This window comes from Pseudomonas sp. CC11G (assembly GCF_056174845.1).
Genome location: NZ_JBWBZC010000001.1, coordinates 886,168 through 942,688 on the forward strand (window position 1 = coordinate 886,168; position 56,521 = coordinate 942,688).

Consider the following 56,521-nt stretch of genomic DNA (forward strand, 5'->3'; position numbering starts at 1 on the left):
CCTTTCTCGCCACCATCGCCCGTGGCTTGTTGGTGGACCACTACCGCCGTGCCAGCCTGGAACGCGCTTACCTCGACGCCCTGGCCAACCTGCCGGAGCCGGAAGTGCCGTCGCCGGAATCCCGCGCGCTGGTGCTGGAAACCCTGATTGAAATCGACCGCCTGCTCGACGGCCTCAAGCCGCGCGTGCGCGAAGCATTTTTGCTGTCGCAGCTCGATGGCCTGACTTATCCACAGATTGCCGAACGCATGGGTCTGTCCATCAGCTCCATCCAGCAATATATGACCCTGGCCTACAGCCACTGCTACAAGGCGCTCTACCTATGACGGCACTGAATATGGCCGTGGTGGAGCAAGCCATCGCCTGGCGCGTGCGCCTGGCCTCCGGCACCTGTGCGCTGGACGAACTCAACGCCTGTCAGAGCTGGCGCGCGCAACATCCGGATAACGAACTGGCTTGGCAGCGTCTGGATGCCCTGGGCGGGCGCTTCGCGGCGATTACGCCGGGTATCGGCCATGCCACGCTGGACAGTGCCCGCCACGACCCGCAACGCCGCCGCGCGCTTAAGGCCCTGGCCGTGTTGATCGCGGCCGGCGGCTCCGGGGTAATCGCTACCCACACCACTAGCCTGCAGCCCTGGCTGGCCGACCTCCGCACCGGCGTGGGCGAGCGGCGCAAAATCACCTTGCCCGACGGCGGCAGTCTGCACCTCAACGCCAGCACCGCCGTGGATATTCAGTACAACAGTGAGCAACGCCTGATCCGCCTGCTGCAAGGCGAGATCTTTATCGAAACCGCCGCCGACCCGCAGCGCCGGTTGTTCTGGGTAAACACCGCCCAAGGCCGTTTGCGCGCCTTGGGTACGCGTTTTCTGGTGCGCGAGCAGGGCGAGTTGTGTGACCTGGCGGTGTATGCCGGCGCGGTGGAAGTGCACCCCGGTAATGGCAGCGCGGCCAGTGTGGTGAGCCAGGGCTGGCAAACCCGGTTCGGGCTGGACGGGGTAATGCCGGCGCAACCGGCCGAGAACGAACGCAGCAGTTGGATCGACGGAGTCTTGGTCGCGCGGGAAATGCGCTTGGGCGATTTCACTGCCGAGCTGAATCGTCAGCGCCACGGCATGTTGCGCTGCGACCCTGCGGTGGCGGAGCTGCGTATCTCCGGGGTTTTCCCGTTGGATGAAAGCGAGCGGGCCTTGCAAGCGGTTGCCAGAACCTTGCCCGTGCAGGTCGTCTATCGCACCCGCTGGTGGGTCACGCTGATGCCGGCTTAAACGCTGTTACATCTGCGAAAGCACCTTTTGGTCGCGCCTTGATTGCAATTTCGTCGCAACTGTAAATAATTCGTAAAAAGTTTTGCAGGTTTTTCGGATTCGCACGGCCTCCCTTCCGCTAACCACTTTTTCTAGCCGAAGGATTCGTTCATGGCCGTTCGTTGCACTCCGCATTTCCTGGCCCGCGCCGTGCGCGTGGCGTTGCTTGGCGCCAGCTTGCCGCTGGCTTTGTTGCCGGTCGCCGTCACTGCTGCGCCCGCCGCCCAGAACTACCAGATTCCTGCGGGCTCGCTGGACAACGCCTTGAACGCCTTCGCCCGGCGCGCCGGGGTGCTGCTCAGCTTCGACCCGCAGCTAACCGCCGGGCGCAACAGTGCCGGGCTCAATGGCCAGTACCCGGTGCAACAGGGCTTTGCCCAGTTGCTCGGCGGTTCCGGTTTGCGCGCGGTGCAGGCCACCGACGGCAGTTTCCGCATTGAAAAGGCACCAGCAGGCATGAACGAGGGCAAGGCGGAATTGGAGGGAGTAACCATTGCAGGCGATGCCCAGACCGATTCCCCAGTCGGCCCGGTTGGCAGCTATGTGGCCAAGCGCACCCGCGTGGGCACTAAAACCGACGCCTCGATTTTGGAAACCCCGCAATCCATTTCTGTCGTCAGCCGCGAACAGATGGACGCCCGCGGCGTTACCACCGTCGAACAAGCCCTGCGTTACACCCCGAGCGTCAGCGTGCCCTATGGCTACGACCCGCGTTACGACTGGAGGAGCCTGCGCGGCTTCGACGCCAAGAGCTCCACCTTCGTCAACGGCCTGCCGCTGGCCCGTAGCACCTACGGCATCATGCGTCCCGACACTTACCTGCTCGAGCGCGTCGAAGTGCTACGCGGTCCGGCCTCGGTGCTGTACGGCCAGAGCGAGCCGGGCGGGGTGGTGAACCTGGTGAGCAAGCGCGCGCCAGATACCCCGCTGCATGAAGTGAGCGTACGGGCCGGTACCGACGACCTGGGCGAACTCGCCGCCGACTTCGGTGGCCCGCTGGACGACCAGGGCACCCTGGCTTACCGCGTGACAATGCTCGGCAACGATATGAACGGCCAGGTCGACAAAACCGACAACCGCCGCCAAGCCTTCGCGCCGACCCTCACCTGGCGCCCGACCGAGGACACCGAGCTGACCCTGCTGGCGACCTACCAGAAGGACGACGGCAACTTCGCCTTCAGCCGCGCGTTTGCGCCCGAGCTGATGCAAGCGTTCCGCCTGCAAGGCAACCGCGACCGCGAGTTCTACGAAGGCGACCCGAACTTCAACAAGTTCGATCGCACCCAGGCCACCGTTGGCTATGAACTGTCCCATCGTTTGAATGACGTGTGGTCGCTGCGCCAGAACCTGCGCTACGAAAACATGGATTACTACTACCGCTACCTGAACAACGACGGCGTGCGCTTCGACGGCCGCACCCTGACCCGTACTTCCAACGTCAAAGACGAGCAGTTCAACGCCTGGTCGCTGGATAACCAGGCCGAGGCCAACTTCGCCACCGGCCCCCTGGCCCACGACCTACTGCTGGGCATGGACTGGCGTCGCCTCGACGACCATGAAATCAGCCGCCTTGGCCGTGGCCCGACGCTGGACCTGTACAACCCGCAATACGGGCTGAGCGTGGCGCTGCCAGCCAAAGATGCCGACAACGACATCATGCGTCGCCAGACCGGCTTCTACGCCCAGGACCAGATCAAGTTCGACGAGCACTGGAACCTGTTGCTCGGTGGCCGTTACGACATCGCCAAGGGCGACACCGACAGCAACCTCAACGGCAGCAGCGTCAGCCGCGACGACGAAGCCTTCACCGGCCGCGTGGGTCTGGTGTACGTCTCCGATATCGGCTTGGCGCCATACGTGAGCTACAGCGAGTCGTTCAACCCGACCACCGCCGTCGACCCGGTCTCCAACAAACCGTTCGAACCGGAAACCGGCAAGCAGTACGAAGTGGGCATCAAGTTCCAGCCTGAAGGCGCGCGCAGCTTCGTGAGCGTGGCGCTGTTCGATATCACCAAGCAGAACGTGGTGAGCACCAACCCCAACAACCCGACCGATATCCGTCAGGTGGGCGAAGTGCGCAGCAAAGGCTTTGAAATCGAAGCGCTGGCCAGCCTTGCCGAAGGCCTGGACCTGACCGCCAACTACAGCCGCACCGATGCGCGCGTGCAGAAAAGCGTCAACGCCTGGGAAGAAGACACCCGCATGCCGTACGTGCCGCGTGAATCGGCTGGTGCCTGGCTCGACTACACCCAGCCGAGCGGCCTGCTGGCCGGCCTGGGCGTGGGCTTTGGTGCGCGCTACACCGGCGAAACTTCGTACACCGGCCGCAACGCCCTGTACGGCTTGTACGGCCCGCGCATCATCAACGTGGAAACTGGCGGCTACACCTTGTTCGACGCCAGCGTGCACTACAAAATCGACGGCCTGAAACTGGCGGTGAACGCCAGCAACCTGGACGACAAGGAATACTACAGCTCGTGCACCGAGCAAGCCTGCTACTTCGGCTATGGGCGCACAGTAACGGCAAGCGCTACCTATGACTGGTAACGCTGCATTGAAGGAGTCCCGTGAGTAACGCTATCTCTACCAAAACCGCCGCCAAGGCCTGGAGTTCGTCTCCAGGTTGGGCGACGGCGTCGCGCATCGTCGCGGCCATCTTTGCCGGCTACGGCCTGGCGTACACCTGCACGATGTTTCTCACCGTTTACCTGCCGCTGGTGCGCAGTGACCGTGTGGTGTTCGCGAGCCTGGCGAGTTTTATCGTGTACGCCACCGCCATCATCTATGCCTTCGCCGCCCGCTCGGCCGTACGGGCCTGGCTGGTGCTGGTGGGGCTGAGCCTGGTGCTGTTCCTGGCCGCCTATGTAACGGGTGATTTTGGAGCACGAAAATGAGCGCGGCAGACACCCCGGTAAAAACCAAAAGCCTGCGCCAAGCCATGGCCGGGCTGCACACCTGGGGCGGCTTGCTGCCGTCCTGGTTGCTGTTTGTGATTCTGTTCGGCGGCAGCATTGCCTGCTTCGACAAAGAACTGGAAGTGTGGATGCGCCCCAGCTTGCACGCGGTGGGCGAACACACGTTGAGCGCGGATCAGGTGAAAACCTTCCTGCTCAACAAAGCGCCAAAAACCCCGCACGCCATCTGGATGCGGCCGCCCGACGACCGTCAGCCGTTCTGGCTGGCGGGCTATGAACCGGCCAACGAAATCGACCCCTTCGTGAGTTTTGCCCTCGACCCGCAAACCGGCGAAGCGCTGCCCGAAACCCTCGGCGGCACGTTCTGGTTCACCCTGCACTACAACCTGTTTGGCGGCATGCTCGGCATGTACATCGTCGCCATCGCCGGCATGTTCATGCTGGTGGCGCTGGTCAGCGGCATCATCATTCACCGGCGGATCTTCAAAGACTTCTTCACCCTGCGCCCCGACGCCAACGGCCAGCGCGCCTGGCTGGATGCGCACAACCTGTTCGGCGTGGTCGGCTTGCCGTTTCACTTGCTGATTGCCTACACGGGCCTGGCGATATTCGTCAGCTTCTATATGCCGGCGGGCCTGAAGGTGGGCTACAAGGGCGACATCGAGAAGATGTTCTACGAAGTACAGGGCCAGTTCGGCCGCGAAGAACTCAAGCGCAAAACCGACCATGCCGTGTCGATCGATCGCCTGGTGGCCGATGCGCAGAAACGCTGGGGCGGCGGGCAGACCGGCTGGATCAGCGTGCACCATCCGGGCGACAAGGCGGCGGTAGTGGACGTGCGCCGCTACGACCGCACCCGTGTTGTCGACTTCCAATGGACCATTTCCTACGACGCCACCACCGGTGCTTTCCTGCACGAGCAAAAACCCTATAAACCGGGGTACACCGCCTATGCCTGGCTGACCAATGTGCACATGGCCCAGTTCGGCGGCACCATCGTGCGTTGGTTGTACCTGGGCCTGGGCCTGATGGGCTGCGCCATGGTGGCAGGCGGCCTGCAAGTCTGGCTGCGTAAACGCGAAGCCAAAGGCGGTTGGGGCATTGGTTTTGTACGGGCCATGAACGGCGCGGTGATCGGCGGCCTGCCGATTGCCAGCCTGGCGCTGCTGTACGGCAACCGGCTGATTCCGGCGACGGTCAACCTGCGTTCGCACTGGGAAGCCTATGTGTTTATCGGCGCCTGGGTAGCGGTGGCACTGTTCGCCATTGCCCGACGCAACAGCGGCAAGGTCGGTCGTAACCTGTTCGCCGTCGGCGCCGTGCTGGCCCTGGGGTTGCCGGCGCTGGACGTGCTTACCGGCATGCCGGGCGCCATGAGCGCGGCGCTGGCCCGGGGTGATTGGCACCTGGCGGGCGTAGACCTCACCATCTTCGCCGTCGGCCTGGTCTACGCCCGGCTGGCCTGGCGCGCCCCCAAAGCCGCTGAGGCCCAGGCGCCGAAACGGGTAAAACGTGAACGTCGTGAACTGGCAGAGGAAAGCGTCTGATGTTGCTGCTCGCATTCGCCCTGAATTACGTGGGCATGACCAGCTTGAGCCTGGCAATGAACCGTCACCATAAAACCCTGCTGAACGAGGCGCCGTCACTGGTGCGCACGCGAGCTTTGCGCGTGCTGGCCGTGGCGCTGCTGGCGCTGGGCCTCACCTGCAATATTGCGGCAGTGGGCGTAGAGCTGGGGCTGATTACCGGTCTGCTGCAACTGATGCTCGCCGGTTTGACGGTTGGCCTGCTGCTGGCCTGGCGCAGCCGTTGGGTGCTGCCGCTGGGTGGGTTGTTGCCGTTGGGTGGGTTGTTGGCCCTTTTGGCCTGATCGATAAACTCACCCCTCGCACCGTCATCCCAGCGCAGGCTGGGATCCAGAATCGTCCTGCTACCGAAGACTCCTGCACCAATCTGGATTCCCGCCTTCGCGGGAATGACGGTTTTTGAGGGCGTTACGGGCGTAACGCCATCCGATAATCCCCCGGCGTCGCACCCAGCGCCGCGCGAAACCGGTTGCTGAAATGGCTGGCACTGGCAAACCCGCAGGCCAACGCCACATCGCCCAGCGGCAGGGCGGTTTCCTTCAGTAGCTGCTGTGCCCGCATCAACCGTCGCGCCAGCAGATAACGGTGCGGCGGCACGCCAAAGCTTTCGCGGAACATCCGCGCAAAGTGGTATTCCGACAACGCCGCCAGCCCCGCCAATTGCCCCAGGCTGATGGCCTCGCTCAGATTCGCTTCAATGTAATCGCGCAACTGCCGGCGCAGCGCCGGGGCCAGGCCGCCTTTCAAGCGCAGGTTCTGCCGTTGGCCCACCTGGTTGAGCAAAGCATGGCTGATCATTTCGTGGGCCAGGCTGCTGGTGAGCAAACGCTCCCCAGGCTCGTTCCAGTTCAGCGCCGTGAGTTGGCGAAACAGGCCCGCTTGCTTCGGGTCATCGACAAAGGTGCTTTCGCGCAATTCCACTTCCCGTGGCTCGCGGTCCAGCAATGTCACGGCGCTCAGGGCAAACCGCTCTGGGCTGATATACAGGTGCGCCAGGCGGATATCGCCGTTGATTACCCAAGAGGAGTCGTGGCCGGCTGGCATGATGCACAGCTTGTCCGGCGCGCCTTTTACGCCTGGGTTGTCGCGGCGGAAGGTGCCGGTGCCGCCTTCCAGGTAGCACGAGAGCGTGTGATGGCTCGGTCCCTGGTACTCGCGCGCATCGTGATAATTGCTCCACATCGCCGCGGTCAGGCCATCGCCCAACTCGGCACAATGCTCCAACTGCGAGTGCGGCGAGTCGTTGAGCGATTGAAACACCTGAATGTGCGGAAGTTGCGACATGGCGTTGAGCTTGGGCGAGTGGCGATGACGGCTATGGTAACGCCCGCGTAGGGCGCTGCCAGCCACCGTCGGTAAATAAGCGCAAGTTTGTGCAAGCGCCGTTTAGGCCGCCCCAGCAGACTGCCGGCATTGCTCAGGAGCCTTGCCATGAACCTCTCGTTGTACCTGCTTACCGTGCTGATCTGGGGCACCACCTGGATCGCCATCAAACTGCAAGTCGGCAACGTCGCCATTCCGTTGTCCATTGCCTACCGCTTCGGCCTGGCCGCGCTGGTGCTGTTTGCCATTCTGCTGCTGAGCCGTCGTCTGCAACCGTTAAACCGCCGCGCCCAACTGCTGTGCCTGGCCCAGGGGCTGTGCCTGTTCTGCATCAACTTCATGTGCTTTTACACGGCTAGCCAGTGGATCCCTAGCGGCCTTATCGCCGTGGTGTTTTCCACCGCCACGCTGTGGAACGCGCTGAATGCGCGGGTGTTCTTTGGCCAGCGCATCGCCGTGAACGTGCTCGCCGGCGGCGGGCTGGGCCTGGCCGGGTTGGCCTTGTTGTTCTGGCCGGAACTGGCCGGCCATGCCGCCAGCCGCGAAACCCTGATCGGCCTGGCCTTGGCCCTGTTCGGCACCCTATGTTTTTCCGCCGGCAATATGCTCTCCAGCCTGCAACAGAAAGCCGGCTACCGGCCGCTGACCACCAACGCCTGGGGCATGCTCTACGGCGCGCTGATTCTGACCGGCTACTGCCTGGTGAGCGGCACCCCACTGAGCTTCGACTGGAGTACGCAGTACGTCAGCTCGCTGGTGTACCTGGCGATTCCGGGTTCGGTGATTGGGTTTACCGCTTACCTGACGCTGGTAGGGCGCATGGGCGCGGACCGGGCGGCGTACTGCACCGTGCTGTTTCCGGTGGTGGCGTTGAATATCTCGGCGTTTGTCGAAGGCTATCAATGGACGGCGCCGGCGTTGATGGGGCTGGGGTTGGTGATGGTGGGGAATGTGTTGGTGTTCAGGAAGCCCAAGGTGGTGGTAGGGGCGGTGTTGGCGCGGTAACGCAGCCCTCTCCCCAGCCCTCTCCCGCGAGCGGGAGAGGGGGCTGAAGTGGCCTAATGATTCTGGACACCTCGATAGGGCGTTAAGATTCGCCCACAGCAGAGGTGGATATGAACAGAAGAGTGTTTAGTTCGGAATTCAAACTGGAAGCAGCGGGTCTGGTTGTGGACCAGGGCTACTCAGTACCGGCAGCCTGCAAGGCGATGGGTGTGGGAGAAACGGCCATGCGCCGTTGGGTCGAACAATTAACGCTTGAGCGCAACGGCCGAACACCTGAGCGCAGCAAGGCTCTGACGCCTGAGCAGCGGCGCATTCAGGATCTGGAAAAGCAGGTTCGCCGCTTGGAGCAGGAGAAAGAGATTCTAAAAAAGGCTACCGCTCTCTTGATGTCGGGCGCGCTCGACTAGTTCACCTGGTCGAGGCATTGGGCGAGCAATACCCTTGTGCACTGCTTTGTCGCTTGTTCGAAGTGAACCGCAGCAGCCTCTATGCTGAGCGTCAGAGCCGCAAAAAGGAGTCGTTGCAGCGTGATCTTTTGCGCCAGCGTGCAATGACATTGCATGCTCAAAGCCGGCGATCTGCGGGCGCGAGGAGTCTTTCGGCGGCCTTGCGCAAAGAGGGATTTAAGGTTGGGCGTTTTCTCGCTGGGCGTTTGATGCAGGAAGCCGGTTTGTTCAGTACTCAACATCGCCGCCATAAGTACCGTCAAGCAGACGGTGAAAGCGTTATTGCCACCAATGAACTGAATCGCCAGTTCACCACCAGCAAGCCAAACCAAGTGTGGTGCGGCGACGTGACTTACCTCTGGGCTGGCGCGCGCTGGATCTATCTGGCGGTTGTAATGGATCTACATGCACGACGAATTGTCGGCTGGGCCATCTCTGATCGGGCGGACTCGCAGCTTACGAAACGCGCTTTGCGCGTCGCCTTTGAGGCTCGCGGATGCCCTCAAGGACTGCTTTTTCACTCTGACCAGGGCAGCCATTACAGCAGCCTGGCGTTTCGCCAATTGCTTTGGAGTTATCAGATTCGCCAGAGCATGAGTCGGCGGGGTAACTGCTGGGATAACGCACCTATGGAGCGTTTCTTCAGGAGCCTCAAGTCAGAATGGATCCCTTCGTTGGGGTATACAACGCAGGAGTTGGCCGAGCGCGATGTTCTGCGTTACATCACCGAGTACTACAACCATCAACGCCCACACAGCTACAACGAATACCAAACACCAGCAGCGCGCGAAGCGCTGGCTGGTTAAACCTAAACCGGTGTCTAGTTTTAGTTGACCACTTCAGGCCTGACCGAGTAGGTCGCGTCGAACGCGGTTAGATTCCCCTCGCCCGCTTGCGGGAGAGGGGCTAGGGGAGAGGGGCCTTTGAGCTTGAAACGCCCATTGACCAAAATCTGACCCACGGGTTTACAATCCCCGCTCTTCCAACGGAGCACCCCCGTGTTAACCCATCTCGACTCCCAAGGCCGCGCCAATATGGTCGATGTCACCGACAAAGCGGTGACCTCCCGTGAAGCCGTAGCCCAAGCGCTCATTCGCATGCAGCCGCAAACCCTGCAAATGATCCAGGCCGGCGGCCACCCCAAGGGCGACGTCTTCGCCGTGGCGCGCATCGCCGGCATTCAGGCCGCGAAGAAAACCTCCGACCTCATTCCCCTGTGCCACCCGCTGATGCTCACCAGCGTCAAAGTCGAGCTGAGTGCCGAGGGTGATGACTGCGTGCGTATTCAGGCGCGCTGCAAACTGGCCGGCCAGACCGGGGTGGAAATGGAAGCCCTCACCGCCGCCAGCGTCGCGGCCTTGACCATCTACGACATGTGCAAAGCCGTGGACCGCGGCATGGTCATCGAGTCGGTGCGCCTGCTGGAAAAACTTGGCGGCAAGAGCGGCCACTTCAAGGCCGACGAGGACAACTGATGATTCGCGTGCAGTATTTCGCCCGTTACCGCGAAGCCCTCGGTATCGACGCCGAGCAACTCAACAACGCCAGTGCCTTCACCACCCTCGACGCCCTGCGCCTGCACCTGCTGGCCCGTGGCGGCGTGTGGCAGGTGCTGGCCGAGCAGAACCTGATGTGCGCGCGCAATCAGGAACTGTGCAGCCTCGACGAGCCGCTGGTCGATGGCGATGAAGTGGCCTTTTTTCCCACCGTCACCGGAGGCTGAGATGGCCATTCGCGTACAGACCGCCGCCTTCGACCCAGGCCTGGAACTCAACGCCATGCACGCCGCCAATGCCGGCGTGGGCGCGGTGGTGAGTTTTGTGGGCTATGTACGCGACTTCAATGACGGGCGGGATGTGTCCGGCATGTTCCTCGAACACTTCCCCGGCATGACCGAAAAAGCCCTCGGCAAGATCGCCGATGAAGCCGGGCAGCGCTGGCCGCTGCTGAAGGTGGAGGTGATTCACCGCATCGGCCGTCTGGAGCCGGGCGAACCCATCGTGTTCGTCGCCACCACCAGCGCCCACCGCCAGGCCGCCTTCGACGCCTGCGCCTTTATCATGGACTACCTGAAAACCCGCGCGCCGTTCTGGAAGCAGGAAGACACGCCCGATGGGCCGCGATGGGTGGAAGGCAAGTGCAGTGATAAAGACGCCGCCAATCGCTGGTATAAACAGCCGTAGGTTGGGTTGAGCGCAGCGAAGCCCAACGGTGTTATCCGTTACGCCGCGAATGTTGGGCTTCGCCTTCGGCTCAACCCAACCTACGAATCACGTTCAGAACTTATACGTTCCCGACACACTCAAGCTGCGCGGCTCGCCGTAGTACGTCGTGCCGAAGTTACCCAGCCCCGACAGGTACTCCTTATCGAACAGGTTCTTGGCATTCAGGCTGGCGCTCAGGTGCTCGTTGAAGTCGTAGCGCGCCATGGCGTCCACCAGGGTGTAGCCGCCTTGCTTGAGGTCGTACGGGCCCCACGCCTGGCCATAGAATTGGCTCTGCCAGCTCATCCCGCCGCCGATGGTCAACCGATTGAGGTCGCCGGTTAAGCGGTAGCTGGTGAACAGCCGCGCCACGTGCTCGGGCTTGGTGGTGGCCAACGGATAGCCGTAAATGCGCTGGTCATCTTTGTCGCGCGTGCGCGCGTAGGTGTAACCGGCCGACAGGTTCCAACCCTCGCTCAGCTCGCCGGCTACTTCCAGTTCAATGCCCTTGGTGGTCGCGCCCTTGATGGGTTTGTAGTAGTCGATGCCGGTCAGCGTGGTGCCGACATACTCCGCCACGTTGTCCTGCTCGATACGGAACAGCGCCAGGCTGGCATTCAACCGACCACCAAAATATTCGCCCTTCAACCCGCCCTCGTAACTGGCGCCTTCCACCGGGTCGAGGGTGTTGAGGTTTTGCTGTTTCACCGTTTGCGGCTGGTAGATCGAGGTGTAGCTGGCGTACACCGAGTAGGTGTCGTCGAGGTCGTACACCACGCCGGCATACGGCGTGACGACGCCATGCTGTTCGTAGCTGGTGCGGGTGTCGGGGTCGACATCGAAGTCGCTCTTGTCGTCGTACTTGAAGGTGCTGACACGGGTGCCGAGGATGATCGCCAAATCATCGGTCGGCTTGAACCGGCTGGCCAGGTACGCGCCGCTCTGGCGCTGGTTGGTTTCGTAATCGCCGACGGTGGCGAAGTCCGGTTCCGGGTACTTGCCATTCCAGTCGAACAGATTGCCCGGCACCGCATCGCCGCCCAGGCCTTCAAACAAATCGCCGGTGGTTTTCGCGGCAGCGGCGGTGTAGCCCACCACCAATTCATGTTCGCGCCCAAACAGGGTGAAGGGGCCGCTGGCGTTGACGTCCACGGTGTCCTGCACGCGGTGGCCTTCCCAGTGGCCCCAGTAGAAGGCGGCGCCTTCGCCGGTGACGGGGTCCAGGCCGGCGAGGGTGGTGCCGCTCGCCGAGCCGAGCAGGGTGTCGTGATCGTTGATCATGTGGGTGAGGCTGGCCTTGAGCTTCCAGTCATTGGCCAGGGTTTGCTCCACCGAGCCAAAAAAATTGGTGCTCTCGAAATCGCGGCGGCTCCAGTCGGTGCCGGGGTTGAACGAGCGGGAAAAGTCGGTTTCGCTGCCGTCGTTGAAGAAGGCGATATCACCGGTCCACGAGGTGCCGCGCGGCTTGTTGTTCTGGTGGTCGATGCCGAAGGTGAGCAGGGTGTCGGGCGTCAGGTCGGCTTCGAAAATGCCGTAGAGAATGTCTTTCCTCTGCGAGTAGTGGTCCAGGTACGAGTCGCGGTCCTGGTACACGCCCACCATCCGGCCGCGCAGCGTGCCGGCGTCATTCAACGGGCCGGACACGTCGCCTTCGCTGCGGTAGTTATCCCATGAGCCGGCGGTGCCGGATACCGAGGCCTGAAACTCGCGGGTCGGGCGCTTGCGCACCAGGTTGACGGTGGCAGAAGGGTCGCCCAGGCCGGTCATCAAACCGGTGGCGCCCTTGATCACTTCCACGCGGTCATACACGGCCATGTCAGTGTGCGTGGTGCCCTGGTCGTACACGCCGTCGTACAGCGTATTCACGCCGTCGTATTGGTAGTTGGTGATGGTGAAGCCTCGGGTGGAAAACTCCATGCGGTCACTGTCGTACTGCTGGGCCGAAACGCCGGCGTGCGCGCCAGTACATCACTGATATCGCGGGCGCCCTGGTCGTCCATTTGCTGGCGGGTAATCACGGTGACCGACTGCGGGGTTTCGCGAATCGTCAGCGGCAGCTTGAGTGCCGAGCGGGTGCTGCGGTGGTGTACGAGCCGGTGCCTTCGGTGGTGTCGCCCAACGCATTGCCATTGATCGTGGCGGCGCCCAGTGCCAGGCCATCGCCCTTGGGTGCCGGCACCAGCGAATAGCTGTTGCCGGTTTCTCGCACGCTGTGCAAACCGCTGCCGGCCAGCAACTGGGCAAAGCCCTGCTCGACGCTGTAGCGACCCTGCAGGCCGGCACTCTGCTTGCCGTTGGTGAGGCTGGCGTCGAACGACAGCACCACGCCGGCCTCACCGGCAAAGCGGCTGAGCACGGCACCCAGCGGACCCGCCGCGATGGTGTAGCTGCGTTGGGCGCTGGTGGCGCTGTCGGCGGCGCGGGCCACGGCCGGCATCAGCAACGCCCCGTGCACAGCCAGGGTGGCGCCAAGAATGGCGGCGGCCAAAGGCGTTCTGAGGGGACGACGTGCGGTGGTGTTTTGCCCTGCGTACATGCTGACTCCTGAAAATCGTGTAAGCGTTATGGTTCTTTGCAGAGGGAGTCGAGCGAGGCGCGGCAAATCGACAATGGCGGCAGAAACTTTTTTTGCGGGGGATGCAATCAGACGTTGGGAAGCACCCGCACCCAATAGCGGGTGCGCTGTTCGATGCGCACCGGCAAGGCGCGGGCAATGGCGGCGAGGGCGCTGTCGGTGTCATCCAGCGGGTAGGCGCCCGACAAACGCAGCTCGGCAATCTCGGCGCTGCACTGCACAAATCCAGGCCGGTAGCGTTGCAATTCGGCGAGCAGACGATCTAGGCGCCAGTTGTCGATCACCAGGTGGCCGGTGGCCCATTGCGCCTGATTGGGGTCGACCGGGGTGGGGCTGTACAGCTGGCTGGCGGAGAAGGAAAGGCGCTGGTTGGCCGCAATAATCTGCTCTACGCCCGTGCCCTCTTTGTTGCGTACGGCCACGGCATGTTCCAGCACGCAAAGGTCGGTAATACCCTCACGCTGGCGCACGGTAAAGCGCGTGCCGAGGGCGCGCATTTCCCCCTCGGCACTGCGCACCACGAAGGGCCGCGGGTCTTTGCCGGTTTCAATCAACACCTCGCCGGCCTGCACCACCACCAGACGCAGGTCGGCCTGCAAGCGCACGTCCACGGCGCTGGCGGTGTTGAGGATCAGCGTGGTGCCGTCGGCCAGGGCAATGCGCTGACGCTGGCCGACGCGGGTGCGGTAGTCCGCCAACCACACCGGTGCTTCGCGGTAGCCATATAGCCCCAAGCCGCTAACACCTACACCCAGCAATAGCCCTTTAAGCAGCGTGCGCCGGCCCACTACCGAGCTGCTGCCAGCGTGCTGCATAGCTTGATAGGCGAGCGGGCCGGGCAGGCCCTGCAACTGCGCCTGGAGGTTTTGCACCTGCTGCCAGGCCCATTGGTGCAACGCATCCTGGCCATGCCAGGCGCTCCACTGCTGGTGCGCATCAACGCCAACCTGCTCAGCGCCGAGGCGCGCATACCAATGCGCCGCCTCACGCAGCGCCAGGCGTTTGTCCTGGCTCTTCACAGCTGCGCATCCAGGGCAAACAGCAGGCAATGCTCGGTGGCTTTGGCCATGTACTTGGTAACCGAACTGACCGACACGCCGAGGCGCTGGGCAATTTCGCTGTACCCCAGGCCTTCCAGTTGCGAGAGCAGAAACGCCTGCTTGGTTTTATGGCCCAGGCCGTCGAGCATCGCATCCAGAGCCAACAAGGTTTCCACCATCAGCAAGCGGGTTTCCGGCGAGATTTCTTCCGCCTGCGGCTGTAACGCCAATGCCTGCAAATACGCCTGTTCAATCGCGCGGCGGCGGAAGTGATCGACCATTACCCGCTTGGCCACCGTCACCAGAAAATGCCGCGGCTCCTGCAAATCGCTGGGCAACCGCGCGGCGCGGTCGGCCACCAGTAGGCGCATAAAGGTGTCTTGGGCAAGATCCGCCGCGTTGTGCGAGCAGCCGAGACGGCGCCGCAGCCACGCCGTGAGCCAGCCGTGGTGAGCGCTATACAGCTGAGAAAGAGGTTGCCCGGCGGACGACATCACACACTCGCGCTTCGCAGCGGTTACGAAAAGGTGGCAAATGATAATTCCTATCAAGTAACAATTGCCACTTTTTGCGTGATTCAAAGCCAAACGTCGCCCACAAAAAAGCCCGTCACATGGACGGGCTTTTTACTGTTCGACGATCAGTGCTTGCGCGGTACCGGCGTCAGCAACTCGGTCGGCGGGGTTTCGCAATTGATCTTGCGGCCCAGCAACGTCTCAATCGCTGGCAACTGGTAGGAGTCATCTTCACCGGCAAAGCTGATAGACACGCCGCTTGCGCCTGCACGGCCAGTACGGCCAATGCGGTGCACATAGTCATCCGGCATTTCCGGCAGGGTGAAGTTGATCACGTGGCTGATACCGTCGATATGAATGCCGCGGCCGGCCACATCGGTGGCTACCATCACGCGAATCTTGCCTTCGCGAAAGCCTTCCAGGGTCTTGATGCGCTTGTGCTGCGGCACGTCGCCGGACATCTGCGCCGCGCTTACGCCATCACGAATCAGGCGCTCTTCAATACGGCGCACTTCGTCTTTACGGTTGGCAAACACCATCACCCGTTCCCAGTTGTTCTGGGTGATCAGGTTGTACAGCAGCTTGTATTTATCGCTGCCGGCTACGGCGTAGATGTGCTGTTCCACGGTGTCGCTGGCCACGTTTTCAGGCTCGATTTCAACGATGGCCGGGGTGGTGGTCCACTGCTTGGCGAGGTTCATCACGTCTTCGGTGAAGGTCGCGGAGAACAGCAGGGTCTGGCGCTCGTTCTTCGGCGGGGTTTGGCGAATGATCTGCCGAACCTGCGGAATAAAGCCCATGTCCAGCATGCGGTCGGCTTCGTCGAGCACCATCACTTCGACCATATCCAGGTGCACTTCGCCGCGCTGGTTGAAGTCCAGCAAACGGCCCGGAGTCGCTACAAGAATGTCGCAGAAACGCGATTCCAGTTGCTTGAGCTGCTTGTCGAAGTCCATGCCGCCGACAAACGACATCACGTTCAACCCGGTGTACTTGGTGAGCGCGGCGGCGTCTTGGCAATCTGCACCACCAGCTCGCGGGTTGGCGCGATGATCAGCGCGCGGGGCTCACCCATAAAGCGCTCTTTCGGCGCCGGGGTTTGCTCAAGTTGGGTAATGATGGAAATCAGAAACGCGGCGGTTTTGCCGGTGCCGGTTTGCGCGCGGCCAATGGCGTCCTGGCCCTTGAGCGTGTAGCCCAGCACTTCGGCCTGAATCGGCGTGCAGTACGGGAAACCCAGGTCGTGGATGGCGTGCATCAGGTCATCGGACAGCTTGAAGTCATGGAAGCGGGTTTTGCCGGCTTGCGGCTCAACATGGAAGTCTTCCAATTTCCAGGTGCTTACCACTGGCGCTGGGCGCGAACGGCGGGCTTTTCGGTTGGCGTGTCAGGTTGGCTGACGGTGGTTTCGGTAGCGGCAACAGGGCGTCGGAACGCTCGGTTTGCGCTGCACGTGGCTGCCGCGGCTGGCTTGGTTTGGCCTGGCGGGGCTGTCTACGGCAGGAGTGGGCGCGGAAGAGGGGGCGGCAGCAACAGACGCCGGCAGCTCGCCTTCGCCCTTGCCAAACATTTTCTTGAGTGCTTTGAGCACGGGAATCTCTTCAATTGGTTAAGGAATGAACGCCCGCCAGTGTAAAGCAATAAGCCAGTGCGGCGAAATGTTGCAGGCACTTGGCTAAATTTCTGCTAGTGGCGTGCGTTCTAGTCCGCGAAATCAGGCTTCCGGCAGGGTTTGCAGCAGCAGTCGCTGCACATTGCCGCCCATGATCGCGGCAATGTCTTCCTGGCTAAAGCCCGCCTTGAGCAGGCCCTCGGTCAATTGCGCCAAGCCCGTGCTGTCGAACGGCGCGTGAATGGTGCCGTTAAAGTCCGAACCCAACGCCACGTGTTCCACGCCCACCTTGTCGGCGGTGTAGCGGATGGCCTTCACAATCGCCGGAACCGTCGTCGCGCACACCGCGGTATCCCAGAAGCCAATGCCGATCACGCCACCAGTGGCGGCAATCTTCTCGATATGCGCATCGCTGAGGTTGCGCGTACCCGGGCAGGTGCCCTCGACGCCGGTGTGCGACACCAGTACCGGCCGCTTGGCCATCGCCAGCACATCGTCGATCAGCGGCCGTGAGGCGTGGGCCAGGTCCACCAACATGCCTTTCTCTTCCAACCGGGTAATCACCTGACGGCCCAGCGGCGTGAGCCCGCCCTTGACCAGGCCATGGGCCGAGCCGCCCACCTCGTTGTCGAAAAAGTGCGTGAGGCCGGCAATGCGGAAATCAGCGTCGTACAGGCGGTCGACGTTATCCAGCTTGCCCTCGATCACCTGCAACCCTTCGGTGGCCATGATGCCGGCGACGCGGTTCGGGTCTTTTTTCCACGCCTCTATAAAGGAAGCGAGATCGCCACGGGTTTTGATTACCACCAACTTGCCGTCGCTATTGGCCGCCGCCTCATGCAGCCGTTTGCTTTGGTACAGCGCGCGTTGCAGCAGGCTTTTCCAGGTAGCCGTCGGCCAGCGCTGGGCCATCACCAGCAGGGTGATGTTGTCGGTGTCGCTGCCATTGGTTTCGTAGTTGAGGTTTTTCGGGGTTTTGGTGACCGTGGAAAACACCTGCAACGCCACATGGCCTTCGATAAGCCGCGGCAAGTCGGAGTGGCCGTAATCGGCGCGTTTGAGAATGTCGCGCTGCCACAGCAACTCGTCGTTGTGCAGATCGGCGACAAACAAGGTTTTGTGCAGCGAGGTGGCCTGGTCATTGGCCGGGTAGGGCGCCGGGTTTTCCACACTGTTCATCGTGCGGTCCAGGTAAGTGGGCACATAGAAAAAAACGCCCAGGCCGACGGCCAGTAGCACCAATACCACTATCGAGAGTTTGCGCATGGGGAGCATCCGAGCTTTTTGTTGTTGTGGGCGGGACTGTAGCAAATCGCCAGGCACATGCGCCTACCCGTAGGAGCCAGCTTGCTGGCGAACCCTGCAAACACAGGTCGTGAATACCTTTTCCAGGATTCGCGACCAAGGTCGCTCCTACACAGGCGGGTGCTAGCCCTACATTCGTCGGAAACCCAACCAACGCCAAATCCGTCCGGTAGAATCCGCCGCCGTAGCGCCCCGAACCAGGCCGGCGCGGTAGTCACCCAGGGCCATTTCATCGGTCCTGAAGCAGAGGTTGTAGATGTCGTTGCAGGCGCTGTTTTCCCTCGCGTTGTCCCACCCCGCTCAATCCATCAATGCCCTGGCACTGTTCTTCGCCGTCGCCGGCAGCTGGCTGCTGATCGCCACCCGCATCCGCCAACGCCGCGCCATCGCCGGCCTGGTTGCCGAGAGCGAAGGCGCCGAAGCCGAGCTGTCCGGCGTGGATGCCTCCACCCAGCAGCTCAACCGCTTCTTCACCAGTTTCGGTTATGCGTGTTTGGCCATTGGCCTGATGGTGTCGTGGTTCAGTACACAATTTTAAGATCGCCGTTGGGCTTCGTTTCACTCAACCCAACCTACGCTGCGTAGGTTGGGTTGAGTGAAACGAAGCCCAACAAATCGAAAAGACAAAAAAGGCGGCACCCGAAACCGGGGCCGCCTTTTTTCATGCCTGGAACCGTTACAACGGCAACCCAGCCTTGATCCGATACTGGTTCCTTACCGGCGTCGCATACTGCACCACCAAAAACGGCCGCTGCTCAGCCGGGCAGCTGTCCAAACGCTTCTGCCACTCCTGCTGCGCCTGCGCCAACTCCTCGGCCGGGAACAGTTCGGTGGCATCCGGCACCTGCAACCTCGGGTCGCGATCGGCCCACTGCGCATACGCCAGGTAATGCGCCGGAAACAGTCGATAGCCGCTCAAAATCTGCCGGTCCATCTCCACCGCCAGCTGCTTGCTGTCCTCAAACCCATCCACCACCGGCGGAGCGAAGTTCAGGTGCACGCGGCCCTTGTAGCCAGTAATGCCCAGGCCAATGCTCTTGTCATCCTCACCAGCCGCCTTCTCATAGGTGCCGGTGGTGGCGCGAATAAACAGCTCACGCGCCTTGGCCTGGTCGCACGGGTCGTACTCATAACTGATCGACACCGGCACCAGATTCAGCCCGCCAACCACCGCGGCGAACGCCTCATCTTTGCGGCTCATGTGGAACATCTTCAAGATCGCCGAATCGGTACGGTCATCGCCGTCCTTGGCACGGCCCTCGGCCTGGGCAATCCAGATCGACTCGCCGTCGTTGCGAATCGAATGGTTGATATAGGCCGACAACAACTGAAACGCCGCCAACTTCTCGCGCCGCCCGGTGAGCGAGCGGTGCACGATAAAGCTCTTGTTCAAGCGCATCAGGTCGCTCACGAACGGCTTTTGCAGCAAGTTATCGCCAATGGCAATGCGCGGCGTCGGCAAGCCCGCGTGATACACCGCGTAATTCACAAAGGCCGGGTCCATCACGATATCGCGGTGGTTGGCCAAAAACAGATACGCCTTGCCCGCCTTCAAATGCTCCAGGCCGCTATACGTCACGCCATCGGTGGCGTGCTCGATGCTGCGGTCGACATACACCTCCACCTTGTCCTGCAACGCCGCCACCGAATTGATGGACGCGAATTGCGCACGCAGGCGATGGGCGATCAGCGGCTTCAACAGCCAGGAAAAATGCCGGGAAAGGCGAGGAAAACGGAAATGCGTAAGGATCTGCAAAAAGGCTGGATCCGCCAGCAGCCGCGCCAAAACGGCAGGGACCTCGGCATCAGCGTACGGTCGGATGGCATCGAATTCGCCCATCATGCTCTCTTGTTTTTTCCAGCGGTTACGGAGGGAAGTGCGCCGAGGAGGCCGTGTGCAAATTACTGCGTGGGCAGGCGGTCAGCAATAGACCGGAGATTATACGCGCAAGTCACAGGGTGGCTGTGAAGGGGGAGTGCGCGGACGCGGCGCTATCACCTGTATCCTCTCGCGCTTTCAAACGCCCACTCGACCGAGCGCTGTCCTCATGCCCGCCCCACATATTCGCCCGCTTGCCCTCTGTATCTTCCATCACAACGGCAAAATCCTGGTTAACCAGTTTCACGATGCGACCTCCGGCCAATCCTTCTTCCGCCCCATCGGCGGCGGCATCGAGTTCGGCGAGCCCAGCCGCGACGCGGTGGTGCGTGAGGTGCAGGAAGAGTTGGGGCTGGCGATCCACAACGTAGAGCTGATCGGCACGCTGGAAAGCATCTTCACCTATGCCGGCAAACCGGGGCACGAGATAGTGCAGGTTTATGACGCGCGCTTTGACGATGCCACCGTTTATGAGAAATCTTGGCTGGATGGCTGTGAGAGTGACGGCGCAGCTTTTCGGGCGGCGTGGTGTGACAGTTCGAGTTTTACGGAGGCGGCCCGGTTGGTGCCGGAAGGGCTTCTTGAACTGCTTAAGGCAACTGGCCGCTTGCAGTGATAGCCACGATGCAAATCCCGCCCTTTTTCCTACGGGCTATATTCGTTCCAACCGGCAATGAAAGTTGGGCCAATCCGCTGCGCTTGTAGTCGTATGTAGTAACTGCCAACCCGCCACAGGAGCGCCCTATGCTCGAAACCCAGTTCTACGATTGCCCTTACTGCGGCGAGCCCGCCGAGGCGGTGTTGGACCTTTCCGGCGGCGACCAGCAGTACATCGAAGATTGCCCGGTGTGTTGCCGGCCGATTGTGTTTGATCTGCGTACCGACGGCGATGGCTGGGAGTTGGATGTTCGTGCGGAGAATGACTGATGCAGCGCATTTATGAGCCACAGGATTTGATGGAAGCAGAGCTGCTTACCAGCATGCTGGCGAGCGAGGGCGTGGAGGCGCATGTTACCGGCGGGCTGTTGCTTGGCGCTGCCGGGGATTTACCGGCCATGGGCTTGCTGGGCCTGATGGTGCCCAATCAGCAGGCCGAGCACGCACGCAGCTTGATCGCCGCGTACAATGCCGCGCAGCCGCTGCCGGGCGATGAGCCCGAAGAATTCCAGGGCATCCTCTTATGCTGAACCCTTTTCAATGAGCCCCTCGCCCGATGTGTGGACGCTACGCCCTGTTTCGCTGGACGCCCGCCCTGGCGGCTACCCCTGGTTTTCCTGCCGGCCAACAGCCGGGCTGGAATATCGCGCCCACTAGCCAGGTGCTGATGCTGCGCAACGTCGAGGGCCAGCGCCATGCTGCCTTGGCGCGCTGGGGCCTGACGCCGCCCTGGCTCACTGATCTCTCCAAAACCCCTGCCCATGCCCGTGCCGAAACAGTGGCTGAACAGCCGATGTTTCGCGATGCCTTGCGCCTGCGCCGGGCCTTGTTGCCTGCCAATGGGTTTTACGAGTGGCGCGGTTCGGTGCGCAAGCGCCCGTACTGGATTACCCGCGAGGAATCGCCGCTGTATTTCGCGGCGGTGTGGGAGGCGTTTCCGGTGGAGGGGCATACGTACCTGAGCGTGGCGGTGATCACCCAACCAGCAAGTGGTTTGCGCCGGCCGCTGATTCTCGATGCCAGCGGCCAGGAAATCTGGCTGGCGGACGATACACCGTTGCCCAAGCTGCAAGAGCTGTTGTGCCAGCCCAACCCGGTGCTGCGCGAGCGGGCCTTGGCGCATTTTGTAAACGACCCGAAGGCTAACGGGCCGGAGTGTTTGACGCCGGCTTAAGGCTGTTCGGGGAACAGGGTTTTGTCGCTGAATTGCGCGAGCAAATGGTCGAACACCAGCCGCACTCTGGACGACACCGGCCCACGCTGCGGCCGGTAGATAAACAGGTCCCAGGCGGCAGGCGCCACGTCTTCCAGCACCGTTACCAACGCGCCGCTACGCAGGTGCGGCACCGCCAGGTAGCTCGGCACTTGCGCATAGGCCAGCCCGGCCAACACCACTTCCAACTCCGCTTCCGGGTCATCGCTGATAAAGGCGGCGGGCGCCGGCACCAACTGCTCGTTGTGGGCGAATAACCAGGGCCAGGGTTTGCCGCTGCGCCGGTCGATCAGGGCCGACAGCGGCCTTTCCTGCAGCTGCTCCAGGGTTTGCGGTACGCCGCCGTTGGCGACCAGCGCGGGGCTGGCGACCACATGCAGCGGCACCTTGGCCATTTGCCTGGCGATATAGCGGCGGTCGCGAATCATGCCGACGCGAATGCCGATATCGATCTGCGCGCTTACGGCATCGGTCATCTCATCTTCCAGGCGCAGTTCCACTTGCAGGCCTGGGTGTTCGCGCAGCAGCGGCACCAGGAGTTGCACGAGAAACCGCCGGCCGATGGCATGCGGCGCGGTGATGCCGACGCGGCCGCTGATGGCTTCTACTTGGTTGCGGGTGTTGCGCTGGAACAGTTGGTCGACGCTATCCAGGGTCTGCTGCGCTTGCGCCACCAGGCTTTGGCCGAAGGCGGTGATGTGCACTTGGCGGGTGCTGCGGTGGAAGAGGATTTCGCCGAACTGCTGTTCCAGTTCCTGAACGGCGCGGGTGACGCTTTGCGGGGAAATGCTCAGGCGCGTGGCGGCTTCGCGAAAGCTGTTGGCTTCGGCGGCGGCACAGAGAATTTTCAGCAGTTCCATGCGGTTAAGCATTGGCTGGAGCCTCGTTTGGTTTGTTCCAGTTTATGGAATAGCCAAATCCTATCTGTTCCATTTTCAGTTGCAAGGGGTCTCCCTATAGTTGCCCTCAACCGGCGCCGACTCCCTGGCCCGCTTCTTTGAGGATTGCAGCATGAGCAACAACATTTCTGGAAAGGTTGTGGTGATCACCGGCGCTAGCAGCGGCCTGGGCGAAGCGACGGCGCGCCACCTGGCGACACTGGGCGCAGCGGTGGTGCTGGGCGCGCGTCGTAAGGATCGTCTGGATAGCCTGGTCAGCGAAATCAACGCCGCCGGTGGCAAGGCCGTGGCCTATGCCACCGACGTGACCAACCGCAGCGAAGTTGAAGCCTTGATTCAGGGCGCGGTGGACAGCTTTGGCCGCGTGGATGTGCTGATCAACAACGCCGGGCTGATGTCCATCGCGCCGATGAGCGACCTCAAGGTGGACGAGTGGGACCGCATGATCGACATCAATATCAAAGGCCTGCTCTACGGCGTTGCCGCCGCCTTGCCGCGCTTTGAGCAGCAGAACAGCGGGCACTTTATCAACGTGGCCTCGGTGGCCGGCGTGAAGGTGTTCAGCCCGGGTGGCACCGTGTACAGCGGCACCAAGTTTGCCGTGCGGGCGATCAGCGATGGCCTGCGCCATGAAGTCGGCGGCGCGATTCGCACCACCGTAATTTCGCCAGGTGCGGTGGACACCGAACTCAAGCACGGCAGCTCGCACCAGGCCAGCAGCGACGGCTTGAACGAGTTCTACAAGATGGCGATTCCGGCTGAGTCGGTAGCCCGCGCCATTGCCTTTGCCATCGAGCAGCCGGCGGATGTGGATATCAGCGAAATTCTGCTGCGCCCAACCGTGCAGGATTTTTAAAGAACCGTAAATCAACTGTGGGAGAGGCTTCAGCCTCGATTGGCCGGGCCTGCAACCGATGCCTCTAGTCGGTATCGACGCATCAAAAGCATCGAGGCTGAAGCCTCTCCCACAGGAGACCTCTTAACCCTGCGGGAAAGGCTTTAGCCTCGACTTTTTGTATTAAGAACTGGCGTGGGTGTGCTCGAACGACATCAACAACGCCCACGGCGCATCGCAATTCCCCACGAATATCGGCTGCACCAACAACATGCGATTGCCGCTCTGTTGTTGCAGCGGCTTGCCGTCGCGTACGGCGTTGCGCAGTTCCATCGGCAACTCGCTGGCCGCACTGCCCAACCGTGCCGCATCGGGGTGAGTCACGTAGATCGCCTTGTTCGACAGCAGCGCGTAATGGCCGTGGCCAAACGGCGCGTGTTGGCCCAAACGCTCTTGCAGTTGGGCCAGGCTGTAGTCGGCACCGAGAATGCCGAGGAAGCGGCCGTTGTGTTGCATCGGGGTCATAAACGAGGTGATGAGAATGGTGCGGCCGGCGATGGGGTAGTCGTAAGGCTCCATAAATACATCGCGGTTTTTGCGCTTGGGCAGCACGTACCAATCGTCGTCGTAGTTCACCAGGCATTCGCGTTGCAGGCTGCCGGCACCACGGTTCCAGTAGGCCATGATGCGGCCGCTGGCGTCGTAGCCGGGAGCGCCTGCGAACTCGGCGTCGCGGTTGTCCAGCACGTTGGCTTCGCAGGCACAGGCGAAGGCCAGCAGGTCGGGATTTTGCGAAAGGTACTGGTGCATCACCGCGTCAATCTGTTCGCGCTCGGGGCCGAAGCCTTTGGCTTTCATGCCGAGAATAAAGTTCTTCAATCCGAACAGTGCCGTGGCCATGCCGGCGAACTGCGCTTGCAGTTGCAACGCTTCGTGGGCCAGCAGCACTTGCGCTTGTTCAAGCACGTTGGCGCGTTCGGCTTTCTCGACGTCGGCCAGGGCTTTGGCGCTTTCCTGGCGGATGGTGCTAACCACGGTGCCGATCTCGGCGGTGGCTTCGGCCGACTGGGTGGCCAGGCGCCGCACTTCATCGGCGACCACGGCAAACCCACGGCCTTGTTCACCGGCACGGGCAGCTTCGATGGCGGCGTTCAGGGCCACGAGGTTGGTGTGTTTGGCGATCTGGCGGATAACTTCGGAAACTTTGCTGATTTCGATCCAGCGTTGGTTGAGGCCAGCGATCAGCAGTTTTACCTGCGAGAGGGTGCTGTGGGTGCTGTCCTCGGTTTTAACGGCTGCGCGCAAAGGCGCAGGGGCGAGTGGCGCGTTCATGAGAGGTCCGTTAGCTTTTTGTAGGAGAGGCTTCAGCCTCGATGCTTTTCAGCTCAAAAGCATCGAGGCTGAAGCCTCTCCCACAGGTGCAGAAACAAAAACGCCCGGGGATTAGCCGGGCGTCAGTACCGTTTAAACCGCGTCGCCTACAGCGCCCTTGGGCGCATGTTTGCTACCGGCCAACTTCCACGCATCACCTGCCGGCGCAGTACCGACTTCGTAAGGTTTGCGCGCCACCATGTACACCAGGCCCAAGCCGATGACGATGGCGGTCGACAACGGCATGCCGTAGTTGACGTACCACGCGGCATCCGGGGAGCGCGGCCAGGCCATGTTGATAATGGCCAGTACGCCGTACACCAGCGCGCCGATGTTAACTGCCATGCCCCAGCCACCGAGGGTGAAGGCACCACTCGGTTTCCAGCCGCGCAGACGGGCAAACAGCGCGCCGCTGACGATCATCTGGAAGGCCAGGTAAATGCCGATGGCGGCAAAGCTCACGATGGTGGCGATGGCGTCTTGCAGCACAAAACCCAGGCAGATCACGATGGCCGGCAGCACGCCGCATACCAGCAGCGCGGTGGTCGGTACGTGGGTGGTCGGCGAGAGTTTTTTCAGCAGGCTGCTGCCGATGATCATCTCGTCACGGGCATACGAGTACAGCAGACGGCTGGCGGCCGCTTGCAGGCTCAGCACGCAGGAGATGAACGACACCATCACAATGCCCATTACCACTTTGGAACCGGTGACACCGAAGGCGTTGTTGAGGATGGTGGTTACCGGGTCTTTGTCGGTGCCGTTGATCACGGCGGTCATGTCCGGCACGGCCAGAATCAGCGCCAGGCAAGCGAACATTGCTGCTACACCACCGACGTAGATGGTCATGCGCATGGCCTTGGGAATGCTGCGGCTGGCGTTCGGGGTTTCTTCGGCCACATCGCCGCAGGCCTCAAAGCCGTAGTAGAGGAACATGCCCGCGAGCGAAGCGGTGAGGAAAGCCGGCATGTACGAGCCGTCGATGGCGATATCGAAGGTGTTGAACAGCACGCTGAACGGCTGATGACGTTCAAACACCAGCAGGTAGATACCCACCACCAACGCGCCCAGCAGTTCGCAGATAAAGCCGAACATGGCGATACGCGCCAGCACTTTGGTGCCGCTCAGGTTGACCACGGTGGCGATCAGGGTGAGCACCAGGGCGATGCCGATGTTGGTGTTGTTGCTTGGCTCAAAGCCCAGCATGGCCGCCATATACGGACCGGCGCCCACGGCAACGGCCGCGATGGTAACGACCAGTGCCCAGGCATATACCCAGCCCACCATCCACGCCCAGCGCTTGCCCACCAGGCGACGCGCCCATGGGTAAACACCGCCGGAAATCGGGAACTGCGATACCACTTCACCGAAGATCAGGCACACCAGCAACTGGCCCAGGCCAACCAGCAAGTAAGCCCAGAACATCGGTGGGCCACCGGCGGCCAGGCACAGGCCGAACAGGGTGTACACGCCCACTACCGGCGAGAGGTAGGTGAAGCCCAGGGCGAAGTTTTCGGTGACGCTCATGCTGCGTTTGAAGTTGGACGTATAGCCCAGCGCGCGTAATTGCTCCGCGTCGCTGTCGGCGATGTGATCGCTCATTTTTGAAGCTCCTCTAAGAGTGATGGCAGCTGTTTTGGTCTGCCCCGTAGGGGCTGTTTTTATTAAGTGCGCCGCAGCGAAAACAGCCGTGGCGCACTTGCCGCATCCCGGAAAAAGCCCGCAGTTCACCTCGCTGTCGTGCACGCAAACAGCGCCGGGGGAGGGTGAAATGGGTACCTACAACGTCACAGCCACCACCGTCATTCCGGCGTAGGCCGGAATCCAGAATCGAGAGTCGGACCACCCGATTCGTAGGGTCCGAAATTCTGGATCCCAGCCTGCGCTGGGATGACGGTGGTGGTGCGTTGAATCAGTGTTTAAACATCACATGCCGAACCGTGGTGTAGTCCTCCAGCCCGTACATCGACATGTCTTTGCCGTAGCCCGACAGCTTCTGCCCGCCGTGGGGCATTTCGCTTACCAGCATGAAATGGGTGTTCACCCAGGTGCAGCCGTATTGCAGGCGGGCGGAGAAGCGGTGGGCGCGGCCGACGTCGCTGGTCCAAACCGAAGAAGCCAGGCCGTAGTCCGAATCGTTGGCCCAGGCCAGTGCTTGGGCTTCGTCGTTGAACTCGGTCACCGATACCACCGGGCCGAAGATTTCACGGCGTACCACTTCGTCATCCTGCAGCGCGCCGGCCAATACGGTCGGCTCGAAGAAGAAGCCCGGGCCTTCGACTTTCTTGCCGCCGGTGAGCACTTTGATATGCGGGATGGCGCGAGCGCGTTCGACAAACCCGGCCACGCGGTCCAGGTGCTGCTGGGTAATTAGCGGGCCCAGCTCGGTGCCTTCGTCGTCCTGCAAGCCGTACTTGATGGTGCTCACGGCTTCGGCCAGCTTGGTGACGAATTTTTCGTAGATGCCTTTCTGCGCGTAGATACGGCAGGCGGCGGTGCAGTCCTGGCCGGCGTTGTAGAAGCCGAAGGTGCGGATGCCTTCCACGGCTGCGTCGATATCGGCGTCGTCGAAGATCACTACCGGCGCCTTACCACCCAGTTCCATGTGCATGCGTTTTACGGTGTCAGCCGTGCTGGCGATGATGTTGCTGCCGGTGGCGACGGAGCCGGTGAGCGACACCATGCGCACTTTCGGGTGGCCGGTGAGCGGCGCGCCCACGGTTGGGCCACGGCCGAATACCACGTTGAGCACGCCGGCCGGGAAAATATCGGCGGCCAGTTCAGCCAGGCGCAGGGCGCTCAGCGGGGTTTGCTCGGACGGCTTGAGCACCACGGTGTTGCCGGCGGCGAGCGCCGGGCCGAGTTTCCAGGCGGCCATCATCAGCGGGTAGTTCCACGGCGCGATGGAGGCGACCACGCCGACCGGGTCGCGGCGAATCATCGAGGTGTGGCCCGGCAGGTATTCACCGGCGGCCGAGCCACTCATCACGCGGCTAGCGCCGGCGAAGAAACGGAATACGTCGGCAATCGCTGGCAGCTCGTCGTTCAGTGCGGCGGAGTACGGTTTGCCGCAGTTTTGCGATTCCAGGCGCGCCAGTTCTTCGGCGTTGGCGTCGATCACGTCGGCGAGTTTGAGCAGCAGCAAGGAGCGGTCTTTCGGCGCGGTCTGCGACCAGCTGTCGAAGGCGGCATCGGCGGCGCGTACGGCGGCGTCCACCTGGGCTTCGCTGGCCTCAGTGATGGTGACCAGTTCGGTACCCAGCGAAGGGTTGAGCACAGCTTGGGCGGCGCCTTCACCGGCGACCAGTTGGCCGTTGATCAGCAGTTTGGTTTGCATGGATTGCTCCTCCTCTCTGGGGTTATTTATTTGCCGCCACTGCCGGCCACGCTTTCCCCACTCTTGGTGAGGTAGTACGCGCCGAGAATGGGCAGCATGGTGACCAGCATTACGAGCATGGCGACCACGTTGGTAACCGGCACATCACGCGGCCGGCTCAGTTGGTTAAGCAGCCACAGCGGCAAGGTGCGCTCGTGGCCGGCGGTAAAGGTGGTGACGATGATTTCGTCGAACGACAGGGCAAACGCCAGCATGCCGCCGGCCAGCAACGCCGAGCTGAGGTTGGGCAGGATGATGTAGCGGAAGGTCTGCCAACCGTCAGCGCCGAGGTCCATCGAGGCTTCGATCAGGCTGTGGGAAGTGCGGCGGAAACGGGCGATCACGTTGTTGTAAACGATCACCACACAGAAGGTGGCGTGGCCGATCACGATGGTGAAAATGCCCGGCTCGATACCCAGCGCTTTAAACGCCGTGAGCAACGCCAGACCGGTAACGATACCGGGCAGGGCGATGGGCAGAATCAGCATCAACGACACGCCTTCCTTGCCGAAGAAATCGCGGCGGTACAAGGCTGCTGCCGCCAGGGTGCCAAGCACCATGGCAATCAGCGTGGCCAGGCAGGCGATCTGCAAACTCAGCTTGATCGAGTCCAGTACATCCACGCGGCTGAAGGCGACGCTGAACCAGTGCAAGGTGAAGCCTTGCGGCGGAAAGCTGAACGCCGACTGCTCGGTGTTGAAGGCGTAGATAAAGATGATCAGGATCGGGAAGTGCAAGAACACCAACCCGCCCCAGGCCGCTAGTTTCAGGCCCCACGACGCTTTCTCAGAGTGCATCGAAAGCCCCAGACGTTTGACGATGGAGAGGTAGATGGCGATCAGCACGATCGGCACCAGGGTGAAGGCGGCGGCCATGGGCATATTGCCGATGGAGCCTTGCTGGGTATAAACCATGTTGCCGATAAACAGCCCGGGCGGGCCCACCAGCTGCGGCACGATAAAGTCGCCCAGGGTGAGGCTGAAGGTGAATATCGAACCGGCGGCAATGCCCGGCACCGACAGCGGCAGAATCACCTGCATAAAGGTTTGTGCAGGCTTGGCGCCGAGGTCGGCGGAGGCTTGCAGCAAGGACGGCGGCAGGCGTTCCAGGGAAGCCTGAATCGGCAGAATCATGAACGGCAGCCAGATGTACACGAACACAAAAAACCGGCCGAGCTGCGAGGTCGACAACGTGCTGCCGCCCACGCCGGGAATGCCGAGGATGAACTGCAACACCGGGGTCAGGTGCAGTTGCTCAACAAACCACTGCACCACGCCGCCTTTGGCCAGCAGCAACGTCCAGGCGTAGGCCTTGACGATGTAGCTCGCCCACATCGGCATCATCACCGCGATATAGAAAAACGCCTTGGTCTTGCCCGTGGTGTAGCGCGCCATGTAGTAGGCGATGGGGAAGGCCAGCGCGGCACTGGCCAGCGACACGACAATTGCCATGCCGAGGGTGCGCAGAATGATGTCGTAGTTGGCCGGCTCGAACAGGGCCAGCAGGTTCGCCCAGGTGAGGTCCGGCGTGGCGGCCATGGCCATTTCGTCGTAGGTGTACACGCCCTGCCAGAGGAAAGTCAGCAGCGGGGCGAAATAGATCACGCCAAACCACAACAGCGGCGGCACCAAGAGCATTGCCAGGTACAGGTTGGGTTTGCGGTACAGCAAAGACGACAGGCGATGCATTGGGCCGCCGGAGTGGATGGACAAGGCGGTCATCTCACCGGCCCTCGACATCGGTCAATGCCACCATGGCCTCGCGCGCCCAGCGCACGCTGACCTGCTGGCCGGCCTGGAAGGCGGGGGCGTTCTGCTGCCATTGGGTGTTGGCCTGGCTGACGCTGAGGTTCTGGCCGTTTTCCAGCTGCACTTCAAAACGCGTCGCGGCGCCCTGGTATTGCACGTCGTGCAGCAGGCAGTGACCAGCACATCGCTGCCCACGCCTTCGCTGTTGGTCGCATCGAGCAGACGGATATGTTCCGGGCGAATCGAGAAGGGCGAAGCGCTGCCGGTGAGCAATTGCGCCAGCTCGCCGCGCAGCACGTTGGAGGTGCCGACGAACTCCGCCACGAACGGCGTGGCCGGTTTCATATACAGGTTGCGCGGAGTGTCGACCTGCTCGATACGACCCTTGTTGAACACCGCCACGCGGTCGGACATCGACAGCGCTTCGGTCTGGTCGTGGGTGACGAAAATAAAGGTGATGCCGAGCTGGCGCTGAAGCTTTTTCAGCTCGCTTTGCATTTGCTCGCGCAGCTTCAAATCGAGGGCGCCGAGGGGTTCGTCGAGCAGCAAAACGCGCGGGCGATTGACCAGCGCGCGAGCCAGGGCCACGCGCTGACGCTGGCCGCCGGAAAGCTGCACCGGCTTGCGGTCGCCGTAACCGGCCAGGGCCACCATGCCCAGGGCTTCTTCGGCGCGAGTAAGGCGCTCGCTTTTGCCGACGCCTTTGACCTTCAGGCCGTAGGCCACGTTGTCGCGCACGTTCATATGGGGGAACAGGGCGTAGTCCTGAAACACCGTATTGACGTCACGCTGGTACGGCGCCAGGCCCACGGCCTCGGCACCATGAATACGAATAGAGCCGGCGCTGGGTTGTTCGAAACCCGCAATCAGGCGCAAGCAGGTGGTTTTGCCCGAGCCCGAGGGGCCGAGCATGGAAAAGAATTCGCCATCCTGGATGTCGATGGACACCCGGTCTACGGCTTTGACGTCGCCGAACACGCGGGACACATCGGTGAATTGCACTGCAAGGGTCATAACAAACTCCAGGACAAAAAAACCACCCACCACCGCCCGAACCGATCAGGGTTTGCCGACACAAAATGCGGTCGGAGTGGGGTGGGTGTGAAACACGGCAAAAAGCATTTACGCCGTCAATCCCACGCAGGCGGGAATCCAGAATCGAAAGTCAGACCTCAACCTTCGCAACATCCAACATTCTGGATCCCTGCCTGCGCAGGGATGACGGTGGAGGGGGAGAGAACTACCTGCCGCCCATGATGGCGATGAAGTCCTGCGTCCATTTGCTGTATGGAACACACGCATCCTGCGTCTTGCACTTAGCCTGCGGCGTCTTCCAGAACGCGATCTTGTCGAACTGGTCGTAGCCGTTGGTGGCGCAGCCTTCAGCCCCGAGCAATTCGCTGGCCTTGCACGCCACCGGCACTGCCGGCACCGAGCCGAACCAGGCTGCCAGGTCGCCCTGCACCTTGGGTTCCAGCGACCAGTTCATCCACTTGTAAGCACAGTTGGGGTGCTTGGCTTCGGCGTGCAGCATGGTGGTGTCTGCCCAGCCGGTGACGCCTTCTTTGGGGAAGGTGGTGGCAATCGGTTGGCCTTCGGTTTTCAGCGCGTTGGCTTGGTACGGCCAGGCACTGGAGGCGACCACGCCTTCGTTTTTGAAGTCACTCATTTGTACGGTGGTGTCGTGCCAGTAGCGGTGGATCAGGTCGTGCTGGGTACGCAGCACTTCAAGCACGGCCTTGTACTGGGTTTCGTTGAGTTCGTACGGGTCGTTGATCTTCAGTTCAGGCTTGGCGTTTTTCAGGTACAGCGCGGCGTCGGCGATATAGATCGGGCCGTCGTAGGCTTGCACGCGGCCTTTGTTTGGCTTGCCGTCGGGCAGGTTCTGCGCTTCGAACAGCACGCTCCAGCTATCCGGGGCTTTCTTGAAGACGTTGGTGTTGTACATCAGCACGTTCGGGCCCACTGGTAGGGCGCGCCGTAGGTTTTGCCGTCCACCACATACCACGGCGCATCTTTCAGGCGGCCGTCGATGGTTTTCCAGTTGGGGATCAGGTCGGGGTTGATCGGCTGTACGCGTTTGCCGTAGATCAGGCGCAGGGAGGCGTCACCCGAGGCGGTGACCAGGTCGTAGCCGCCCTTGGTCATCAGGCTGACCATCTCGTCGGAGGTGGCGGCGGTTTTTACGTTCACCTGGCAACCGTGTCTTTTTCGAACTGGGTGACCCAGTCGTAGTTCTTGTCGGTTTCGCCACGTTCGATATAGCCAGGCCAGGCAATGATATCCAGCGCGCCTTCACCGGCACCTACGGACTTCAGGGTGTCGGCGGCCTGCAAGGTGGCGCTGGCCAGCAGTGCGGTGGTCAACGCACTCAATAGAGCGGTTTTTTTCACGAACATTTTAGGTATCCCTCTTATCTGTCTTGGGTTCGGGGCAGTTGAACGTCGTGTTGCGTACTTCTTATTTTCTTAACCGCTCGGTCTTGAGCCGGGCTGGTAGGGGTCTTACGGAAATCGTCAGTCCGTCAGCTGGCCATGCCGGGCCATGATGTGGCGTACCACGCTGTAATCCTCCAGCGAGTCGCTGGACAAATCCTTGCCGTAGCCCGAGCGCTTGAGGCCGCCGTGGGGCATTTCGCTCAGCACCAGAAAGTGGCTGTTGATCCAGGTGCAGCCGTATTGCAAACGGGCGGCCACCTGCATGGCTTTGTCCAGGTTCTGGGTCCAGATGGAGGAGGCCAGGCCGTATTCGGAGTCGTTGGCCCAGTCCACCGCCTGGCTCAGTTCGTCGAAGCGGGTCACGGTAACCACCGGGCCAAACACTTCGCGTTGCACGATTTCATCGGTCTGTTTGCAGCCGGCTAGCAGGGTGGGCTGGTAGTAGAAACCGGGGCCGGAGTGCACGGCGGCGCCGGTGATGCGTTCGATGTGCGGCTGGCCCAGGGCGCGTTCGACAAAGCTGGCGACGCGGTCGCGCTGGCGGGCGCTGATCAGCGGGCCGATTTCGTTGTCGGCATCGCGCTTGCGGGCAAAGCGCAGGCTGCTCACGGCTTCGCCAAGTTCGGCTACCAGGCGATCGTGAATACCGGCCTGGGCGTAGATGCGGCAGGCGGCGGTGCAGTCTTGCCCGGCGTTGTAATAACCCCAGGTGCGCACGCCTTCGACTACGGCCTTGAGGTCTGCGTCGTTGCAGACGATCACCGGCGCCTTGCCGCCCAATTCCAGATGGGTGCGTTTAACTGATTTGGCCGCGGCCTGAAGGATTTTCTGCCCGGTGACGATATCGCCGGTCAGCGACACCATGCGCACCTTGGGGTGGCTGACCAGATGGCTGCCAACGCTTTCGCCGCCGCCACAGATAATGTTGATCACGCCCGGCGGCAGCAGCTCGGCCAGCACCGGCGCCAGGCTGAGAATCGACAGCGGCGTGTGTTCGGAGGGTTTGAATACCACCGTGTTGCCAGCGGCCAGGGCCGGGGCGATTTTCCACGCGGCCATCATCAGCGGGTAGTTCCACGGCGCGATGGAGGCGACCACACCAATCGGGTCGCGGCGCACCATGCTGGTAAAGCCGGGCAGGTATTCGCCGGCGAGCTGGCCGGTCTGGCAGCGCACGGCACCGGCGAAGAAACGGAATACATCCACTGCTGCGTTCAAGTCGTCTTGACGAGCCAGGTGTAGGGGTTTGCCGCAGTTCAACGATTCCAGGCGGGCCAAGGCGTCGGCGCGCTGTTCAATGGCATCGGCGATTTTCAGCAGGATGGCAGAGCGTTGTTGCGGTGTAGTGCGGGCCCAGCCGGTAAAGGCGCGGTCGGCGGCCTGAATGGCGGCGGTCACCTGGTCGGTGGAGGCTTCGCTGATGCGAATCAGGGTTTCACCCGTGGCGGGGTTGAGGATCGGCTCTACAAAGCCTTCGCCGGCTACCAGGCGACCGTCGATCAACAGTTCGCTGGAAAAGGGCGTGGGGTTGCGGCACCGGCCATCGAGTTCGCTCACTGTTGTTTTTGTCTAAGGCGTTGCGCGGGTTAAGCGCGCAGAAATGCCTTGATACGAGTGGCAACAGAGACTAGAGGTCGGTTTGGTGGGCGACAAATTCTAAATACCGAACGCCGCGTTCGATTAAATAGATGGCCTGCGTTTGTCGAGCTGTTCGCGGGCGACGGTGAGGAATGGATCAACCAGCGCAGGCCGCGCCGTGCCTCGCCGCCAGGCCAGGCCGACGTCCAGGGTCTGGGTTAAATCCACCACCGCGCGGGCTTCGATGATGTCGCCTTCCAGCGACCACGGCCGGTAGGTCATATCCGGCTGAATAGACAGCCCCAGGCCCGCTGCCACCAGGCTTCGCACCGCTTCGGTAGAGCCGGTGCGCAGGGTGACGTTGGGCTGCAGGCCGGCGCGGGACCATATGCGCTGGGCGTTCAAACCCATTTCATCCACGTTCAGTTGAATCATCGGTTCGTTTACGACATCGGCCAGGCTGATGCTGTCGTGTTCCAGCAGCGGGTGCTGCGGCGGCAGCCACAGGCGCAGCGGCGAGTGGGTAAGTACCTCGGTTTGCAGGGCGTGGCGGTCTTCGAGGTTGGAGAGAATGAGTACGCCCACATCGATCTCGCCGCTGACCAGCAAGTGCTCGATATACGGGCGCTCGTCTTCCATCACGCGAATTTCCACGTTGGGGTAGGCGCGCTGAAAACGGGTGATCAGGTCGGCCAGGTAATAACCGGCCACCAGCCCGGTCACGCCGATGGTGAGCTGGCCGGCCACCTGGTCGGTGCTCTGCTGCAGGCTGCGCTTGGCGTTATCTACCGTGGCCAGAATCAAATGCGCCTGGCGCAGAAACTGGTGGCCCTGGTGGGTGAGGGTCATGCCCTTGGCGTGGCGGTTGAACAGACTGACGCCGATTTCCTGCTCCAACTGCTGGATGGCCAGAGTGAGCGTGGACTGGGAAATAAACACCGCCTGGGCGGCCGCGGAGATGGAGCCGGTTTCTGCCACCGCGATGAAATGGCGGATTTGGCGCAGGGTCATCATGGCGAAGAGGGCTCTTGAGCAGGCAGAGACCGCTAAAGTGCCATGAGATTAATCGCTTGAGTAGCCTGGCTATCGTTTATTTAGAACGAGTGGTGTCGCTTTTCACTCGTTAAAGAAGCCTTTTGCCGCTTTCAGATATGCCTCGCGAGTGGCGCCGTCCAGCCATTGCGCATACAGGTCGATGACTTCGCCATCACGCAGGCGGCGCACGGAGGCGTTGATGGCCTTGATGGCTTCCAGGCCCTCGGGGGTTTTCGAGCAACTTACGTAGCCCAGTTGATAGGCCGGCACGCCTTTGATCGGGTAATAGTCCAGGGCGTCCAGCGGTACGTTGGCTTCCTGGGTCTGGTAGCGCATTTCCGGCCAGTAGCCGAGCACGGCATCCAGGCGTCGGTGTTGCTGCATGCGCAGCAGACTCAAGGTGGCGTCGGTGCCGTGGTGCACGATGATGGTGTTGGGTTTGGCGCGCTTGAGTTCGGCGTCAATCACCTTGCCGTAGCTGCGCTCCACCAGGGTGCCGATGGTGTAGCGGCCGTCGGCTAAATAGGCGGCCAGATCGAATTCGCCCTGTTTCACAAAGGGTGCCAGGGTCTGCTGATCACTTTTGCGCACCACCACGCCGTTGGTAAGGATGCCGAGCGTGGGAATGGAGAAGTACATGATCTGCTCGCGCTCCTTGCTCCAGAGCATGCCCGGGTCGCAGCTGAGCACGCCGCTGGTGAGTATCTGCGTGGCACGGGCGCGATTGGCCACACTGACAATGTGCTCGTACTGCGGCAGGTCGGCCATCAGCATCGCTAGCATGCGGTCGGCAATGCCCTGACCTTTCAGCGGGCCTTCGAGGATATTGAAGGGCGGCATATCGCGGATGGTCCAGATTAGCCGCGGTTTTTCTGCATAAGCGGGCAAAGCGCCAACCGCACAAAGTGCTAGCAGCGCCAAACGGCGAAGAAGGGGCATTGCAGGCATGGAAAACACTCCAGAAAACGCCGGGAGTACAGCGTGAAAAGTATAGGCGTCTGGCGCGCCCTTACTCGATCGGCGAACGATATAGGCTGCGGGCTGGCGGCGTCCAGAACGGGCGCACAGTTGGGACCGGCGTACGTTTTGGCAAGAGTGTGCTTTGCGCACCAATGCGTTCGCCTATGGACTCTGGATTCCCGCCTGCGCGGGAATCGGTGGCGAATGGAAAACTTCCGTTATCCCCGCGCAGGCGGGGATCCAGACTCTAGATCGCGCCGCTGGTTTTCAGGGCCGCAATCTGCTCCTCGCTATACCCCAACCCCGCCAGCACAGCCTGATTGTGTTCCCCCAATTGCGGCCCCACCCACTCGGCACTGCCCGGTGTCTCCGACAGCTTGGGCACGATGCCCGGCATCTTGAAGGCTTTGCCATCGGGCAGCTTGGCGCTGAGGAACATCTCGCGGGCCAGGTATTGCGGGTCGGTAAACATATCTTCGGCCGAGTAGATGCGGCTGGCCGGCACTTCGGCGGCATTCAGCGCCGCCAGCACGGCCTCCAGCGGCAGCGAGCCGACCCAGCGGTCGATCACGCCATAGAGTTCGTCGCGGCGCAGGTCGCGGCCGTCGTTGCTGGCCAGGGTCGCGTCGTCGGCCAGGTCCGGGCGGCCGATGGCGAACATAAATCGCTTGAAGATGGCATCACCGTTCGCCCCGATCTGGATATGTTTGCCATCGCTGCTGGTGTGAATAGAGGAGGGCGTGATGCCCGGCATGATGTTGCCGGTGCGCTCGCGAATAAACCCGAACACATCGAACTCCGGCACCATGCTTTCCATCATGGCGAAGATGGCTTCGTACAATGCCACGTCCACCACCTGGCCCTGGCCGCCGTTCACTTCGCGATGCCGCAGCGCCATCAGCGCGCCGATTACGCCCCACAATGCGGCAATGGAGTCGCCGATGGAAATGCCGGTGCGTACCGGCGGGCGGTCTTCAAAGCCGGTGATATAGCGCAGCCCGCCCATGGACTCGCCCACCGCGCCGAACCCCGGCTGGTCTTTCATCGGCCCGCTCTGGCCGAAACCAGAGAGGCGCACCATCACCAGTTTCGGGTTGAGGGCATGCAGTTCGTCCCAGCCGAAACCGAGTTTTTCCAGCACGCCGGGGCGGAAGTTTTCGATCAGGATGTCGGCTTCGCTGAGCAGCTTGCGCAGCACCTCGCGGCCGTCAGGGTGTTTGAGGTTGAGGGTCAGGGACTGCTTGTTGCGCGCCTGCACGAACCACCACAGCGAAGTGCCTTCGTACAGCTTGCGCCATTTGCGCAGCGGGTCGCCGCCATCGGGGGACTCCACCTTTATCACCTCGGCGCCGAACTCCGCGCAGATACGCGAGGCGAACGGCCCAGCGATCAGGGTGCCGAGCTCAATGACTTTGACTCCGGCGAGGGGTTTAGTGGCGAGGTTCATGGCGGTATCCGGTCGGCAGACAATGGCCGCGACTCTAACCCGCAGCGGTCGCTTGCGGTAGACTTGCCGCCTTTGCCCCTACCTAGAAGCCGAACCATGGCCCAGCCGTCCACGACCTATAAAGTCGACCTCAACCTCACCGACCTCGACCGGGGCGTGTACGCCACCTCGCGCCTGACCATCGCCCGTCACCCTTCCGAAACCGAAGAGCGCATGACCGTGCGGTTGCTCGCCTATGCGCTGTGGTACAGCGAAGAGCTGAGCTTTGGCCGTGGCCTGTCGGATGTGGATGAGCCGGCCCTGTGGGAAAAGAGCCTGGATGGCCGTGTGCTGCACTGGATTGAAGTAGGCCTGCCCGACGCCGACCGTTTGACCTGGTGCTCACGCCGCACCGAACGCACCAGCCTGCTGGCCTACGGCAGCCTGCGCGTGTGGCAGACCAAGGTGGTGGACGCGGCGAAGATGCTCAAGAACGTGAACATCGCCGCGGTGCCGCAAGAGGCGCTGGAAAACCTGGCCAAAGACATGCCGCGCACCATTACCTGGGCGGTGATGATCAGCGAAGGCACCATTTTTGTGACCGATGACCGTGGTCAGCATGAAGTGCAGTTGGAGTGGTTGATGGGGGATCGGGGGGAGTAATTAGTCGCCCTAGCTCGGTCCGTCCCCTCTGCCCGCTTGCGGGAGAGGGCTAGGGTGAGGGTTTTAGATGTTGCGTCTGCCGCAGCCCTCACCCCCAGCCCCTCTCCCGCAGGCGGGAGAGGGGAGCTAAAGCCAACACCGATCAAGTCCCCGATGCTTTTACCGAGGCAAAGGCACCATGCGTTCTGCAGCTCCTACTCCTCACCGACGCGGCCGATTCGCGCGCTTCCTCCACGCGATTACCTCGCCGTATCTGCGCTACCAGCATGCCAACGTGATCCACGCGGTGCGCGTGGGGTTGGCGATGGCGACGACCATTTTGCTGACCACCGGCATCAATCTGCCGCATGGCGTATGGGCGTCGGTCTCGCTGCTGGTCGTGGTCGGCGGTTTGCAGCACTACGGCAATGTCCGCAAGAAAGCCATGGAGCGCGCACTTGGCACTATGCTCGGCGCGCTGATCGGGCTGTTCCTTATATTCGTCCAGAGTGTTTGCGGCTCGCTGCTGTTGTTCTTTGCGCTGATGTCGATCATCGCCGGTGCCTGCGCCTACTACGCGATCGGCCGGCCCGGCTACGTCGCGCTGTTGACAGCGATCACCATGGTGATCGTCGCCGGTCATGGCGATCTGGATTTCAGCACCGGCCTGTGGCGCACGGCCAATGTGCTGATCGGTATTTCCATCGCGGTGGCGTTTTCGTTTGTGCTGCCGCAATACGCGGTCTATTCGTGGCGCTATCGCTTGGCCGACAACCTGCGCGATTGCGCGCGGCTGTATGGCGCGTTAGTCGACGGCAAGCCGCTACTGGCTGAGCAAACCACCAGTCGCTTCGTGGTCATGAGCCAACGATTGGTGCAGGCGCGCGCGTTGATGGAGTCGGTGGCCAAAGAAACCCGAGTGCCCATCGTGCGGCTGGAGGAGATTCAGCGGCTGCATCGATCAATCCTTGAAACGCTGGAGATGCTGATCAATTCGTTGCCTGAGCAGCGAGACGCGGACGGTCACGCGACCCACGCGGGCGGTTTCGCACTCGCCTGCACGCCGCGTGAGTACGCCGTGCGTCGCCAGCTTTTGCGCACGGCGCGCGCGCTGCGTTTTGGACGGGTGAGCTTGCTGCACCAGAGCAACGACGCATCGAGCAGCATGCCCGCAGACGCTTCGGTCGCCCCGGTGGGAGACGCCACGACGCAGGGCATGCATTGGCTGGCCATGCGTTTCTCTGAGCAGGTGGAACGGTTTAGACTGCGACTCGGCGAAATTGAGCGGCACTGGAACATAGAAGGCGCGCGCCGCCTGAACGACTGAAACACCCCCGCGCCGATCAGGCAGATTCTGTTTGATTGGCCCCGCTGAATAACTTTTTATTGTGTAGCCCCTGCCAACCCCATGCGCATCGAATCCCGTCCGTTACCTGCCACCTTGCCCAACCTCGGCGACCTGCCCCCATTGCTCACTCGGCTTTACGCCGCCCGTGGCGTGCAGTCGGCGGCCGAGCTGGATAAGGGCCTGGCCAAGCTGATTCCCTATCAGCAACTGATGGGCATCGAGGCGGCTGTGGAGTTGCTGGTGCAGGCCCTGGAGCAACGCCAACGCATCCTTATCGTCGGCGACTTCGATGCCGACGGCGCCACCGCCAGCACCGTGGGCGTGCTCGGTTTGCGCTCGCTCGGTGCGGCCCATGTCGATTACCTGGTGCCCAATCGCTTCGAATACGGCTATGGCCTGACCCCGGAAATTGTCGCCGTGGCCCTGGAGCGTCAGCCGCAGTTGCTGATGACGGTGGATAACGGCATTTCCAGTGTGGAAGGTGTAGCGGCGGCCAAAGCGGCGGGCCTCAAGGTGCTGGTCACCGACCACCACTTGCCCGGCGCCGAGTTGCCGGCGGCCGATGCCATCGTTAACCCGAACCAGCATGGCTGCACCTTTCCGAGCAAGGCGCTGGCGGGCGTGGGCGTGATTTTCTATGTGCTGCTGGCGCTGCGGGCGCGGTTGCGTGAGCTGGACTGGTTTGCCCGCGCGGGCCTCAAAGAACCGAACCTCGCCGAGCTGCTCGACCTGGTTGCCTTGGGCAGCGTTGCCGACGTGGTACCGCTGGATGCCAACAACCGCATCCTCGTGCACCAGGGCCTGGCGCGTATTCGTGCTGGCCGTGCGCGCCCGGGGTTGCGGGCGGTATTGGAAGTGGCGGGGCGGCCGGCTGAACGCCTTACCTCCACTGACCTCGGTTTTATTCTTGGCCCGCGCCTGAATGCGGCGGGGCGTTTGGACGATATGAGCCTAGGCATCGAATGCCTGCTCTGCGAAGACGAAGCCCTGGCCCGGGATATGGCCGTGCAACTCGACCAGTTGAACCAGGACCGCAAAACCATCGAGCAAGGTATGCAGCGCGAGGCCCTGGCTCAGCTCAAAGATTTGCCGCTGGAATCGATGCCGTTTGGCTTGTGCCTGTTTGAGCCCGACTGGCACCAAGGCGTGATCGGCATCCTCGCCTCGCGAATGAAAGAGCGTTACCACCGCCCGACCATCGCCTTCGCCGATGCCGGTGACGGCGTGATGAAAGGCTCGGCCCGCTCGGTGCCGGGGTTCCATATTCGTGATGCGTTGGACGCAGTCGCCGCCAAGCACCCTGGCTTGATCAGCAAGTTCGGCGGTCATGCCATGGCGGCTGGTTTGTCGTTACCGCAGGCAAACTTCGGCGCCTTTGCCGCGGCCTTCGATGCTGAAGTGCGCCGCCAATTGCACGAAGACGACCTGACCGGCCGTCTACTCTCCGACGGCGCTCTGGCCGTTGAGGAATTCCATCTGGAACTGGCCCGCGCCCTGCGCAATGCCGGACCGTGGGGGCAACACTTTCCCGAGCCGCTGTTCCACGGCGTGTTCCAGCTGGTGCAGCAACGGGTAGTGGGCGAGCGGCATTTGAAGGTGGTGCTGAAAAGCGAATGCGGCGCCGTGCAATTGGACGGCATTGCCTTTGGCATCGACCGCGAAATCTGGCCCAACCCCACCGTGCGCTGGGTGGAGCTGGCCTACAAGCTGGACGTCAACGAGTACCGCGGGCAGGAAACGGTGCAATTGATGATTGCGCATATTGCGGCGCGCTAACGGCTGTTATCTGCAACCCCGCACCGTCATTCCCGCGCAGGCGGGGATGACGGTGGTAGACGGCCCGGCCTCGACTACTCGCGCTTACCATCCAACGGCTTCACATGGGCCAGCTCTTCCTCATCCAGCCCGTAGCCTTCGCCGATATCGGCTTCGTCGACAATGCTCAAATCCCAATCCGCCGCCGTCTTGCCGCCGGGCTCGTTCGGCGAGCGGGCGCCGCTTTCGTCGATCAGGGTTTCCGGGCTCAGATCGTCCATGCTGACGCCGTCTTCGTTTTCCCCTTCGCCCAAGGTTTCGCCACCGCTCTGGCCGGCTTCGCGGACGCGCTTGGCCGGCTGTTCGCGGGCGATTTCGGCGGGGGATTTCAGGTCGCCGACGCGGCCGCTGCGTTCGTCTTTACGGGCATCGAAATCCAGCTGCTCAATGGAGCCCATGCGGTCTTCGATATCGTCGATTTCTTGTGGGCGATAGCGTTTTTGCGTGCTCATGGCGGGTCCTTCAAGTTGAGGTAACTGAAGGGTGGACTGGGGTGGCGGGCAGATGGTTCAGCCTGTTCGACCGGGGGTAGGCTTAGCGCAGCGCCAGCATGGCGGCCTTTTTATAGAACATTGCCGAGTCGGCTTTGGACATCAGCTCGTCCAGGTGCTCGCCGGCCTGTGGATAAATCGCCACCCCGAGGCTGGCCGACACGCTGAGTTCACGGCCGTGCCAGAGCAGCGGCTGGCAAATGGCGTGGCAGATCTGCTCGGTGAGGCGGTAGATATCGTCGGCGTCGTGCACGCCGTCGAGCAGCACCACGAATTCATCGCCGCCCATGCGCGCGGCCATATCGGCTTCGCGGATATGGGCGCTGATGGCGTTGGCCGCGTGTACCAGAATCGCGTCGCCGGCCTGGTGGCCGTAGGAGTCGTTGATCTCTTTGAATTTGTTCAGGTCCAGGTAACACAGGGCCAGGCGTTCGCCGTTGCGCTTGGCGGTGAGCAGCTTTTGCGTGGCGTAGGGAATAAAGCTGTTTCGGTTGGGCAGGCCGGTGAGGCTGTCGTGAAAAGCCAGGGCGCGCACCTCTTCTTCGGCCACGATGCGCCGGGCAATTTCCCGCTGCAGGCGGCGCTGGCTGGAGAGCAAAATCAACACCACCACCAGAATGGCGGCGCAGCCCAGGCTGATCAGCATGATGATGGTGCGCAGGCGTTCCACCAGCTGCGGCGGGTTGGGGTCGTAAAGAAACCCGTCGAGGCGATCCATGTTCGGCACCATGTTCTGCTCTTTGAATGCCTCGGCCATGCGCATCCAGCGGCCGGGGTTCATATGGCCGATGTCCACCAGGTCTGGAAGCACCAGCCCGCGCATGGCCTGGGCTTCGAACTGCAGGTGCTCGCGGGTTTTCTGCACCTGGTATTTGGTCAGCAGCAGCTCGATGATTTCATCCGGGTGTTCCATGGCGTAGCGCCAGCCCTTGAGGGTGGCGCGGCGAAAGGCGGCCACGCGCATGGGGTTGTCGTTAGCCTCGGCCTCGGTGGTAAACAAAATGTCGCTGTAGAAATCGATGCCGTAGGTGCTCGGCGACAGCACGGTGTACGGCACACCTTTCTCTTGCAGGTAGTAGGGCTCGTTGGTGAGGTAGGAGTTGAAGGCCTGCACCTTGCCGCTGACCAGGTCGTCGACGTTGTAGCTGCTGGGTTGCAGGTCGAGGCTGGCGGGGTCGATGCCCTCGCGGCTGAACATGGTTAAAAAGTCGGCATCGGTCTGGGCATTCATCAGCATCACGCGTTTGCCGACCAGGTCGTGCACGGTCTGGATGCCGGCATCGCTGCGCGCCAGCAGCACCGACGGCGAGTGTTGAAACACCGCCGCCAGGGCCACCAGCGGTTTGCCATTCAGGCGTTCGAACAGCAACTCGCTATTGCCTTCGCCATACAGCGCACGGCCGGCCAGCACTTCTTCCACCGGCGTTCTGCCGGGAGCGCCTTCATGCAGGCGCACGTCAAAGCCTTCTTCGCGGTAGTAGCCCTTGGCGATGGCGGCGTAATAGCCGGCGAACTGGAACTGGTGTTTCCAGCGCAATTGGAAATCGATGGTTTGCAGATGGCCCGGGGGAGGCATGACGGCGGCGCTGCACGTCAGCACCGGCAACAGCAGGGCGAGCAACCACAGGCGCAGCCGGGTGGCACGTCGAAAGGGAATAAACCGGTGCTGGTGCAGCAGCGATAGCGGCATGGCGTCTTCCATGAGCAGCGGTCACAGCCGGCGTTGCCTGGCGGGCTGTGGGTGCCTTGGACGCATCATGCCTGTAGTTCTGCAGGCCGCGCAATCACGGGCTTGTGACGGTTTTGCAGGGGCTGGATTGTTGGACAGGATTAGTCCTGAGGGAACACTTCGCGAGCAAGCTCGCTCCTACAGACGCGCACGGCCGTAGGAGCGAGCTTGCTCGCGAAGGGATTTCAGCTGGTTAATCCTTGCGGCGCTTGAGCTGATCCTGCAATTGGGTAGGCAGATTGCGGATGGTCAGGGTGCCGGCTGCTTCGTTGTACTCGATGTTCGAGCCCAACAAATGCGCCTCGAAACTGATCGACAACCCTTCCGCGCGACCGGTGAAGCGGCGGAATTGGCTAAGGGTGCGTTTGTCGGCCGGGATCTCTGGCGACAGGCCGTAATCCTTGTTGCGGATATGGTCGTAGAAGGCTTTCGGCCGTTCTTCGTCGAGCAGGCCGGACAGCTCTTGCAGCGTCATCGGCTCACCGATCTTGGCCTGGCTGGTGGCGTAGTCGACCAGAGTGTCGGTCTTGGCGCGGGCCTGTTCTTCGGGCAGGTCTTCGCTTTCCACGTAGTCGCTGAAGGCTTTGAGCAGGGTGCGGGTTTCGCTCGGCGAGTCGACGCCTTCCTGGCAGCCGATAAAGTCGCGGAAGTATTCGGAGACCTTCTTGCCGTTCTTGCCTTTGATAAACGAGATGTACTGCTTGGACTGCTTGTTGTTCTGCCATTCCGACAGGTTGATCCGCGCCGCCAGGTGCAGTTGGCCGAGGTCCAGGTGCTTGGCCGGGGTCACGTCCAACGCGGCGTTTACCGCCACGCCTTCGCTGTGGTGCAGCAGGGCGATGGCCAGGTAGTCGGTCATGCCTTGCTGGTAGTGAGCGAACAACACGTGGCCGCCGGTGGAGAGGTTGGATTCCTCCATCAGCTTTTGCAGGTGCTCAACCGCCTGGCGGCTAAAGGACGTGAAGTCCTGATCGCCAGCCTGGTATTGCGCCAGCCAGCCACTGAACGGAAACGCCCCCGATTCAGCCTGGAAGAAACCCCAGGCCTTGCCCTGCTTGGCGTTATAGCTGTCGTTGAGGTCGGCGAGCATGTTCTCGATGGCCTGCGATTCGGCCAGCTCGCTTTCGCGGGCGTGCAGAACGGCCGGGGTGCCGTCGGGTTTTTTCTCGATCAGGTGGACGATGCAGTGGCGGATGGGCATGGCGGTCTCGTTTTTGATGCAATTACAGAACGGCGCGCAGTTTACCCGACCACCTCGGTCGAGGTCGCCCTTCGCCGCTGTAAGGCTTGCAAGCGCTCGATCATGTAGCGCAGGTGCATATGCAGTTCGTACAGCTCGTTGGAGTACGACAGCGGCACTTCCACCCGCGCCAGTTCGTCTTCCAGCCCTTCGAGACGGGCGATTTCGGCGCTGAGGTCGGTCGGCAGTTTGCCTTTGTAGAGTTGCTGGTCGATTTCGCGCAGGTGTTTGTACCAGCGGTAGATGCGCGCACGAATGCGCCATTGGTAGATCGGGCCGATGGCCTTGAACAGCGGGAACAGCAACACCAGCAGCGGGATGGCGAGAATGATGTAGCGGTCGGCCAGCGACGCGATGCGGAACGGCAGGTAGCGCTGCAGAATCGGCAGGCCTTTTTTGTAGTAGTAGTCGGCTTCGTCCAGCGTATGCAGCGATAGCGGAGGCGCCGCCGGGTAGCTGCCGGCGGGGTCGAGCAGGCTGCCGTTTTTCAGCACGGTTTTCGCCGCTTCCAGAATCAGCGCGGTGAGCGAAGGGTGGAAGTTTTCGCCGCTCACCAGGGTGGCCATCGGGCCCAGGGTGACGATGTCGTGGTCAGGGGTGTTTTGCGCCATATCGAGCATGCCTTCGCCGACTTCCAGTTGGCTGAGGTATGGCAGACGCGCCAGATAAGCCGCCGTACGCCGCAGGCTGACCAGTTGCAGATTGGGGTCGGCAGCCAGGCGCTGCACCAACGGGTTTTCGGCCGGGCCAACGAAAAACGCCGCGTCCAGCTCGCCGGCAATCAGTGCATCCGCCGCCTTGCCGCCACCGAGGGCTTGCCAGGTTTTCGGGTACTGCGCCGGTTCGATATGGTTGGCGGCAAAGAGCGCGGCCGTTACGGCTTGCGTGCCGCTGTCTTCGACGCCAATGGCGACGCGCATTTTCATTAGGTCGGCGAGGCGATCGAACTTGGCTTTCTTGCCGAGAAACAGCCAAAGCGGCTCGCGGTACATCACGCCCAGGCCATTGAGTTTGCCGCGCTCGGCAGGCTCGATGCTGAGCTCCTGGCCGCTTTGCACCAGGGCCAGTTCAACCTCGCCCTTGGTCAACTTGTTGAGGTTGTCTTGCGAGCCTTTGCTTTCCACCAGCTCCAGATCAAAGCCCTGTTTATCCAGCTCGGCTTTGAGCTTTTCGGCGAAGGCGTGATAGCCGCCGCCGGCCGCACCGGTGGCCATGCGCGCATGCATGGGCGGTGGCGGGGCGACGAAGTAGAAGAGGGCACCCACGAGCGCTGCCACCACCGGGACTATCCACAGGTTGGTGAGCAGCATTTTTAAATCACGCAAGATCCTACGCATTGCATTTCCTTGGCGGCGCTCGACAGTGCGTAGAGCGTAACCGCGAAGGCAGGTTTTTGCTTGCGGGTTAATGCGTAGATTGGTGCGGTGCGGCGTTGCGCCGAGTGCGCAAAAGGTCGAGAGCCGCCAGCGCCAGCAATAGGCCGACCGCATACCAGGCGTCATTGCCAAGCGCGATCAGTACCAACGTGCAGAGCAGCGCACTGACCGCCGCCACCCAGCGCCACAGCCCTTTGAGCAACACCCAGCCGGCCGCCATGCTGAACAGATAAATCAGCACAAAGTTGCCGTTGGCGTAGCGAATGAGTTGGTCCACAGACAGCTGCAACACTGCCGCCAGGCTCGCGCACAGCGCGCAGATAATCACCACCAGCAACAGCGCGCGGGCCGGCACGCCATGGTGATTGCGCTGTGCCAACGGGCGCGGCAGTTTGCCTTCGTCGGCCAGGCTCCAGATCAACCGGGCAAAGCCCTGCACATACACATTCATCGAGGCGAAGCAGGCCAGGTAGCCGATCAGCGCGCTCAGCCAACGGGCCTTGGCGCCGAACAGCTGGTCGAGCATGCGCGGCAGGGAGGCGGCGTCGGTGGTCACATCGCCATACGCATGGAAGCTCAACACCGCCAATGAACACGCCCAATACACCAGGCCGGCGAGCAATACGCCGAGCAGCAGGGCCAAGGGGAAATCCCGCTGCGGGTGTTTGAACTCTTCGCCCATATGGGTGAACGCTTCGATGCCGACAAAGCACCAGAACATCACCCCCAGCGCCGCCGGCAGCAGGTGCCAGGAACCGTTCAGCTCGGGCAATAAGGGTTGGTTGGCGTGGGGCAAATCGCCGGCCCACCAGATGAGCCCAACGGTGGCGATAATCGCCAGGGCGATGGCCCCTTGGACCATGCCGGACGCTTTGGCCGGGCGCTGACCGAGCATCAGCATCATGCCCAGGGTGGCCAGTTGGATCGCCAACGCCTGACCACGACCCAGATCAAACAGCGCCTGGAAAAAACCAGTGGAAATATTCAGCGCCGCCGGCAACCCCACCGGCAGCACAGCCAGAAACAGCAACGCGCTGATGCGCTCCATGCGCGGGCCAAACGCCCGGCCAATCAGATGCGGTGCACCGCCGGCGTGGGGAAAGTGGCGGCCCAACTGCGCAAAGGTAAACGCCACCGGCAACACCAGCACAATCAGCAACAGCCAGGCCCACAGCGACGCACCGCCCGCCGCCGTGGCAGCCAGTGCGGGAACAACGAAAATGCCGGTGCCGAGCAGCGATGTGCTCAGCAGGCCGATGCCCTGCAACAGGCTCAATTCTTGGTTAAGGCGACTCATGGGGTATGCTCTGCGGTCCGTCGTCGCCCATGTTAAGCCGCCTGTCATTTTGGCGGTTCCGGCGAACTGACGGCATTGCCCGGCAAAGTGACGGAAGTCGCCGCCAACCTGTTCGTGTGAGATTTTCCTTATGGACAAATTCGATCAGCAGATTATCGCCCTGTTACGCGCCGACGCCCGTCTCGCCGTGACCCAGATCGCCCGCGAGGTCAGTCTGTCCCGCTCCGCCGTCAGCGAACGCATTCGTCAGCTCGAACAGAGCGGCGTAATCCAGGGCTACCACGCCGTGATCGCCGAACCGCAAGGCGCGGCGATCAAGTGCTACCTGGAGTTGTTCTATAACGGCGGGCGCTGCGAAAACTACGTTGAGCGCATGCGCGTCTACCCGGAAATCCGCCGTATCAGCGGCATCAGCGGCGAGACCGATATGCTGGTGTATATCGAAGCGCCAACCATGCAACGCCTGGCCGAAGTGCGCGGCGAAATCGAAAACTTCCCCGGCATGCAGAAGGTGAAGACCCATATGTTGGTGAAGGATTGGGCGCTCTAACGCGCGTGCTCCCGTAGGGCTACGGCAGCAAATCCTTCGGCGGCTCACTGCGCAACCGCGCCACCAACGCCGGTAACTCATCCATATGCCGAATCACATGCTCCACGCCTAACTGGCGCAGCGTTTCGCCGTGCTCGGGCGGAATATGGCTGGCGCCGAGAAAACCGATCACGCGCATGCCGGCGGTGAGTGCTGCCGTCACGCCGGTGGTGCTGTCTTCAACTACCAGGCAACGTTCTGGCACCACACCGTTGGTTTTCGCGGCCAGCAGGTAGACGTCTGGTGCTGGCTTGGGCCGGGGCACTTGTTCGGCGCTGAAGATGCCGCTGTCGATTCGCTCGGTGAGTTCGCAGCGTTGCAGCGAGTGCACGATGCCGGCCAGGTGGCTATTGGAAGCGACGGCCAGCGGCAGGTCGATGGCCATATAGGCGGCGCGGGCACCGGGGATGGGTTGGGCGTCGTCGTGAATGCGCGCGGCAGTGCTGTTGTAAAGCTCGCGAATAAACTGCTCGTCCAGCTTGATGCCGAAGTGCGCTTCCACGCGGGCCAGAATATCGCGGGCTTGCAGGCCGAAGGTGCCGTGCAGCACCAGCTCCAGCTCCTGCAACGGCACGAGTTTGCCCAGGGCGTCGCGCACCAGGCGCTCGGCGACGATTTCGCTGTCGATCAATACGCCGTCGCAATCGCTGATAAGCAGATCGATATAGCTGGCTGCGGTCATGTGAAACAAGCTCCAGGGCGCCGACACCACAGCGCGTTGTGATTTGCCAAGGGCGGCACTTTGATCCAAGGTTGGCGCCTTGAAAACCGCGAGAATAAAACCGGGATGCGCATTCTGCACAGCTCTGATTGGCACCTTGGCCAGCATTTTATGGGCAAGACCCGCCAGGCCGAACACCAGGCTTTTACCACATGGTTGATTGAGCAATGTGCGGCCCATGGGGTGGATGCGCTGATTATCGCCGGCGATATCTTCGATACCGGCGCGCCGCCCAGCTATGCCCGCGAGTTGTACAACGAGTTTATCGTCGCCCTGCGCGCCACCGGCACGCAGCTGGTGGTGCTGGGTGGCAACCATGATTCGGTGGCCATGCTCGGCGAAAGCAAAAGCCTGTTGGCGCACCTCAATACCCGCGTGATTCCCTCCGTTGCCAGCGACCTCAACGACCAAGTGCTGGTGCTGCACGACCGCGCCGGCAACCCCGCCGCGGTGCTGTGCGGCATTCCGTTTATTCGCCCCCGCGATGTGATGCAAAGCCAGGCCGGGCAGAGCGCTCAGGACAAGCAGCTGTCGTTGCAGGAAGCCATTCACGGGCACTACCAACAGCTGCACGCGCTGGCAGAGCTGCGTCGTGATGAACTCGGCGGCGAGCTGCCGATTATTGCCACCGGCCACCTCACCACGGTGGGCGCCAGCGCCAGCGAGTCAGTGCGCGAGATTTATGTCGGTGCGCTGGAAGCTTTTCCCACCAGCGCCTTTCCGCCGGCGGCCTATATCGCCCTGGGGCATATTCATCGGCCGCAGAAGGTCGGTGGCCTGGACCATATCCGCTATTGCGGCTCGCCCATTCCCCTGAGTTTTGACGAGGCCAGGCAGAGCAAAGAAGTGCTGCTGGTGGAGTTTGCTGGCCGCGAGCTGCACAGCGTTCAGGCGTTGTCGGTGCCGCGCTCGCAAGCGCTGGCGTCGGTACGCGGCAACCTCGCCGAGCTGCAAAGTGCGATCACCGAAGCGGCGCTGCAAGGCTCGGTCGAGCACCCGGTGTGGCTGGAAGTGTGTGTCAGCGCCGATGACTATTTAAGCGACCTGCAAACCCGCATTCAGGCCATGACCGAGGGCTTGCCGGTGGAGGTGTTGCGTATTCGCCGTGAGCGCGGCACGGCGCAAGCCAGCCTGCAAGGCAGTGCCAAGGAAACACTCGATGAGCTCAGCACTGACGACGTATTTGCCCAGCGCCTGGGCAGCGAGACCCTGGATGAAGAGCTGGAAAAACGCCTGCAGGGTTTGTATCGCCAAGTGGTGAGTGAGCTGCAGGAGGGCGAGGTATGAAGATCCTCAGCCTGCGCCTGAAAAACCTCAACTCGCTCAAGGGCGAATGGAAGATCGACTTCGCCGCCGAGCCTTTCAAGGACAACGGCCTGTTCGCTATCACCGGCCCCACCGGCGCCGGCAAAACCACATTGCTGGACGCCATCTGCCTGGCCCTTTATCACCGCACGCCGCGTATGAGCACGCTGTCGGCCAGCGCCAACGAGCTGATGACCCGGCACACCGCCGATTGCCTGGCCGAAGTCGAGTTCGAGGTGAAGGGCCAGCGCTATCGAGCGTTTTGGAGCCAGCGCCGCGCGCGGGATAAAAGCGATGGCGCGTTGCAGGCGCCCAAGGTCGAGCTGGCCAAGGTGGATGCCGCCACCGGCGAAGGTGAAATTCTCACCGACAAGATCAACGAAAAATACCGCCTTACCGAAAGCCTCACAGGCCTGGATTTCGAGCGTTTTACCAAGTCGATGTTGCTGGCTCAGGGCGGTTTTGCGGCCTTTCTCGAAGCCAATGCCAACCAGCGCGCCGAGTTGCTGGAAGAACTGACCGGCACCGATATCTACGGGCATATTTCCCAGCGCGTGTTCGAGCGCACCCGCGATGTGCGCGAAGAGTTAGGGCAACTGCGCGCCCGCGCAGAAGGCGTCGAATTGCTCAGCGAAGAGCAGCGGCAGGTGCTGGAAGAAGAGGGGGCGCAACTGGGCCTGAGTGAAGCCGCATTGCTCGCCGAGCAGCAGCAGGTGCAACGTCAACGGCAGTGGCGAGAGGACGTTAGCAAAGCCCAGGCCCAGCAACAGCAGGCGCACATTCAGGAGCAGCAGGCGCTGCAGAACATGGCCACGGCGCAACCGCAGTTGGACCGCCTCGCCGCTTGCGCCCCGGCCTTGAAGCTGCAACCCACCCACAGCGCGTGGCAGCGGGCGTTGCACGGCGTCGCCCAGCGTCAGCAGGAGCTGCAAGCCACCGAGCAGGCGCAGCGTGCCGCCAGTGAGCAGGTGCAGCAGGACGTGTGGCAGGCCAGTCAGTTGAGCCAGCAGATAAGGGCGGCTCGGCAGGCGCAGGTCACCCAGTTGGGCGAGCAGCAAGAGACCTTGAATCGGCAATTGACCGAGCAACCGCAGCAGCGGCAGTTGGGTGAAAAACTCGGTGCCTGGCGTGCGCAGTTTTCGGCTTGTGCAGACCTGGTTGAGGCCGTGAGTGCTCAGCAGCGTCGGCAACAGCAGACTCAACAGGCGGCGGTGGTTTTGGCTGAGCAGGTGCAGGCGCTGACTGCACACGTCGCTGCCGCCGAGCAGCAGCTGCAACAGACACAAGCGGCTGAAGCGGCGCAGCAACGGCAGCTAGAGCAGTTGCTCGCGGGGCAGGCGGAAAGCGAACTGCGCGAACAGGGCCAACGGTTGCTCACCCGTGGCCATGGCCTGGAACGGTTGCAGCAGATCGGCGTACAGCGCCAGCAGTTGGCCCAGCAGGCAGTGCAGCTGACCGCCAGCCTGACTGAGTTGGCGCAGCAGAAAAGTGCCAAAGAACAGGCGCTACAAGCCCTGCGCGAGCAGTACAAAGATGTGCAGCAGCAGGTCCGCGACAAGGAAAAGCTGCTGGAGCAGGAGCAGCGGATTCAGGACCTGGAGGTGTACCGCGCACAGTTGCAAGCGCAGCAGCCTTGCCCGCTCTGCGGCTCGCTGGAACACCCGGCGGTGTCGGCGTACCACGCACTCGACAGCTCGGCCACGCAGCAGGAACTGCTGACGAAAAAAGCCCAGCTCGACGGCCTGCGTGAACAGGGCGAAACCCTCAATAGCGAGCTGGCCGCACTGACCGAACGCGTGCAGCAACAGACGCAACAGCAGGTGAGTGTCGAGCAGGAACGTCAGCAGCAGGCGCAACTATGGGCGGACCAATGCCAGGCGCTGGGCGTGCAACTTGCCGATGCGACGGCGTTGAAAACCGAGCAGGCGAACCACGAGCAGAACATCAGCCACTTGCAGCAACGCCTGGCGCCGCTGGAGCAGTTGAAAGCGGCACTGGAGACCGCGCGTGCCGCCAGCCAGCACGCGCAGACTCAGCACCGTGACCACGTCCAGCAACTGGCCCTGCTGAATAAAGACCAGCAAGCCAATCAGCAGCAGCAAGCCGATACCGACGAGCAACTGAAGCGCGTCCAGCTTCAGCAACAGGACCAGCAAAACCGCCTCACGGCGGCGCTAGCCGAGCTGGGCTATGCGATGCCGGAGAACGGCACGCAGTGGCTGCACGAGCGCGAGCAGGAGTGGGCGCTGTATCAGCAACGCCAGCAGGACCTGCAACGCCTGCAAGAACACCTGCGTGATGCGCAGCACGGGCTGGCGGTGGCCAGCGAAGCGCACGCACTCTGGCAGCAGCGTTGGCAGCAACATGGCGAGGTGGCGTTTACCCAACTGACGGCGGGCGAGGAAGCCGCACCGCGTCTGGCTGCGGTCGACCAGCAGTACGCCGCCGCGTTGCAGCAGGTCAGCGCGCTGGTGGGCAAACAGCAAACCCTCAGCGACCTGCTGGAGCAGGAGCAGGGTCAGCTACAACAGCAACAACGGAGCTGGAATGACGCGCTGGCGCAGAGCCCGTTTGCTGATGAAACGGGCTACCTGGCTGCGCTGCTCAGTGACGAACAACAGGCCGAGTTGCACGAACTTAAACGCCAGCTGGAAAAAGCGCTCACCGAAGCCCAAGCCCTGCAGGCTGCCAGCACTCAGGCACTGGCTCAGTTGCAGGGAGCGCCGCAGACCGAACTCGGCAGCGAGCAGCTCGACCACCAGCTGCAGCAGCTCAACGAACAGCTCAAACAGCTCAGCCAACGACAAGGCGAAATCCGCGCACAACTGGATGGCGACAGCGCCCGCCGTGCCGGGCAGCAGGCCTTGTTTGCCGCCATCAGCGAGAAAGGCGCCGAGCACGATCTGTGGCAGCACCTCAACGGTTTGATCGGTTCGGCCGACGGCGCCAAGTACCGCAAGTTCGCCCAGGGCCTGACCCTGGATCACTTGGTGTACTTGGCTAACCAGCAATTGCAGCGCCTGCACGGTCGCTACCAATTGGCCCGCCGTGGCAGCGGCGAGCTGGAGCTGGAAGTGCTGGATACCTGGCAAGGCGATACGGCGCGCGACTGCAAAACCCTGTCTGGCGGCGAGAGTTTTCTGGTGAGCCTGGCCTTGGCGCTGGCGCTGTCCGATCTGGTCAGCCACAAGACCAGCATCGACTCGCTGTTCCTCGACGAAGGCTTCGGTACGCTGGATGGCGAAACCCTGGAAGTGGCGCTGGATGCTCTGGACGCGTTGAATGCCAGCGGCAAGATGATTGGCGTGATCAGCCACGTGGAAGCGCTCAAGGAGCGGATTCCGGTGCAGCTGAAAGTGCACAAGAGCGTGGGGTTAGGGTATAGCGCGCTGGATCGGCGGTATGCGGTAGCGTCGGAATAACGGATTTCTGTCTCTTTACGCCGTCATCCCTGCGCAGGCAGGGATCCAGAATATCCAGACGTGCGCAGTTGCCTGCAACAACCTGGATTCCCAGTCGTCGGACCGCCCCTGCGTGGGGTGACGGTGGGTTAAAGAACAGTTCTGAAATGAGGAGAGCACCATGGGCCATCGTCCGATGCAGCACTACCAAGGCAGCTGCCATTGCGGCGCCGTGCGGTTTCAGATCGAAACGGATTTTCCCGAGCTGACGCAATGCGACTGCTCCATCTGCCGGCGCAAGAACGCGCTAATGGTGGCGGTGCATGAAGCCGCTTTCAGCTTCTGGCTGGTGAAGACGCGCTCACCGAATACCAATTCAATACCCACGTCGCGCGGCATTTTTTCTGCAAGGTGTGCGGCATTTATCCGTTCCACCGCAAACGGTCGATGCCGGATCATTTCGGGATCAATGTGTATTGTCTGGAGGGGTTCGACCCGACGGGTATTCACGTGCGTCAGGCGGTGGGTAAAGGCCAGGTTTGAGGTGGCTTTATTCGACGGCGCTGACGGACTCGATTTGCTCTTGCGAGTAAGTGCCTTTGTAAAAACGGGCTAGCGTGCCGTCGCGCTTCATGTCGTCTAGCACGCTTTGCCAACGCTTGATGGTGCTGTCCGGAGTGGCCAGCGAGAAGGCGATATACAGCTCGCGGATATCCAGCTCTAGCACCCGGGTGATGGTGTGAGAGGGCAGGCCGACGGTGGCTAGAAAGGCGTCTTTTTCGATATCGCTGGTGGCCCACATGGCGACGCGTTTGTGCAGCAGCATGCTCAGGCATTGTTCCGGCAAGGTCGGCAGCGACAGGTTGGTAAAGCCTTGCTGCTGGAGCATTTCGGCGCTGCTGTCGCCGTTGTAGGCGCAGATGCCGGTGGCCTCGCGGGCTTGCTCCACGTTGTCCAGCGGCTGGGCGTTTTCTTCGAGGGTGTAGAGCCCACGGGAGATACGCTTGATAGGGCCCACCCACTTGAACAGCTTTTCCCGGTCGCGGGTGCGCGTCGTTTCGAACAGGGCCACCGGCTGGTTGCTCAGTGCGTATTCATAGCCGCGCTTCCAGGGGTGCAGCTCGATTTCAGCGCGCTCGCCGGCGCGGCGCATCAGCTCACGCACCATCTCGGCGGTGGGGCCGGTGACGCGGCCGGAGGGTTCCTGGTATTCGCCGGGCGGGGAGTGTTCGGTGAGTACACGTAGTACGCCGAGGGTGTTCTGCGGCTCGGCCGGGGCGAGCACGGGAAGGGCGAGGGCAATCGCGAATATCAGGCAGGAAAGGGGGCGAACTCGACGGGCATAAACAGCCATGCGGTCGGTCTCCTCACTCATGTGCCTTACCTGCGTGTGCCTGCCAATGGAAATCGCAGGCTATCAGAACTGCGCCGCTTCGGTAGGGCAATTTAACGCCCTGATTTAGTGCGATTTTTGCCCGCTGACGGGGCGCTGACAGCCTGCTGACGCTGCTCGCGAACCAGCTCGATAAAGTGCTGCGCGCCGAGGCCCAATGGCTTGCTGTTGGACCACACCAGGTCGACCCATAACGACAGCTGGGAAATATTGCTCAGCTGCAATTCCACCAGCGTGCCGGCCTGCAGCGGCGGGCGCACCAGCGACTCGGGCATGTATCCCCAACCCAGACCGGCCTGCATCATCCGCAAAGCGGCGGTGTGGCTGTCGGTGCGCCAATGGTGGTGGGCCTGGAGAAAGCGCGGTTGCAGCGGCTCCGGGTCGCGGCCGGCGACCACGATCTGGCGGTGCTCGGCCAGTTCGTCGATTCGCAACTGGCGGCCGGCGGCGATGGCCGGGTGGTGCGGGGCGATTACTGCCAGCAGGGTTTCCTGGGTGGTTTCCTGACAGCACTCGCGGCTGTCGAAATTGGGATTCTCGAACACCAGCGCCAGTTGTACCCGGCCTTCGTGCAGCATGCGGATGGCGTCGGCTTCCGGCGCGGCCAGCACTTCCACATCCAGGGTGGGAAAGCGTTCGGCCAGCCTGGCCAGGGGCGTGGCCCAGTCGGAGGCCATCAGCTCCGGCGCGATGGCCAGGCACAGGCAGCTTTCCAGGCCGGTGGACAGCGCCAGGGCTTGCGCTTCCCACAACTCGAACTGCTGCAACATAAAGCGCGCCTTGGCCTGCAATGCCAGCGCCGCTGCGGTGGGTTGCGGCTCGCGGCCACGGCGGTCGAACAGTTCCAGGTTGAGATCGGCTTCGAGGTTGGCGATGGTCATGCTGACGGCCGACGGCACCGTCCGATGCTACGCGCGGCGGCCGAAAACGAGCCCTTGTCGAGCACCGCCAAAAATACCTGCACCGCGTCTTTGCTAAGGCTCATCTATCAGTTTTCCTGAAACAAGCTGACTAAAGGTTTCAGCTCATTAGAAATACAGTGGCCGCATATTGGCAAGCATGAGCACGCGGTGATGCAAGGTAAAAAACGCAAAGTGGTACAGGCCATCAGTTATGAACTGGTGGCGCTGCTCTTTATTGCCCCGGCCATGGCCCTGGTATTTGACGGGGGGTTGATGCTGTCTGGCGCGTTGGCCTTGGCGCTGTGTCTGGTGGCCATGGCCTGGAATATGGTGTTCAACAGCCTGTTCGAGGCTTGGGAAAAACGCCAACGCAGACCACAACGCACCGTTGCCAGGCGCGTGCTGCACGCCATTGCGTTCGAGTTGGGTTTGCTGGTGATGACCGTGCCGATGCTGGTCTGGGCGCTGAGCATCGCTGGTGGCAGGCGCTGGCCACCGACTTCTCGCTGATGCTGTTTTTTCTGCTGTATGCGTTTGTGTTTCAGTGGGGATTTGATCTGTTGTTCGGCGTGCCGAGTGCGACGTTGGTGTTTGAAGAGCATCGAGGCTGAAGCCTCTCCCATAGGGGGCGTCGATCTAATGGGGGAGTGGTTTTGTTCTTCAGGCCCAATGCGCTTTGCGCCACGCCCTTCGCTGGTTTTGTCGAGAAAGGTCCAGGCCACGAAGCGGCTTTGCTTTTGCCCTTGCGCCATATCCACCACCCGAATATCGCCGGCACCCACCTGCTGTAAACGTTGTTGCAGTAGCGCGACATTGCTGATTTTCGACACCAGCGTGCTGAAGCAGAACACCTGCTCGGCAAACGCCGCGCTCTCGTCGGCCATGCGGCTGATAAAGGCCAACTCGCCGCCTTCGCAGTGCAGCTCGTTGCTTTGCCCGCCAAAATTCAGCTCCGGCAACTTACGGCTGGGGTCGAGCTTGCCGAGGTTTTTCCATTTGCGCTGGCTGCCGCTGCGCGCTTCGTC

Annotated in this window: 46 protein-coding genes and 8 pseudogenes (2 of these 54 running past the window's edge); 25 read left to right on the forward strand and 29 right to left on the reverse strand. The window is 62.0% G+C overall.

What is annotated here, in order from left to right:
* The 6 genes from AC0V2S_RS04150 to AC0V2S_RS04175 form a co-directional block, all read left to right on the forward strand.
* A protein-coding gene (locus AC0V2S_RS04150; RefSeq protein WP_475508621.1) for a sigma-70 family RNA polymerase sigma factor crosses the window boundary here: on the forward strand, positions 1-326 show its 3' portion. The gene continues 181 nt to the left of window position 1, outside the view; 326 of the gene's 507 nt are visible here — the last part of the coding sequence; the start codon falls outside the window, past its left edge; the stop codon is at positions 324-326.
* Positions 323-1,270 carry a FecR domain-containing protein gene (locus tag AC0V2S_RS04155; protein WP_475508622.1) on the forward strand — a complete coding sequence of 316 codons (948 nt, stop codon included), beginning with the start codon at positions 323-325 and terminating at the stop codon, positions 1,268-1,270. Before AC0V2S_RS04150 ends, AC0V2S_RS04155 begins: the two co-directional genes overlap by 4 nt.
* Positions 1,271-1,420: 150 nt before the next feature.
* The gene (locus AC0V2S_RS04160) at positions 1,421-3,856 is read left to right on the forward strand and encodes a TonB-dependent siderophore receptor (protein ID WP_475508623.1); all 2,436 of its coding nucleotides are present in this window, start codon (positions 1,421-1,423) and stop codon (positions 3,854-3,856) included.
* Positions 3,857-3,876: 20 nt separating this feature from the next.
* Positions 3,877-4,203, forward strand: coding sequence for a DUF3649 domain-containing protein (locus AC0V2S_RS04165; protein WP_475508624.1), 327 nt, complete (start codon positions 3,877-3,879; stop codon positions 4,201-4,203).
* The gene (locus AC0V2S_RS04170; protein WP_475508625.1) at positions 4,200-5,771 is read left to right on the forward strand and encodes a PepSY-associated TM helix domain-containing protein; all 1,572 of its coding nucleotides are present in this window, start codon (positions 4,200-4,202) and stop codon (positions 5,769-5,771) included. Before AC0V2S_RS04165 ends, AC0V2S_RS04170 begins: the two co-directional genes overlap by 4 nt.
* Positions 5,771-6,094, forward strand: coding sequence for a DUF3325 domain-containing protein (locus AC0V2S_RS04175; RefSeq protein ID WP_475508626.1), 324 nt, complete (start codon positions 5,771-5,773; stop codon positions 6,092-6,094). The genes AC0V2S_RS04170 and AC0V2S_RS04175 overlap by 1 nt, the downstream gene beginning before the upstream one ends.
* Before the next feature lie 124 nt (positions 6,095-6,218).
* Here AC0V2S_RS04175 and AC0V2S_RS04180 read toward each other — a convergent pair whose 3' ends face one another.
* The gene (locus tag AC0V2S_RS04180; RefSeq protein ID WP_475508627.1) at positions 6,219-7,094 is read right to left on the reverse strand and encodes a helix-turn-helix domain-containing protein; all 876 of its coding nucleotides are present in this window, start codon (positions 7,092-7,094) and stop codon (positions 6,219-6,221) included.
* Between the two features lie 147 nt (positions 7,095-7,241).
* On the opposite strand from AC0V2S_RS04180, the gene AC0V2S_RS04185 reads away from it, so the two are divergent.
* From AC0V2S_RS04185 to moaE, 5 genes and pseudogenes are all read left to right on the forward strand, one after another.
* Complete coding sequence (locus AC0V2S_RS04185) at positions 7,242-8,138, forward strand: DMT family transporter (RefSeq protein WP_475508628.1); 897 nt, start codon at positions 7,242-7,244, stop codon at positions 8,136-8,138.
* Between the two features lie 110 nt (positions 8,139-8,248).
* Positions 8,249-9,415 (forward strand): annotated as a pseudogene (locus AC0V2S_RS04190) (IS3 family transposase); the annotation flags it as partial.
* A 167-nt stretch (positions 9,416-9,582) separates the two neighbouring features.
* On the forward strand, positions 9,583-10,059 hold the full coding sequence (gene moaC / locus AC0V2S_RS04195) for a cyclic pyranopterin monophosphate synthase MoaC (RefSeq protein ID WP_475508629.1): 477 nt from the start codon (positions 9,583-9,585) through the stop codon (positions 10,057-10,059).
* Positions 10,059-10,307, forward strand: coding sequence for a MoaD/ThiS family protein (locus AC0V2S_RS04200; protein WP_475508630.1), 249 nt, complete (start codon positions 10,059-10,061; stop codon positions 10,305-10,307). The genes moaC and AC0V2S_RS04200 overlap by 1 nt, the downstream gene beginning before the upstream one ends.
* A 1-nt stretch (position 10,308) precedes the next feature.
* Positions 10,309-10,767 (forward strand): molybdopterin synthase catalytic subunit MoaE, encoded by a 459-nt coding sequence (gene moaE, locus AC0V2S_RS04205; RefSeq protein ID WP_475508631.1) that lies wholly within the window; start codon positions 10,309-10,311, stop codon positions 10,765-10,767.
* A 93-nt stretch (positions 10,768-10,860) separates the two neighbouring features.
* Here moaE and AC0V2S_RS04210 read toward each other — a convergent pair.
* The 6 genes and pseudogenes from AC0V2S_RS04210 to AC0V2S_RS04235 all read right to left on the reverse strand — a co-directional run bounded on the left by AC0V2S_RS04210 (position 10,861) and on the right by AC0V2S_RS04235 (position 17,796).
* A pseudogene (locus AC0V2S_RS04210) lies at positions 10,861-12,788 on the reverse strand (TonB-dependent siderophore receptor).
* A gap of 47 nt (positions 12,789-12,835) precedes the next feature.
* The gene (locus tag AC0V2S_RS04215) at positions 12,836-13,324 is read right to left on the reverse strand and encodes an STN domain-containing protein (RefSeq protein ID WP_475508632.1); all 489 of its coding nucleotides are present in this window, start codon (positions 13,322-13,324) and stop codon (positions 12,836-12,838) included.
* Positions 13,325-13,431: 107 nt separating this feature from the next.
* On the reverse strand, positions 13,432-14,382 hold the full coding sequence (locus AC0V2S_RS04220; protein WP_475508633.1) for a FecR domain-containing protein: 951 nt from the start codon (positions 14,380-14,382) through the stop codon (positions 13,432-13,434).
* Positions 14,379-14,897: a sigma-70 family RNA polymerase sigma factor gene (locus tag AC0V2S_RS04225; RefSeq protein WP_475508634.1), complete on the reverse strand. Its 519-nt coding sequence runs from the start codon at positions 14,895-14,897 to the stop codon at positions 14,379-14,381. Before AC0V2S_RS04225 ends, AC0V2S_RS04220 begins: the two co-directional genes overlap by 4 nt.
* A gap of 146 nt (positions 14,898-15,043) precedes the next feature.
* Positions 15,044-16,509: pseudogene (gene rhlB / locus AC0V2S_RS04230) on the reverse strand (ATP-dependent RNA helicase RhlB).
* 123 nt (positions 16,510-16,632) lie between these two features.
* Positions 16,633-17,796 carry a dipeptidase gene (locus AC0V2S_RS04235; protein WP_475508635.1) on the reverse strand — a complete coding sequence of 388 codons (1,164 nt, stop codon included), beginning with the start codon at positions 17,794-17,796 and terminating at the stop codon, positions 16,633-16,635.
* 295 nt (positions 17,797-18,091) lie between these two features.
* Between AC0V2S_RS04235 and AC0V2S_RS04240 the strand changes: the two genes are divergently transcribed.
* Positions 18,092-18,373: a hypothetical protein gene (locus AC0V2S_RS04240; RefSeq protein ID WP_475508636.1), complete on the forward strand. Its 282-nt coding sequence runs from the start codon at positions 18,092-18,094 to the stop codon at positions 18,371-18,373.
* Between the two features lie 138 nt (positions 18,374-18,511).
* Here AC0V2S_RS04240 and AC0V2S_RS04245 read toward each other — a convergent pair whose 3' ends face one another.
* Positions 18,512-19,675 (reverse strand): 1-acyl-sn-glycerol-3-phosphate acyltransferase, encoded by a 1,164-nt coding sequence (locus AC0V2S_RS04245; RefSeq protein ID WP_475508637.1) that lies wholly within the window; start codon positions 19,673-19,675, stop codon positions 18,512-18,514.
* A 208-nt stretch (positions 19,676-19,883) separates the two neighbouring features.
* Here AC0V2S_RS04245 and AC0V2S_RS04250 point away from each other — a divergent pair, with 208 nt between their 5' ends.
* From AC0V2S_RS04250 to AC0V2S_RS04265, 4 genes are all read left to right on the forward strand, one after another.
* Positions 19,884-20,330 (forward strand): NUDIX hydrolase, encoded by a 447-nt coding sequence (locus tag AC0V2S_RS04250; protein ID WP_475508638.1) that lies wholly within the window; start codon positions 19,884-19,886, stop codon positions 20,328-20,330.
* Positions 20,331-20,458: 128 nt separating this feature from the next.
* Positions 20,459-20,641 (forward strand): CPXCG motif-containing cysteine-rich protein, encoded by a 183-nt coding sequence (locus AC0V2S_RS04255; RefSeq protein ID WP_122452527.1) that lies wholly within the window; start codon positions 20,459-20,461, stop codon positions 20,639-20,641.
* Positions 20,641-20,901, forward strand: coding sequence for a putative signal transducing protein (locus tag AC0V2S_RS04260; protein WP_475508639.1), 261 nt, complete (start codon positions 20,641-20,643; stop codon positions 20,899-20,901). The genes AC0V2S_RS04255 and AC0V2S_RS04260 overlap by 1 nt, the downstream gene beginning before the upstream one ends.
* 26 nt (positions 20,902-20,927) lie before the next feature.
* On the forward strand, positions 20,928-21,545 hold the full coding sequence (locus tag AC0V2S_RS04265; protein WP_475508640.1) for an SOS response-associated peptidase: 618 nt from the start codon (positions 20,928-20,930) through the stop codon (positions 21,543-21,545).
* Here AC0V2S_RS04265 and AC0V2S_RS04270 read toward each other — a convergent pair.
* A complete protein-coding gene (locus AC0V2S_RS04270) occupies positions 21,542-22,456 on the reverse strand; it encodes a LysR family transcriptional regulator (RefSeq protein WP_475508641.1) in 915 nt (304 codons plus the stop codon). The two genes, AC0V2S_RS04265 and AC0V2S_RS04270, sit on opposite strands and share 4 nt — an antisense overlap.
* Before the next feature lie 139 nt (positions 22,457-22,595).
* On the opposite strand from AC0V2S_RS04270, the gene AC0V2S_RS04275 reads away from it, so the two are divergent.
* A complete protein-coding gene (locus tag AC0V2S_RS04275; RefSeq protein ID WP_475508642.1) occupies positions 22,596-23,339 on the forward strand; it encodes an SDR family oxidoreductase in 744 nt (247 codons plus the stop codon).
* Between the two features lie 951 nt (positions 23,340-24,290).
* Here AC0V2S_RS04275 and AC0V2S_RS04280 read toward each other — a convergent pair.
* The 11 genes and pseudogenes from AC0V2S_RS04280 to AC0V2S_RS04330 all read right to left on the reverse strand — a co-directional run.
* Positions 24,291-24,560 (reverse strand): annotated as a pseudogene (locus AC0V2S_RS04280) (methyl-accepting chemotaxis protein); the annotation flags it as partial.
* A 222-nt stretch (positions 24,561-24,782) separates the two neighbouring features.
* A complete protein-coding gene (locus AC0V2S_RS04285) occupies positions 24,783-26,288 on the reverse strand; it encodes an APC family permease (RefSeq protein ID WP_475508643.1) in 1,506 nt (501 codons plus the stop codon).
* Between the two features lie 310 nt (positions 26,289-26,598).
* Complete coding sequence (locus AC0V2S_RS04290) at positions 26,599-28,023, reverse strand: gamma-aminobutyraldehyde dehydrogenase (protein WP_475508644.1); 1,425 nt, start codon at positions 28,021-28,023, stop codon at positions 26,599-26,601.
* A 26-nt stretch (positions 28,024-28,049) separates the two neighbouring features.
* On the reverse strand, positions 28,050-28,859 hold the full coding sequence (locus tag AC0V2S_RS04295) for an ABC transporter permease (protein WP_475508645.1): 810 nt from the start codon (positions 28,857-28,859) through the stop codon (positions 28,050-28,052).
* Positions 28,849-29,783: pseudogene (locus AC0V2S_RS04300) on the reverse strand (ABC transporter permease). The gene AC0V2S_RS04295 and the pseudogene AC0V2S_RS04300 overlap by 11 nt, the downstream one beginning before the upstream one ends.
* 1 nt (position 29,784) lies before the next feature.
* Positions 29,785-30,824: pseudogene (locus AC0V2S_RS04305) on the reverse strand (ABC transporter ATP-binding protein).
* 226 nt (positions 30,825-31,050) lie between these two features.
* A pseudogene (gene ydcS / locus AC0V2S_RS04310) lies at positions 31,051-32,209 on the reverse strand (putative ABC transporter substrate-binding protein YdcS).
* 117 nt (positions 32,210-32,326) lie between these two features.
* Positions 32,327-33,805 (reverse strand): gamma-aminobutyraldehyde dehydrogenase, encoded by a 1,479-nt coding sequence (locus AC0V2S_RS04315; protein WP_475508646.1) that lies wholly within the window; start codon positions 33,803-33,805, stop codon positions 32,327-32,329.
* Between the two features lie 123 nt (positions 33,806-33,928).
* Positions 33,929-34,840, reverse strand: a complete 912-nt coding sequence (locus AC0V2S_RS04320) for a LysR family transcriptional regulator (RefSeq protein WP_475508647.1) — start codon at positions 34,838-34,840, stop codon at positions 33,929-33,931.
* Positions 34,841-34,942: 102 nt separating this feature from the next.
* The gene (locus AC0V2S_RS04325) at positions 34,943-35,809 is read right to left on the reverse strand and encodes a TIGR02285 family protein (RefSeq protein WP_475508648.1); all 867 of its coding nucleotides are present in this window, start codon (positions 35,807-35,809) and stop codon (positions 34,943-34,945) included.
* Positions 35,810-36,068: 259 nt separating this feature from the next.
* The gene (locus AC0V2S_RS04330; protein ID WP_475508649.1) at positions 36,069-37,268 is read right to left on the reverse strand and encodes a CaiB/BaiF CoA transferase family protein; all 1,200 of its coding nucleotides are present in this window, start codon (positions 37,266-37,268) and stop codon (positions 36,069-36,071) included.
* Positions 37,269-37,364: 96 nt separating this feature from the next.
* On the opposite strand from AC0V2S_RS04330, the gene AC0V2S_RS04335 reads away from it, so the two are divergent.
* The 3 genes from AC0V2S_RS04335 to recJ all read left to right on the forward strand — a co-directional run bounded on the left by AC0V2S_RS04335 (position 37,365) and on the right by recJ (position 41,013).
* Positions 37,365-37,910, forward strand: coding sequence for a YaeQ family protein (locus AC0V2S_RS04335; protein WP_475508650.1), 546 nt, complete (start codon positions 37,365-37,367; stop codon positions 37,908-37,910).
* A 178-nt stretch (positions 37,911-38,088) separates the two neighbouring features.
* Complete coding sequence (locus AC0V2S_RS04340) at positions 38,089-39,216, forward strand: FUSC family protein (RefSeq protein WP_475508651.1); 1,128 nt, start codon at positions 38,089-38,091, stop codon at positions 39,214-39,216.
* 81 nt (positions 39,217-39,297) lie between these two features.
* Positions 39,298-41,013, forward strand: coding sequence for a single-stranded-DNA-specific exonuclease RecJ (gene recJ, locus AC0V2S_RS04345; protein WP_475508652.1), 1,716 nt, complete (start codon positions 39,298-39,300; stop codon positions 41,011-41,013).
* Positions 41,014-41,087: 74 nt separating this feature from the next.
* Here the strand turns inward: recJ and AC0V2S_RS04350 are convergent, their stop codons facing one another.
* The 5 genes from AC0V2S_RS04350 to yjeH all read right to left on the reverse strand — a co-directional run bounded on the left by AC0V2S_RS04350 (position 41,088) and on the right by yjeH (position 47,185).
* Positions 41,088-41,504, reverse strand: coding sequence for a phosphotransferase system, HPr-related protein (locus tag AC0V2S_RS04350; RefSeq protein ID WP_475508653.1), 417 nt, complete (start codon positions 41,502-41,504; stop codon positions 41,088-41,090).
* Positions 41,505-41,586: 82 nt separating this feature from the next.
* Positions 41,587-43,233: an ABC transporter substrate-binding protein gene (locus AC0V2S_RS04355; RefSeq protein ID WP_475508654.1), complete on the reverse strand. Its 1,647-nt coding sequence runs from the start codon at positions 43,231-43,233 to the stop codon at positions 41,587-41,589.
* A 232-nt stretch (positions 43,234-43,465) separates the two neighbouring features.
* On the reverse strand, positions 43,466-44,473 hold the full coding sequence (yejK, locus tag AC0V2S_RS04360; RefSeq protein ID WP_475508655.1) for a nucleoid-associated protein YejK: 1,008 nt from the start codon (positions 44,471-44,473) through the stop codon (positions 43,466-43,468).
* Between the two features lie 41 nt (positions 44,474-44,514).
* Positions 44,515-45,849, reverse strand: a complete 1,335-nt coding sequence (locus tag AC0V2S_RS04365) for a TAXI family TRAP transporter solute-binding subunit (protein WP_475508656.1) — start codon at positions 45,847-45,849, stop codon at positions 44,515-44,517.
* Between the two features lie 67 nt (positions 45,850-45,916).
* Positions 45,917-47,185 (reverse strand): L-methionine/branched-chain amino acid transporter, encoded by a 1,269-nt coding sequence (gene yjeH / locus AC0V2S_RS04370; RefSeq protein WP_475508657.1) that lies wholly within the window; start codon positions 47,183-47,185, stop codon positions 45,917-45,919.
* A gap of 130 nt (positions 47,186-47,315) precedes the next feature.
* Between yjeH and AC0V2S_RS04375 the strand changes: the two genes are divergently transcribed.
* Complete coding sequence (locus AC0V2S_RS04375) at positions 47,316-47,735, forward strand: Lrp/AsnC family transcriptional regulator (protein ID WP_475508658.1); 420 nt, start codon at positions 47,316-47,318, stop codon at positions 47,733-47,735.
* A gap of 19 nt (positions 47,736-47,754) precedes the next feature.
* Here AC0V2S_RS04375 and AC0V2S_RS04380 read toward each other — a convergent pair whose 3' ends face one another.
* A complete protein-coding gene (locus AC0V2S_RS04380) occupies positions 47,755-48,456 on the reverse strand; it encodes an HAD family hydrolase (RefSeq protein ID WP_475508659.1) in 702 nt (233 codons plus the stop codon).
* A gap of 105 nt (positions 48,457-48,561) precedes the next feature.
* Between AC0V2S_RS04380 and sbcD the strand changes: the two genes are divergently transcribed.
* From sbcD to AC0V2S_RS04395, 3 genes are all read left to right on the forward strand, one after another.
* Positions 48,562-49,782: an exonuclease subunit SbcD gene (gene sbcD, locus AC0V2S_RS04385; RefSeq protein WP_475508660.1), complete on the forward strand. Its 1,221-nt coding sequence runs from the start codon at positions 48,562-48,564 to the stop codon at positions 49,780-49,782.
* Positions 49,779-53,222 carry an AAA family ATPase gene (locus tag AC0V2S_RS04390; protein ID WP_475508661.1) on the forward strand — a complete coding sequence of 1,148 codons (3,444 nt, stop codon included), beginning with the start codon at positions 49,779-49,781 and terminating at the stop codon, positions 53,220-53,222. Before sbcD ends, AC0V2S_RS04390 begins: the two co-directional genes overlap by 4 nt.
* A 175-nt stretch (positions 53,223-53,397) precedes the next feature.
* Positions 53,398-53,817, forward strand: coding sequence for a GFA family protein (locus AC0V2S_RS04395; protein ID WP_475508703.1), 420 nt, complete (start codon positions 53,398-53,400; stop codon positions 53,815-53,817).
* On the opposite strand, the gene AC0V2S_RS04400 is transcribed toward AC0V2S_RS04395, so the two are convergent.
* Both AC0V2S_RS04400 and AC0V2S_RS04405 read right to left on the reverse strand, forming a co-directional pair.
* Positions 53,752-54,576: a substrate-binding periplasmic protein gene (locus AC0V2S_RS04400; protein WP_475508662.1), complete on the reverse strand. Its 825-nt coding sequence runs from the start codon at positions 54,574-54,576 to the stop codon at positions 53,752-53,754. The two genes, AC0V2S_RS04395 and AC0V2S_RS04400, sit on opposite strands and share 66 nt — an antisense overlap.
* Before the next feature lie 71 nt (positions 54,577-54,647).
* A complete protein-coding gene (locus tag AC0V2S_RS04405) occupies positions 54,648-55,493 on the reverse strand; it encodes a LysR family transcriptional regulator (protein WP_475508663.1) in 846 nt (281 codons plus the stop codon).
* A gap of 174 nt (positions 55,494-55,667) precedes the next feature.
* Between AC0V2S_RS04405 and AC0V2S_RS04410 the strand changes: the two genes are divergently transcribed.
* Positions 55,668-56,006: a PACE efflux transporter gene (locus tag AC0V2S_RS04410; protein WP_475508664.1), complete on the forward strand. Its 339-nt coding sequence runs from the start codon at positions 55,668-55,670 to the stop codon at positions 56,004-56,006.
* Between the two features lie 150 nt (positions 56,007-56,156).
* Here AC0V2S_RS04410 and rlmF read toward each other — a convergent pair.
* Positions 56,157-56,521, reverse strand: a pseudogene (rlmF, locus tag AC0V2S_RS04415) (23S rRNA (adenine(1618)-N(6))-methyltransferase RlmF) (it continues 600 nt past the right edge of the window).

What these genes read in the sequence shown, in the direction of transcription:
- AC0V2S_RS04155 (WP_475508622.1), top strand. Translation starts at nt 323, where the DNA reads ATGACGGCACTGAATATGGCCGTGGTGGAGCAAGCCATCGCCTGGCGC.
- AC0V2S_RS04160 (WP_475508623.1), top strand. Translation starts at nt 1,421, where the DNA reads ATGGCCGTTCGTTGCACTCCGCATTTCCTGGCCCGCGCCGTGCGCGTG.
- AC0V2S_RS04170 (WP_475508625.1), top strand. Translation starts at nt 4,200, where the DNA reads ATGAGCGCGGCAGACACCCCGGTAAAAACCAAAAGCCTGCGCCAAGCC.
- AC0V2S_RS04175 (WP_475508626.1), top strand. Translation starts at nt 5,771, where the DNA reads ATGTTGCTGCTCGCATTCGCCCTGAATTACGTGGGCATGACCAGCTTG.
- AC0V2S_RS04180 (WP_475508627.1), bottom strand. Translation starts at nt 7,094, where the DNA reads ATGTCGCAACTTCCGCACATTCAGGTGTTTCAATCGCTCAACGACTCG.
- AC0V2S_RS04185 (WP_475508628.1), top strand. Translation starts at nt 7,242, where the DNA reads ATGAACCTCTCGTTGTACCTGCTTACCGTGCTGATCTGGGGCACCACC.
- AC0V2S_RS04200 (WP_475508630.1), top strand. Translation starts at nt 10,059, where the DNA reads ATGATTCGCGTGCAGTATTTCGCCCGTTACCGCGAAGCCCTCGGTATC.
- moaE (WP_475508631.1), top strand. Translation starts at nt 10,309, where the DNA reads ATGGCCATTCGCGTACAGACCGCCGCCTTCGACCCAGGCCTGGAACTC.
- AC0V2S_RS04215 (WP_475508632.1), bottom strand. Translation starts at nt 13,324, where the DNA reads ATGTACGCAGGGCAAAACACCACCGCACGTCGTCCCCTCAGAACGCCT.
- AC0V2S_RS04225 (WP_475508634.1), bottom strand. Translation starts at nt 14,897, where the DNA reads ATGTCGTCCGCCGGGCAACCTCTTTCTCAGCTGTATAGCGCTCACCAC.
- AC0V2S_RS04235 (WP_475508635.1), bottom strand. Translation starts at nt 17,796, where the DNA reads ATGCGCAAACTCTCGATAGTGGTATTGGTGCTACTGGCCGTCGGCCTG.
- AC0V2S_RS04240 (WP_475508636.1), top strand. Translation starts at nt 18,092, where the DNA reads ATGTCGTTGCAGGCGCTGTTTTCCCTCGCGTTGTCCCACCCCGCTCAA.
- AC0V2S_RS04245 (WP_475508637.1), bottom strand. Translation starts at nt 19,675, where the DNA reads ATGGGCGAATTCGATGCCATCCGACCGTACGCTGATGCCGAGGTCCCT.
- AC0V2S_RS04250 (WP_475508638.1), top strand. Translation starts at nt 19,884, where the DNA reads ATGCCCGCCCCACATATTCGCCCGCTTGCCCTCTGTATCTTCCATCAC.
- AC0V2S_RS04255 (WP_122452527.1), top strand. Translation starts at nt 20,459, where the DNA reads ATGCTCGAAACCCAGTTCTACGATTGCCCTTACTGCGGCGAGCCCGCC.
- AC0V2S_RS04260 (WP_475508639.1), top strand. Translation starts at nt 20,641, where the DNA reads ATGCAGCGCATTTATGAGCCACAGGATTTGATGGAAGCAGAGCTGCTT.
- AC0V2S_RS04265 (WP_475508640.1), top strand. Translation starts at nt 20,928, where the DNA reads ATGTGTGGACGCTACGCCCTGTTTCGCTGGACGCCCGCCCTGGCGGCT.
- AC0V2S_RS04270 (WP_475508641.1), bottom strand. Translation starts at nt 22,456, where the DNA reads ATGCTTAACCGCATGGAACTGCTGAAAATTCTCTGTGCCGCCGCCGAA.
- AC0V2S_RS04275 (WP_475508642.1), top strand. Translation starts at nt 22,596, where the DNA reads ATGAGCAACAACATTTCTGGAAAGGTTGTGGTGATCACCGGCGCTAGC.
- AC0V2S_RS04285 (WP_475508643.1), bottom strand. Translation starts at nt 26,288, where the DNA reads ATGAGCGATCACATCGCCGACAGCGACGCGGAGCAATTACGCGCGCTG.
- AC0V2S_RS04290 (WP_475508644.1), bottom strand. Translation starts at nt 28,023, where the DNA reads ATGCAAACCAAACTGCTGATCAACGGCCAACTGGTCGCCGGTGAAGGC.
- AC0V2S_RS04295 (WP_475508645.1), bottom strand. Translation starts at nt 28,859, where the DNA reads ATGCACTCTGAGAAAGCGTCGTGGGGCCTGAAACTAGCGGCCTGGGGC.
- AC0V2S_RS04320 (WP_475508647.1), bottom strand. Translation starts at nt 34,840, where the DNA reads ATGATGACCCTGCGCCAAATCCGCCATTTCATCGCGGTGGCAGAAACC.
- AC0V2S_RS04325 (WP_475508648.1), bottom strand. Translation starts at nt 35,809, where the DNA reads ATGCCTGCAATGCCCCTTCTTCGCCGTTTGGCGCTGCTAGCACTTTGT.
- AC0V2S_RS04330 (WP_475508649.1), bottom strand. Translation starts at nt 37,268, where the DNA reads ATGAACCTCGCCACTAAACCCCTCGCCGGAGTCAAAGTCATTGAGCTC.
- AC0V2S_RS04335 (WP_475508650.1), top strand. Translation starts at nt 37,365, where the DNA reads ATGGCCCAGCCGTCCACGACCTATAAAGTCGACCTCAACCTCACCGAC.
- AC0V2S_RS04340 (WP_475508651.1), top strand. Translation starts at nt 38,089, where the DNA reads ATGCGTTCTGCAGCTCCTACTCCTCACCGACGCGGCCGATTCGCGCGC.
- recJ (WP_475508652.1), top strand. Translation starts at nt 39,298, where the DNA reads ATGCGCATCGAATCCCGTCCGTTACCTGCCACCTTGCCCAACCTCGGC.
- AC0V2S_RS04350 (WP_475508653.1), bottom strand. Translation starts at nt 41,504, where the DNA reads ATGAGCACGCAAAAACGCTATCGCCCACAAGAAATCGACGATATCGAA.
- AC0V2S_RS04355 (WP_475508654.1), bottom strand. Translation starts at nt 43,233, where the DNA reads ATGCCGCTATCGCTGCTGCACCAGCACCGGTTTATTCCCTTTCGACGT.
- yejK (WP_475508655.1), bottom strand. Translation starts at nt 44,473, where the DNA reads ATGCCCATCCGCCACTGCATCGTCCACCTGATCGAGAAAAAACCCGAC.
- AC0V2S_RS04365 (WP_475508656.1), bottom strand. Translation starts at nt 45,849, where the DNA reads ATGCGTAGGATCTTGCGTGATTTAAAAATGCTGCTCACCAACCTGTGG.
- yjeH (WP_475508657.1), bottom strand. Translation starts at nt 47,185, where the DNA reads ATGAGTCGCCTTAACCAAGAATTGAGCCTGTTGCAGGGCATCGGCCTG.
- AC0V2S_RS04375 (WP_475508658.1), top strand. Translation starts at nt 47,316, where the DNA reads ATGGACAAATTCGATCAGCAGATTATCGCCCTGTTACGCGCCGACGCC.
- AC0V2S_RS04380 (WP_475508659.1), bottom strand. Translation starts at nt 48,456, where the DNA reads ATGACCGCAGCCAGCTATATCGATCTGCTTATCAGCGATTGCGACGGC.
- sbcD (WP_475508660.1), top strand. Translation starts at nt 48,562, where the DNA reads ATGCGCATTCTGCACAGCTCTGATTGGCACCTTGGCCAGCATTTTATG.
- AC0V2S_RS04390 (WP_475508661.1), top strand. Translation starts at nt 49,779, where the DNA reads ATGAAGATCCTCAGCCTGCGCCTGAAAAACCTCAACTCGCTCAAGGGC.
- AC0V2S_RS04395 (WP_475508703.1), top strand. Translation starts at nt 53,398, where the DNA reads ATGCAGCACTACCAAGGCAGCTGCCATTGCGGCGCCGTGCGGTTTCAG.
- AC0V2S_RS04400 (WP_475508662.1), bottom strand. Translation starts at nt 54,576, where the DNA reads ATGAGTGAGGAGACCGACCGCATGGCTGTTTATGCCCGTCGAGTTCGC.
- AC0V2S_RS04410 (WP_475508664.1), top strand. Translation starts at nt 55,668, where the DNA reads ATGCAAGGTAAAAAACGCAAAGTGGTACAGGCCATCAGTTATGAACTG.